Here is a 56,791-nt window from a genome sequence, read left to right as displayed (position 1 = left end):
CATTCTTTTTTAAATTCATAACTATATTTCATAAAAATACCCTCCTTACTGGTTTGTCCAGTAAAGAGGGTACATATAAGTCTCACCCATCTCATTATTAAGCTCTTACATCGTCAAAGTCACTTGATTCAAGTTTTTTCTCAACATAGGAGCAAGTTCCCTTTATTTTTTTATTCTCGCTTCTCGCATCTTCTACAAGTTTTTTTACAAGCTCACCTGCAAGACCTTGTCCGCCGTACTCAGGTTTTACAATAGTGTGTGTAGCATCTATTACATCGCCCTTTTCTTCGTAAGTCAAAATTCCCTTGTAATTATTTTCGTCTTCTCCTATATAGTAACAGTTGTTTCCTTTTTTAATTTCCATAATGACCTCCTAAAAATTGATATTAATCATGTAATACCCAAATTTTCGGATTTGTCACATTATTTGATTTTTTCGATTATTCTATACTTAGTGTCAAAGTCTGCAGAAGTTCCTGTGAAGGATGAATCTTCTTTAGAGAGTTCAGACATAGTGTCAACAATTTCTTTAAACTCAGGAAGTTCTTGTGTCTTCTTGTCTAGTTCATCAATTCCCTTTTGTTTAAATTCTTCTAATTTTTCTGCAAAAATTTTCATGTTGTCATCTATTAAAACTCCGCCATCTTTTAATTCAATAGCTCCAGAGTTTAAGTCGATGATTCCATCGTCTAACTTCTTAATTCCATCTCTCAATGGTACTACACCTTCAGTCTTAAGTCTTGGAAAATCTTTAAATAATACAGACTTGTCGCGGAATTCTAATAGTCCCTCAGTAAGTTCATTTGCTCCTGAATTTAGTTTAGGTGAATTTGAGTCAAGCTCAGTAATTGCATCTGTAAATTTATTTACTGCATCCTCACTCTTTTCTGTTCCTTCTCTTAATTTTGATGAGCCGTCCTTTAATTTTCCTGCTGCATCGTCAAGTTTAACAAGAGAATCTGAAAGCTTCATAAGTTGTGAAGTGTCAAGTTTTGATGCTGCCTCTGACATAGCCTTTTCAAGAGCAGAATTAATTTGATTTGCCCCATTAGAAAGTTCTGTTGTTCCTGATTTTAATTGTTCAAGACCTTGAGGAAGTTGACTTGCTCCAGCATTTATTTGTTCTGATGCTGCGGCAAGTTGATTCATTCCACCCTTTAATTTCTTTAATTCTTCTAATTGCCCTGCCATTCCTGTTAAAGCTTTTAATCCTTTGAGATCATCTCCAACTTTTTTTGCTGATCCACCAATACTTTGTGCATTTTGTCCAATATTACCTGCACAATCTCCTAAAATTGCAATTGCTTGATTAATTTGTGGATTATTCTCAACATTGGCTTCTTTTAGCATTTGTATTGCTTGTCCAATGTCTCTTGCTGATGCTCCAACTGATAGTGCACCTGCTCCAATATTTTGAAGATCTCCTTCAACATTAATATTTCCAAGTCCTGATAGATTTGGCACCTCCATAGCTTGAACTTTATCATTTAGCATTTTGAAATTACTATTAAAGTTCTTTTCTCCTTCTGCAAGTTTATTTGCACCTTCAAGAGCCTGAGATGCTCCTGCCTCAAGTTTTTGGGCGCCGGCAGAAAGCTGTCCTATTCCAGATTTTAATTCTGCCAACTTCTTTAAGGCTTCTTCCTTCATTTCGTCAATCTTACTTAATTTACTTGAACCTTCTCTTAATTGTACTGTGGCTTCCTTTAACTTTCCAAGTCCATTGTCTAGTTCAACTGAACCATCGTGAAGTTTTTTGGCTCCATCTTTCATTTCTCCAGTTTTTTCATTCATCTTGCCCACTGCAGAAGTGTAGTCGCTAATTCCAGAAGTTAATTTGCTACCGCCTTCATACATTTCTTGTGCTGCACCTGGAATTGGCTCAACCTTTTCAATTACTTCGTCAATTTTTTCTTCGAAGTCTCCAGATTTATCGTAAAGCTCCTTGGAACCATCCTTAAGTTTAACAGTTCCATCGCCAAGTTCACTTATACCATCATTTAATTTGCCTTGGGCTTCAGATAGTTTTGTAGATGCGTCAACTAGTTTTTGTGAATTGTCTTCAAGCTCTCTAACGCCGTCACGAAGCTTGTCAATTGTCTCTAAATCTGCTTCGTTTTGGAATAACTCATTAGAAATTACCACATAAGCTTCCACTGGATCGTAATCTTTTACATCCATTTCAACCACTGCTTCACTTCTAAATTCTTCCATTTGCCTATCTTCTAAAATACTTTCGAAGTTTTCTCTAAGACCTGGAGTCAATACTGAAGTTACAACTTCATTTTTGCCATCTTTTGCAATTTTTGCATCATCAGATTCAATGTTTGATGCAACTTCTTGTGGGAAGGATAGGGCTGCTATAACTGTATAAGGTGCATAGACCTTAGTTTTTTTGCCAGCAATATTCTTTATAACATACTTATTGTTTTCAGTTGAAATAACTAATTTAAGGTGGCCGGACTTGCCCTTTAATTCACTATTTTCCATTTTTTCGCCGTCAAGATAATAATCAATTTTTACATCAATTGGAATATTTTCTTCGCTTTTGCCTTGGTAGTAAATGTCCTTTACATTTTCATCCCAATAAATATAACCATTTTTATTTTCAACTTTTTCATCAGTCTTCAAATTTTTAACATTTTTTAAGTTGGACTTGTCCTTGCCCTTAATATTTTCTTCTGAATTTAACCAAACTGAAACAGTTTTATCTTTAATATTGTCATTTTCTTTTAAGACATAAACAGTTTCACTTTTATTTATGACATTTGATGCAGCAAAAGCTGTATTTGTCAAAAGCATGGAAGACAAAACAACTGTAATTACACCTTTTTGAACTTTTTTATTCATTTTTCTTCTCCTTTAAATAATTTTTAATCTAAACCCTTAGTAGTTTTCTTTATTAGTGGAAAACATACTGAAATAATAGCAGGCAATAATAGTATAATTACGCACATACTAATAATTGCGCCTCTAGCTAAAAATGTACAAATCGTCGATACAATTTCCATTTTTGAAAAAATACCTACACCAATTGTGGCTGCCATAAAGGATAAAGCAGATGTGACAATAGATTTTGAAGTCTCCTTAACTGAAATTTTGATAGACTCATCTACATCCTTGGTTTTATTATATTCAGCCAAAAATCTATCAGTCATTAAAATCGAGTAGTCAATAGTAGATCCAAGCTGTATTACTCCAATTATTATTGAAGTTATAAAAGGTATAGTGTGATTTAAATAAAATGGAATTCCCATATTTATTTGGATTGCAAGTTCAATTGCCCCAATTAAAACTATTGGTATTCCAATTGACTTAAACACAAGAGCAATAATTAAAAATACAACAGCAATTGAAATTAAATTTACAATTTGAAAGTCTCTATCTGAAATAACTGTTAAGTCATCAGTTAAAACTGCTTCTCCAGTCAAATAACCTTCCTTGTCATATTTATTAATGATACTTTTCATTTCTCCAACTTGCTTTTTCACTTCTGGCGATGCAGTTTGAAACTTGGAGTTTGCCATAATCATCTGATAGCCATTTTTTGAAAAATTATCCTGAAGCTTCTCAGGCAAAAATTCACTTGGGATAGTGTATCCTGTGACAGAACTTGCACTTAAAACAGAGTTTATTCCCTCAACGCCCTTTATATCGCTTATAAGACCTTCTAAGTCTGACTTTGAAAGGTCATCTTTTACAACAATGAAGTGGGTACTTGCCATATCATAATCTTTTTTCATTTTATTTAAGGCAACTATTGAATCTAAGTCCTGTGGAAGCGATCTGTCCAAGTTGTAGTAAAGTTTTGTGTTAACTGAACCATAAATTGCAGGTACAAAAAGCAAAAGAAAAACCGTAAAAAGAGTTTTTTTATGCTTTATTGTAAAATTTGCCAGCCTATTAAATTCAGGAAGCATTACTCTGTGATTGTACTTGTTGATGAATTTTTCAACTACAAGTAGCATGGCAGGAAGAACTGTAACTGTTGCTATGAGTCCTATTAAGACACCCTTACTCATTACAAGACCAATGTCTTTTCCAAGTCCTAATCTCATGGCTATTAAAACAATAAAGCCTGCAAAAGTTGTTAGAGATGAGGCAAAGAGTGAAGAAATAGTTTCTTGAATTGCCATGTCCATGGCATCATTTTTATTGTCAAAATTCTTTTTCTCTTCTACATATCTGTGGTAGAGGAATATGGAATAGTCCATGGTAACTGCCAGCTGCAAAACCGCCGCTATGGCCTTGGTGATATAGGATATCTCTCCCAAAAATATATTAGTCCCAAAGTTATATAAAACTGCATAACCTATAGTTAGAATGAAAACAAAGGGTATGATTGTGGATTCATTAGTAAAAGATAAAATAATAAGTCCAAGAGTAACGGCAAGGGCAACATATATTGGCGTTTCCTTGTCAATTAAGTCCTTGGTATCTTTTACTAGAGAGGAAATCCCACTTAAATATTTTTGATTTGATTCAATACTTCTAATTTGGTCAATAGCAGACATAGTCTTTAATGAAGAAGACGACTCGCTAAATTTTACAATCATTAGGGTAGAATCTTCAGCATAAAAAATATCTTTTATATCATCTGGCAAAAATTCACTGGGAATCATATTGCCAACAGTTGATGTTTTAGAAATTACATCTTCTACACCATCAATTTTTAGTATTTTTTCTCTCAAAACTTCTGCTTCATGGTCGGTCCCCTCTAAGATTAACATGCCTGTGGCAGCATTTTTAAAATCCTTATCCAAAATCTCCTGCCCTTGAGTGGACTTTAAATCTTTTGGTAAGTAAGATAAAATATCATAGTTGACTCCCGTAAGCTTATAACCTAAAAAGGCTGGAATGAGAAGTAGGGTCATAACCAAAAGCACAAACTTAGGCCTATGTGAAATAAATTTTGTAAATTTTTTCATCTAAACACTACCTAAATATCCTGTCCACAATTTTATATAGTACAGGTTTCATTTCTTCTATTCCTAGAATTGAATCATCCATTAAAGCGGACTCACAAGTTGAAAGCACAATATTTATTGTAATAGACAAAATAAATATTTTTTCTTCCTCTGACAAAATGGCAGGAAATAAATTTGAAAATTTATTTAAAATAAAATCAAGAGTAGTTTCTGTTTCCTTAAACCTATCATCATTTTCAACTTTTGCATAAAGAGCCCAATTTAAATTTTTGGAAATAAGTTTTAACTCTAGTGGGTCATTTATTAAGTAGTCGATTATAAAGTCAAAAAAGTTAATCAATCTCTCCTTAGAATCCTCACCCTTGCACATTGCTTCTGCACTGTAAAATAATTCCGTCATAATATCTAAAACAATTTTTTCTTCAAGATCTCTTTTGTCTCTGAAGTAGAGATAAAATGTACCTAGCCCTAAGTCTGTTCTATTCATTATGTCTCTAATTGAAGTTGACTCTATCCCCTTATCTCTAAAGGAAGAAAGAGCAGCTGTTGTAATTCTATTTTCTTTTTCTTTTTTTCTTTCTTCAGACTTTAACATATATCCTCCCTTAAAAACTGAACATTGTTCATCTTTTCAAAAAATATAATACCCCTTTTGTAAATAAAGTTCAACACTTTTTTTATTTTTATTTTAAAAATTTTTTAAAATAAGTAAAAAAGACTCTGCCTTATGCAAAGTCTAAAAACTTCATATATTAAATTTTATAAACATTAATCTTTTCAAAAATTTAGGTTAGTAATTTTTAAAAAAATTAAAAAATTTAACTATTATACCTTCCACGCCAAACTATTTCTCTGTAAGTTTTCTTGTCTGTGTCCCCTTCTGTTGAAAAACATAGAACAAGTGAATCTTTGTCTAAGCCAATCTTATTTCTATATTCCCTTAGATCTTCGTCTTTCATAAGTTCATAAACAATGCCAGTAGTCACAGCACCTGATTCACCAGAAATAATTTTTCTATCATCTCCAATACTATTTCCTAAAATTCTCATGCCAAGGGCAGTGTAATAATCATCTACTGACAAAAAATAATCAGAATAGGACTCTAAAATAGGCCAACCAATAGTAACTGGCTCACCACAGTTTAGTCCCGCCATTATTGAGTTGAGATGACCCTTTACAAAATGAAGCCTGCCATCATTGGCATGGGCAGTTCTGTAAAGGCAATTTGCCTTATTAGGCTCCACAATAATAATTTTTGGAGGATTTTCCTTCATTACATTTCTAAAAAATGCAGTCATTGATGCTGCCATAGAGCCAACACCTGCCTGCAAGAAAATATGAGTTGGCAGCATTTCTTTTTCCTTTAAGTCCATAAAGACTTCATAAGCCATGGTCATATAGCCCTTCATAATGTTTTTTGGGACTTCAGTGTACCCTTGCCAGGAAGTATCTTGAATTAAGACGCCCTTATTTTCTCTTGCAAATTTTGCAGCAAGCCTCACGCAGTCGTCATAATTTTCCTCCATAATATGGGCGTCAGAATTTTCTCTTCTAATGTTTTCTAATCTCTCAAGAGTAGTCCCCTTTGGCATAAAGACTTTTGACCTTTGACCAAGTTTATTTGCAGTCCAAGCTACAGCGCGACCATGATTGCCATCTGTTGCAGTGGTAAAAATTAATTCCCCCAGTTTTTTCTTTGTCTCAACTGAAGTTATTTCATCAAAAGTTAAATTATTTTCACCTAATCCAATTTTTTCTCCTATATAATTGGCAATAGCATAACTTGCACCAAGGACCTTAAAGGCATTTAAGCCAAATCTATAGGATTCATCCTTTACAAAAAATTTCCTTAGTCCAATTTCCTCTGCCAAATTTTTTAAGTCCACTAAAGGAGTCTTTTCATAGATGTCAAAGGACTTGTGAAAATTATTAACAATCTTTGCAGAATCATAATCAAAGTCTGAAATATCTGCATAAGTATTTTTATTTTCAATATAAGTTAAGTTAAATTTATCCATGTCTCACCTGCTTTCATCTTATGTTATTAGTTTATCATTTTAATTATGTAAAAGATATGCTTATATTTTTTATTTCTTTGGGACTTATTTATGCAAGATATCATTTAGAAAAAATATTTTTTATTGTATAATCTACTTTGATAATTTAATTCTTGGAGGAAAGATGAAGAGAAAAATTTTAATTTTATTTGCCTGCCTTGCATTTCTTACATCCGCCTGTGCAAAAAATAATTTAACAAATAAAAATAATATTGATAATGGAGAAATGGTTGAAGAAAAAAAAGGAGAGCCAGAAATTTCTAATTTAAATGATGAAAAGACTTTAGATTTTGTTAAAAATTCCCTTGATGGAAGTGTGAATAGCCAAAGCCTGGAAAAGTTTGCTGCTCTTGTAAGAGATTATAACAAAGGTATATCGCAAAATCTTCTCATTGGCGATTTTAAAAGTTTATCTAGTATAAATATTGATACTGGCAAAATTATTGATGAGAGAAGTAAGCTCAAGCACGATTTTCCCGACACAAATTGTAGAATTAATTCCTTTTTACTTTTAAAGGATGAGATGAAATTTAAGGGAGAGACAAAAATTGATGACGACCTACTTTTTATGGACGAAGAGGCCATAAAAAATTCAAATTTATTCAATGATGAGGAATTTAAAAATTTTAAAGGCTTATTTTCAAGAGTTGCAACAAAAAGTAGCAAGGATCCAAAGCTTCAAGGAGATCTTATGTCGGAATTTTTATCAAATTTCAGCTTCCCTGAAAAAATTAAGATGCTTTCTGTAGTCCTTCATGACAATTTAGATGGCGATTATCTTTTTATTGGTCATGTTGGAGTTCTTCTTCCCCTTGAAAAAGGATATTTGTTTATAGAAAAAATTTCCTTTGAAGAGCCCTATCAGGCAATAAAATTTCCTGACAAGGAGTCCTGCTACAAGTACTTAAAGGAAAAGTTTGAGGACTACAAGGACCCCAATGTAGCGCCGCCCTTTATCATGGAAAATAATAAATATATAGATATTTAATTCCAATTTTTATTTAAAATTCTTTGTAGTTATAAGCAAGAAAATTATTTTTAGAAAATATTAATTATAAGTCTATAAAACGCAAAAAATTGCCCAAGTATTCTTGAGCAATTTTTTATTATAAATTTTGAAATTACATTAATATTAATTTTCAGTAACTTCTTCTTTTTTATTTTCATTTAATCTGTCTTCTCGCATCTTCAACCTATTTGCTTCAAGTTCTCTCTTTCTTTCAAAAGCGTGAAGAATAAGTGCAAGAGTTACAACGCCGTAGGAGATAAATGTTCTGAAATATTCACCCATCATGGCATCGCCTGTTAAAACTCTTCCTGCTTGCGGAAGAACGATAAACATCAAGTGGAATAGTGCAGTACCTAAGATTACATTTGGAATTGATGCCTTGGATACAGATGCACCACCAACAAGGATTGATGCTGCAGCGTATAGTGCTGCTTGGTCTTGACCTGCATAAGTTGCAAGTGTACCAATGTTTTGAAGATAAATAATTTGTCCATAGCAAGCAAGTACAGTTGACATTACTATAGATGCAATTCTGATTTTATCAGAGTTCATACCTGCGTTGGAAGATACAAATTGATCTTGTCCAACTGCCTTCATATCGTGACCAAGTTTAGTGTTTCTAAACCATACGATAAATGCGCAAAGTAAAGCAATAATTAAAATTGTAACTACTGGCACATCAAATAAAATTTGATGCTTTGCAGTAATAGGAATATTAACTCTGATTTTTAAAATATTGTCAAAGCCTTGGGCAGATGCAAGAGTAATGGAGTTTTTAATACCATAACCAGATGATAATACCATGGCTTTTGTTCTCATTGGAATTAAAGTTCCGCAGAAGTACAATAGGAAAAGCATGTACCAGCCTAGGATAAAGAAAGCAAGCATCATTGATGTAATCATTTCTCTTCCTCTTGCTCTATTTAAAACTCTTCCAGAGAATTGACCAAGTAAAACTGCAATCGGAGTACCAATAAGAGCAGCTATTAAAAGTCCAGTTGCTCCAGTAAAGCCCCAGTCTTGTGCAAAAATTATTCCAATTTGACCAGCCATTGCTCCAAGTGGAATACCAAAGTTGATACCCATACCAGCAATAATCGGTATGATAAGAGAAAGTACAAGGAATGTATTTCTTACCATTCTCTTGGAAAGTTCATTTGTTATATAAGATAGTGGTGGTTTAGCAATTATAAGTCCTGCCACAACTATGATTATAAACAAAATAGGAACCATAAATCTGTATAAAAATTCTTTAAAATTAAATTTCTTATTCATCTTTACTCCTCCTTGTTAGTGCGTAAATTATCATTCCATTTGTGATTATCATTCTTAATATTTCTGAAATATCAATATTTAATGCACCATTTATTACAGTAGGAGTAAGTGTAATTACACCTTGGAATAAAAATGTACCAATTATAACATTTGGAATTGATGCCTTGTTAATACTTGCACCACCAATTAATAGTGCAGCTACTGTTTGGAATGTAAAGGAAAGCGGTGCTTGGTAAAGTTGTATAAAACCATAGGATTGTTGGTAAATAACAATACCGATGGCAGCAATAACTGTTGAAAGAATTACAGAAACAAGTCTTACCTTGTTAATGTGAATACCAGCAGCCTTTGCATATTCTGAGTTAGATCCTACAGCTGTCATTGCAGTACCAGTTTTTGTCTTGAAAAATGCCCATACAATAAATGCCATAAGTGCAAATAATAAAAACATACCCACAGGAATTTTAACACCAAGTATATTAATACTTAAAAAGTTATTTAATACACCAACAGTTACCTTAGTGCCATCTTCCAAAATTTTTGACTTCATCCAATAATCTGCAACTGGAATTTGTTGGGATAGTCCCTTTCCTCCATAACTTAAAACAGAAACTGGATTCTTGTAAGGAAGAATTAAATAGGCAATACACATAAAAGCTGTGAATGAATATCCAACATAAGTTGCAATAAGCATTTCATCGCCCTTAATTCTATTTAAAAGTAGTCCGTAGAAAAATCCAAATACAACTGCTATAAGAGATGCAAATAGCATTGCTATGAAAATCCCTTTAAAACCTGTAAAACCAAATTCAATTGAAGTTACACCACCAAGAATTCCCGCTACAACTCCAATTGGGATACCAAAGTTAAGTCCACAACCAGATTGTACCATTGGCACAAGGGATAAAACTAAAACTGAAAACATACCAAATCTTGAAAGAACATTGTCAATAGAATCGACTAATGAAACGCCAGCCATTGGAGCTGCAATAAAAAGAATTAGTAAGAAGACTCCAATAATAAGTCGTGGAATTCCAATTTTGTTAATTAAACTTTTCTTTTTAGTCATTTACTGCCTCCACTTCTCCACTCATTAGAAGTCCAAATTCTGTTGCATCAGCATTTGCTGGTAAAATCCCTGCGATTTTTCCTTCACAAATAACAGCAATTCTATTACATATACTTCTAAGTTCTTCAAGTTCTGATGAAACCATGACAATAGTAGTATTGTCCTTTTCATTACTTTCTTTTAAGGCATCTAATACAAGTTCCTTTGCACCAATGTCTATACCTCTAGTAGGTTCAGATACAAATAAAAGGTCTGGTTCCATGGCAAAAGCTTTAGCAAGACAAATCTTTTGTTGGTTCCCACCAGATAAGTTTCCTGCCTTTTGTTCTGGTCCAGTTGTCTTTATGTGCAGAGATTCAATGTATTCATTAGATAGCTCTTTCATCTTAGCTTCATCTCTAAACTTAAATCCAAGAACTCTTTTAATAAACTTTTCTTGAACTTGCATAGCATTAAAAGCTATATTCCAAAAAATTGGCTCTTCCAATAAAAGACCTACACCTCTTCTATCTTCAGAAACAAAGGCAATTTTATTTCTCAAAATATCTAAAGTATCGCCAAGTTTTAATTCTTTGCCATTATAAATTAGCTTGCCACCTACTGGATAAGTGCCCAAAATTCCATTTGGAATACCAAGTTTACCTTGACCAGCAAGGCCAGCAATGCCTAGAATTTCTCCTCTAATAACAGAAAGACTTACATCGTAGACAGCTTCACCTGGCATATCAACCCAGAGGTTTTCAATTTCAAGAATGTGGTCATTTTCATCTAAATTCTTATCCACTTTCTCTACAGCTAACTTCTTTGATTCATCATCTCTACCAACCATCCATTTAGCAATTTGTTCAATAGATAGATTTTCATTCTTTCTGTCTTCAATTATTTCACCATCTCTAAGTACAACAACTTGATCACATACATTTATGATTTCACGAAGTCTGTGAGTGATGAAAATTATAGAAATGCCAAGATCTGCTAGAGTCCTTAGTGAAGCAATAAGGTTGTTAGCTTCAGTTTCTGTAAGTACAGCAGTTGGCTCATCCATAATTATTAACTTAACATCTTTTCTTGTCATTTCCCTAGCAATTTCAATAAATTGCTTATGACCAACAGGCATTTCGGAAACTAAAGCACTGGTATCAATGCTAACTTCCAAAGTGTCGAGAGACTTACCTGCTATTCTAATATTTTCTTTAGCATCTATACTCTCTAGTTTTTTACCAAAAATTTTAGAAATTACAGAGGAATTTGTCTTCTCCATATCGAGAGTAATATTTTCTGCAACTGTAAATCCAGGGATTAAACTAAATTCTTGATGTACCATGCCTATGCCTGCATTTAAGGCGTCAATTGGGTTTTTGAAGTCAATTAATTTTCCGTCAAAATAAATTTCACCGTTATAACCGCCTGTGTCTTTAATAACTTCCATTCCGAAAATTATATTCATAAGAGTGGACTTACCTGCACCATTTTCACCAACAAGTCCCAAAATTTCTCCCTTTTGAAGGTTAAAATTAACATCCTTTAAGACGACGTTTTCGCCAAAACTCTTGCTGACATTCTTGACTTCAAGTAAACTGTTTGTCAACAAAATCCCTCCATCTTCTTAAAATAAAATTAAAATCAACGGTAGCCCGTTGACTTTAATTTTTCTTATAAAATAATTATTTAGCTTGTCCTTCAGCTTGTTCTTGAGCAGCTTCAATAGCATCTAAATCAACATTAAGATTCAAATACTTTTCAGGAACTTCAACTTTATCCATACCTAGGTAACCTCTACCATATACATAAGTGTCTTGAGATAGTAAGAAGTGATTTTCTTTCTTTTCTCCAGAAGCTCTATCTATATAGTTTTCAACCATCCAGTTTGCACCTTCAGTATATTTTTCAATAGCACTTACGATTTGTTCTTGGTTAAGAAGTTCTCCTTGTCCCTTAAGAACATCCATTACATGGTCAAGTGCACCAAGAGTTAGTGAATAACCTAATGAATAAGCCCAAGTACCCATTCTCTTGTCGCCGCCTTTTTCAATAACAGCTTTTTCAACAGCAGCGTTGATTGCTTGCCAATCTCCTGCCATATCTTTAATATCAACAGAGAATGCCTTTGGATAACCCATGATTGGAGATGGTAAATCTTGTTCTACAAAGATAGCTCCACCAGCTGCAACACCTCTAAGAAGTGGTTCAGTATGTGCATCATTTGTACAGAAGAAAGCAGTGTCTTTACCATACTTGTCAATCCAAGGTTGAATATTTTCAGCTACATATTGTTGTGCTCCTGGGATACCAATATCAGTTGTTGGATCAGGTGCGTTAAGTGAAATAAATTCAAGTCCTAGGTCTTTACATGCTTCTTCCATGATAGCTCTTCTAAGAGCTAAAAGTTCAATAGACATGTGTCTAGGGAAAGTGATATGAGCAAATTTAGTAGCTCCCATTTCCTTTGCTGCAGCAATAATTCTGTAACCTCTGGAAACATTATCGGCATCCATTACTAGGTCAGCTGCTTTTTCTACCATTACTGTATCTTCTTGTGCAACTAAGTTAACAAGAATGATATCAGGTCTTTTTTCTCTAATTTGATTAAAGGCTGCTACAGTTCCTGGAACTGATTGATTTACAATTACAGCTTTCATTAGAGGGTCATCTGCCATAGCTACAATCTTTGAAATTGTAGTTTCTTGTTCAGCTTCAAATCTGTCTGGATAAGTGTCGTGTTTAATAACTCCGCCTTCATCAGCAGAACCATAAAGTTCAATAGCTTTTTGAGCAGCACGGAACTCATCTTCACCTTGTGATACTGTACCAGTTATAATTCCAATATGGAATTCTTCGCCATCTTTAAGAGTTTCAAATTGAGCTTTAACGCCATCTTCTTTGACATCGGCAGCAACATTAGCATCTTTGCCTTCCTCTTTAGCTCCATTGTCAACTTTTTGACAACCGCTAAAGGCGATAACTGCTAATAATAGCATCATAATACCCATAAACCTTTTAAATTTTACTTTCATTTTTTACACCTCTTCTAATTTATTTAATATTGGTTTATAAATTAAAGAGATTTTATCACATTAAATAGCAAAGGTCAATATTATTCTCAATATATGAACATACAAAGAAATTTTTTAAATACAAAAATTTTACCTAATATTTACACAAAGTAAAATTTAATTTTGATATATTTCTTTCAAATAATCTTTTGAAGAAATGCAGGTTTTTGATAATATTTTTCAACAATTTAAATAGAGAATTTTTAAAAAACAAATTATTAATAATATAAATAGTCTATCTAAAAAAATAATACTTTTTCCTTTTTCTCCTTTACACCAATAAATAAGCCTGCAATAAAAAAGTCTGAGCAAACTGTGCTCAGACCTTGATATAAGGCAAAATTTTTGCCCTTTTTAAAAATTCCGAAAAAATTATATTTGATTTCAGCCAATTAAATCAAAAGGATTTTTTTATAAAATTAAGGCTATTATACTATACTTACTATTATGGAAAAATTTTACCTTTATTTTAAGAAATCAATTTAAATTCAAATTTAAAAGGTTTTCACTTTTTCTTATTTAAAGAATAAAAATTAAAAAAGTAAAAAATTTTCTTATGTAAAAATTTAAGATAAAATCAAAAATAAAAATGTTTATAATAATTAAAAAACTTCTAACTATTTATATTTGTATAATCACGACCAACGTCTAATTTACATATAGTTAGAAGTTTAAAATATTATTTAACAAAGAGATTAGGTAGTATTGTTACCGTAGAAGGTATATATGTTATTATCAATAATACTACTAATAAAACTACTAGCATAGGAACTAAATCTTTCATTTGTTCTTTCAATGAAACTTTTGTAATTGATCCTGCAACAAATAAGCACACTCCCAATGGAGGTGTACACATACCTATAGTTAAATTGACAGCCATTACTAATCCAAAATGGATTAAGTCTATTCCAAATGTTTGGACTATTGGTAAAAATAAAGGAGTAAAAATAACTACCGCACTTGTAGTATCAATAAATGTTCCAGCTATCAACAATATTATATTTATTATTAATAGTAACATAAATTTAGATCCTATATTATCAGCCAAGAATGCTCCAACTGTTTGAGGAATATTGTTAACTGTTATTACCCATGTGAATAATGAAGCTGCTCCTACTACTAGCAAAACTTGTCCTGTTGATTTGGCGGCATCTAATAATATTCCTGGCAAATCACTGATTTTAAGCTCTTTATATACAAATAAACCTATTATTAATGCATAAAAAGTAGCTACTGTAGCAGACTCTGTTGGAGAGAAAAATCCACTCATTATTCCTCCTATTATAATTATAGGCATTATCAAGGCTAATATCGCATCTTTTCCCGCAACTAGTACCTCTTTAAATGATGCTTTTTCATCTCTACCAATATAGTTTCTCTTTTTACCTACAAAATATGAGTAAATCATCAAGGCTACACCCATTAATATTCCAGGAATAAAGCCACCAATAAATAGTTTTGCTACGCTTACATTTGCCATAACACCATAAATGAGCAAAGGTATTGATGGTGGAATTATAGGACCTATTGATCCACCGGTTGCTAGTAATGGAGCACAAAATTCTTTGTCATAACCCTTCTCTATCATTATAGGCGCCATAATACCACCTATAGCAGCTGTTGCTGCTATAGCTGAACCAGTGATTGCTGCAAAAAACATACAAGCTAAAATACTTACCATTGCTAGACCGCTTGGGTGATGTCCAATTAGTAAATCTGCAAAGTTTACAAGTCTATCACTCATTCCACCTTTGAGCATTAAACCACCAGATAAAATAAACAAAGGAATCGCAGTTAAAGCAATACTATCAACTCCTGTGAAGAGTCTTTGTGCTACTACAAGTAAAGGATAACCATCAGCTACTATTTGTCCTAATGATACTAATCCCAAAGCAAATGCTATAGGTACTCCTAAAAGGAATGCTGCAAATAATATTATAATTATCATTTATTGTCACCATCCTTAATATTTTTGATTTGATTTATTATTATTTCAATATCATATAGTATTAAGAAAGCTGCACTTATTGGAATTGAAGCATAATAGTAAATCATTGGAATAGCAGTGTATGGTGCTTTTTGTGTTATGCCAGTTTTTGAAAACTCAACACCATAAATTAGTAAAAATACAAAAAACCCTAATAATATTATATTTATTAAAATTTGTAGAATTTTACCAGCTTTGTTAGGAATCAATGAAAATATGATATCAATATTTAGATGATCATTGGTTTTTAAGCAATAAGCTGCACCAAGAAATACTAAATAAACAAAGCTTAATCTTATAATATCTTGTCCCCAAGCAACAGGCATTTTAAATAAAAATCTCATTATAACTTGTAAAAAAGTGACAATTGCGAGCACCGCTGAACTTACAACCATAACGAATTTTAAAAATTTTTCAAGATACTTCATAAAACCTCCAATGTTATTTAATGTAATCCCTAACTTCATCAACAAATTCAGGACTTACTAATTGTGCTACATCTGGTTTAGTGTATATATCTTTAGTTGCTTCAACAAATGAATTTTTATCAACTTCAGTTATTACCATTCCATTATTCTTCAATTCTTCTAAATATTCTTCTTCATGTTCAGAGACTACTTTTCTTTGTTCTTCAGCAGCTTTATTTGCTGCATTTTGTACTGCTTCTTGTTGTTCAGGTGATAGTTTGTCAAAAAAGTCTTTATTCATAACCATACTTACTGCAGCATAAGTGTGTCCATCTAAAGATAAATATTTTTGCACTTCATAAAATTTTTGTGTTGCTACTGTAGCTATTGGATTTTCTTGCCCATCAACCATTCCTTGTTGTAGAGCTGTATAGAGCTCATTGAATGAAACTGGAACAGCTGAAGCATTTAAACTATCTAGTAAAGCAAACCAAACTGGTGCTTCTTGTACTCTGAAAGATAAACCTTTCATGTCTTCTACAGTCTTTATTTCTTTTTTTGAATTAGTAAAATGTCTAAAACCTAATTCTCCAAAAGCTAAATGTTTAAATCCAGCTTCTTCAAATTTAGGGTTTAATTTTTCAGAAATAATTCCATCTAATGCTTTATACGCTTTTTCTTGATTTTCAAATAGGTAAGGTATTGACAGTACTTGGATTTCAGGAACCCATGCTGGTAACGTTCCATCAGAAGTAACTATTGTCATTTGAATAGTTCCTAATTTAGTACCTTCTGCCATTTCCCTTTCTCCGCCCAATTGAGCATTAGGATATACACTAACTTCAAAATCATCAGATGATTCTTCTAAATATTTCTTAAATAAATCTGCTGCAATAGTAGATTGGTGTTGTTCATTTCCCACACATCCTAGTTTAATTTGTATTTTTCCAGATGTTGAACTATTAGCCGCGTTGGTTTCTTTTTTTGAACTACAAGCTGTTAATGTTATAGATATTAATAAAACGACTAAAATACTTGTAAATATTTTTTTAAATTTTTTCATGATATTCTCCTTAATTTAGATTTAATTTCGATTATCTCTCTTCTTCTAGTATTACATTTACTTCATAATTTAAATTTATTGTTCTACCTAGTTTTTCATCTACCATTTTAGAAATAAATTTATTTCCATATTCAAATCCACCTAATAATGGAACAGTACCAGAATAAATAATTGAGTTATTAATATCCCCAACTCTATCTTTTAATTCTTCTAATATTTTTTCAACAGGTAAAATTGATGCCAATGTATCATTTTGATAATTTATTTCTTTTCCATTAACAATTTGATTTGACATTAGCTTGATAGAATCCCAATGATCTTTTATTTCATCATAATCCCATATAGTATTTGCTATTGGTTTTAAACACACCTGTTTTGATTTAAAAATGCTAACACTCTCTAACCCTCTATCTGTATGGTCTGACCCGATTGTTATATAGGTTTTTCCATTTTTTAATAAAATAACATATTCTGCTTCTCCAGAAGTTTGTTCACCAACAAATTTTAGGTCAGAATCCTGAGTTACAATTTCTTTAGATACTTCAAAAATTGTTGGGATTCTTTTTGGGGGTGCTACACCCAGTTCTCTCTCTAACTCATCAATATGTTCTTGTGTTTTTTCCATATCTCTTCCTGCGTATCCAATAACATAAACTTTATCAAAATCAAAATCTATTTGTTTATTGTTTAAAATAAAACTTAACGTTTTCATATATAGATCACCTCGTTAATATAATTCTGGACGTCTATCTCTAAAGACATTTATGCTCTCTCTTATTTCTTTAATTACAGAAAAGTCTAATTCTCCAGTTTTAATTTCATCTGATTCAAATGGTTCAATAATATATTCTCCCCATGGATCAATTATTGCACTATGACCGCCAAAATCACCTACGCTGTTAACACATACGACAAACATTTGGTTTTCAATAGCTCTTGCTCTGTTTAAGACATCCCAATGCATTGATCTTTTTGCTGGCCAAGCTGCTGAATTAAATAATACTTGAATATCTTCTAGTGCATATTTTCTTATCCATTCTAAAAATCTAATATCATAACAAATTACCATTCCACACTTTATGCCATCTAATTCAAAAGTTACAAGTTGATTACCTTTTTCAAACAACTGATCTTCTCCTGAAGGAGAAAATAAATGTACTTTATTATACTTGGCTATTTCATTTCCATTACGATCAAAAATATAAGATGTATTATATAGCTCCCCATTTAAGGTATTAGATACAGAACCACCTACAATATTTACGCTTAAGTCTTTTGATAACTTAGATAATAGTTCTCTTGACCTTTTTCCTTCACTATCACTTATCTCATTCACATTTGTTGGTATAAATGAAGTATTCCACATCTCTGGCAAAACTATGACATCTGGGTTATCAACCATGGATTCCCTTATTTTGTCTTCAATGTTTTTGAAGTTTGTATCAACATCACCCATTATAAGTTCACATTGAACTAAACTAATTTTCATAAATGCCTCCTTATTATGTATTTGGTATACCATATACTAAGATTATCAATAAAGAAAACATTTGTCAATAGTATCTAATCAGAATTTTAAATTTTTTATATAATTTAAAAGCTCAGTATAATCTTTAATACTGAGCTTTTAATACAAGTTCTTTATTGATTTTTTTTATTTTTTCTTTCAAATCTTCTAACTATCGATTTTTCTGTTTGAATCATATGGTTTTTCATTGATCTAATTGCTTCTTCTTTATTATTCATTTTTAAAGCATCAATTATTTTAGTATGCTCATCAACAGTTTCCTTAGTTCGACCGGGGTTATCTATGGATACTAATCCAAAATATCTAATAATATCATTTAAATTTCTCATCGTAGCTTTCAATATTTCATTCCCACTTTTATTATAAATATATTCATGGAATCTCCTATCAGCATAAATAAATTCATTTTGTGTTTTTGCAGATTCAGTATCTATAGTTATTAATTCTATTTCTCTTATATCATCAATATTTATTTTATTAAATGATTCCTCAATAGCCAATAATTCTAAAGATGCCCTAACTTTCTGTGCTTCAAGAATAGTTTTTAAATCAAAATTTCTAACAACATTCGGCTTATAAGGCTCATTAATAATCCAACCCTCATAAGATAGTTTCATCAAAGCTTCTCTTATTGGCGTTCTACTAATTCCAAACTCTTCGGATAATGTCCTCTCATTTAAAGATTTTCCAGGTTCGAATTCCCCACTTATTATTTTTTCTTTTATTTCTTCGTAAGCAGCAATTTTATAGCTTTTTACTTTAAGCAATCTTATCAACTCCTATTTCATTTAATTTAACCGAATAACAAAAGACTTCAAACTAAAGCCTTGAAGATATCTTGTATGTTTTTTAAATTATGCTTCGTAAATATAAAAATTAATTATAATTCTATTTTTGATATCGGTAAAATTTTTTCAGGATTTTTAAATTAAAAAATCAGATCTCAAAAATATTAAAAAAATGTATTTTTAATTACAAATATTTCATATTAATTACTTATAAACTTAGGGCATTTTGTTCTATGAAATCACGTATTATTATACAACATATTATTATATTAAAAAACTTAATAATCTTATAATTTATTATAGACTTATTTGCCTCTCTCTTCAAAAAATAAAATTATAAAAGAAATTGTAAGGAAGGCTGCTGCAATTAGTATTGATTTTATTCCAAATAAATCTGATGTAATATAGCCAAGAGCTGCTCCCATGCCAAAAATTAAAATTACTGTGTAATATTTTTTTGATTTTTCTAGGTATTCTCTTTCTCTTGTTATGTGGTACTTAGAAAGATTTTCTGTGGCGCTTCTAAGATTTCCAATACACATAGTAGTTGCAAAGTTAAGTCCATAAATTTTCTTAAAGGAATAAACTTGCATGGCGCAGGAAAAAGATAGTAGAGCATTGGCAAGATTGTTTAAATTTTCAGGAATAAGTGCAACAATAACCATAATAATTATTTCAAAGGCAACTATGTATTGACGCCAATGAAGAATTTTCTTTTCGATAGCATATTCAAAACGAACTGCAACATATACGCCAAAGGCAAAAGCTATGACAGGTATTAAATATGAAATTGATGCCTTAAAATTTAAGTCAACAATATTTTTGAAGAGAAGTACAATATTTCCCGTCTGTGCATTGGCGAAGACCTTCCCCCTCATTAGATAGGAGTAGGCATCTTGAAAGCCACCTGCAATTGTTATAAAGAATAAAACTAAAAAGGTCTCGTGCAAATTTTCATAGGTTTTTATTTTCAAATTAATCACCTCTTATAGTTTAATACAAAAATTTTTTTCTGCAAGAAAAAAAGATGCTATGAATTTCTATCACAGCATCTTAAATATTATTATTTTATTTTGTACCAATGTCTTTTCTAAAGTAGGCTCCATCAAAATTTATTTTTGCTACATTATCGTAGGCCTTCTTGCGAGCTTCCTCTAAGTTTTTGCCTAAAGCTGTCACTGATAAGACTCTGCCGCCATTAGTGTAGAGAGCATCAGATTTTTTTGTTCCATTGTGGAAAACTATTATGTCTTTGTCTACATCATCAAGTCCAGAAATTTCTTTACCCTTTTCATAGGAAGCTGGATAGCCACCTGAACACATTATAACTGTTAGGCAAGTTTCGTTCTTCCACTTGATGTCTTCTTTTTTTAATTTTCCATCAATTGTCTTATTTAAAAGTTCAAATAAGTCACAGTCAAGTCTTGGCATTAGGACTTCTGTCTCTGGATCGCCAAAGCGCACATTAAATTCCAAAACTTTTGGCTTGTCTTCTTCAATCATAAAGCCTATAAATAAAATCCCTGAGTAAGTTAATTTTTCTTTATCTAGTCCATCTTCTATTTGCCTATAAATTACTTGAAGATTTTTTTCTAGTTCTTTGCTTGCTGCTACTGGTGAATAAGTTCCTACTCCGCCAGTGTTTGGACCCTTGTCGCCATCAAAAATTTGCTTGTGGTCCTTGGCTCTTTCTAGTGGAAATAATTTGTTGTCTGATACAAGGCAAAGTACAGAAGCTTCTTCCCCTGTCAAAAATTCTTCTATGACAACAGTGCTTCCTTCGTCGCCAAAAATTTTATCCTTAAATATTTTATGAAGAGCGTCCCTTGCTTCCTCTAAGTTTTGACAAATTATTACGCCCTTACCTAGGCAAAGTCCGTCAGCTTTTACAACAAGTGGATAAGAAAATTCACTTAAGCCTTCAATTGCATGGTCATAATTTTCAAAACTTTTGTATTTTGCAGTTGGAATTGAATATTTTTCCAAAAATTTCTTTGTAAATTCCTTTGACTTTTCAAATCTTGCACAGTCTTTGTTTGGACCAAAAACTTTTAATCCCTTTTCCTTAAAGGCATCTACTATTCCCAGGCAAAGTGGATCTTCAGGACCAACTACCGTTAAATCAATTTTTTCTTCATGAGCAAACTTTAAAAGTCCATGAATGTCCTTGGGATCAAGGTCTAGATTTTCGCAAAAATCTTCTGTGCCGCCATTTCCCCTTGCCATGAATATTTTATCAACGTTTTTACTTTCACTAAGTTTCCATGCAAGTGCGTGTTCTCTTCCGCCATTTCCAATTACAAGTACCTTCATTTGTCCTCCTAGTGTCTAAAATGTCTTATATTAGTAAAGACAAGACAAATATCATGCTCATTTGCATAATCAATAACTTCTTGATCTTTTACAGAGCCGCCCGGCTGAACTATTACATCAATGCCTGCTTTATAAAGAAGTTCAATTGTATCTCTAAAGAAAAATCCATCAGATGCAAGAACTGCTCCCCTTGCCTTTTCTCCAGCCCTATCAATTGCCTCTTCCACAGCCCAAGCTCTCTTTGTTTCACCTTGACCAAGGGCAAGGGTTCCGCCATTTTTTGCAATGACAACTGAATTTGAGAAAGTTGTCTTGCAGCAAGTAAAGGCAAATTTTAATTCCTCAAGTTCTTTTTCACTTGGCTTTCTATTTGATACAAAGGAAAGTTTTTCCTCTTCCCAAACTATATCGTCTGAATCTTGGATTATAATTCCGTTTAAAACTTGTTTAAATCTCTTTCCACCTTCATAAAGTCTTTGGAATTCAGGAATTTCTACAAGCCTTATATTTTTCTTTTGAGTCAAAATTTCAAAGGCTTCCTTAGAAAAACTTGGTGCCACTACAATTTCAAGGAAAATCTTTGAAAGGTGTTCTGCAGTTTTTCCGTCAACTTCCCTATTAAGGGCAATGATGCCACCAAAAATTGATTCGTCGTCACATTCATAGGCCTTAAGGAAGGCTTCTTCAAGATTTTTCCCTGTACCAATTCCACATGGGTCAGTGTGCTTAACTGCAACTGCAGCTGGCTTTTCGAAGTTTACAACTGCATTTAAAGCAGAATACATATCATTTAAGTTGTTGTAGGAAATTTGTTTTCCATGAAGTACCTTATATTCAACCTTATCTGGTGTGTAAGAATCTTCATAAAAAGCTGCCTTTTGATGTGGGTTTTCACCATATCTCAATTCTTCAGAAAGTTTGTAGGACTTGTTAATATATTTAGGAAATTCTTCAGCAAGTCTCTTTAAGAAATAATTTGAAATAACAGCATCGTAGTGAGCAGTGTAGTTAAAGGCCTTCTTTGCAAGATATTCTTTAAATTCTAAATTATCTCCCTCTAAATTATTAAGTACCTCTTCATAATCACTTGGATCAGTTACAATAAAGACATCTCTATAATTTTTGGCAGCAGCCCTAATCATAGATGGACCGCCAATATCTATGTTTTCAATCATAGTTTCGTGGTCAGCCTTTTCAAGTAGCTTTTCTTCAAAAGGATAGAGATTATTCACAACCATATCAATTGGCATAATTTCTTCATCCTTTAAAGTTTCCATGTGCTCTTTTATGTCGCGTCTAGCTAAGATTCCGCCGTGAATTTTTGGATTTAGAGTCTTTACTCTCCCATCTAAAATTTCTGGAAAACCCGTGACAGAATCCACAGATATAACATCAATTCCTGCATCCTTTAACTTTTTGAAAGTTCCGCCAGTAGAAATGATTTCCCAATTTCTATTTGCAAGTTCCTTTGCAAATTCAACAATTCCTTCTTTGTCAAAAACTGAAATAAGTGCTCTCATACTAACCTCCGATCACAACTTTTCCATTAACAACTTTTAACTTATCTTCGCAAAAATATTTTACAGAAAGAGGCAAAATTTCATGCTCAATCTTTAAGACCTTTGCTTGAAGTTCTTCAGGACTTTCCTCTCCCACTTCAGTAATTCTTTGTATGATAATAGGACCTTCATCTGCACCTTCATTTACAAAATGAGTAGTGGCACCAGTGTATTTTACACCTTTTTTGATGACGGCCTCATGGACTTTTAATCCATAATAACCCCTACCACAAAAGGCAGGGATTAGTGATGGATGAATATTTATTATTTTATTTTCATAAATTTTAGTAATTTTTTCTGGCAAGATTTTTAAATATCCTGCCAGAACAATTAAGTCAATTTTATTTTCAGATAAAGTGCTTATAAGTTTTTCGTCGTCCTTTATCACTGCAGCCTTTATGCCTGCATTCTTTGCACGAGTAAGTCCATAAGCATCTTCTCTATTAGAAATGACAATTTTTATATTTCCATTGATATAATTATTTTTTGTATTGTCAATGATGGCTTGAAGATTTGTGCCACCACCTGAAATTAAAACTGCAATATTTTTAGAAGCTAAGTTCAATTTTATCTTCTCCAGCTACAACTTTTCCAAGTTCATAAAGCTTTAAGTCGCTATCTTTAAAGAAATCAAGGACCTTATCTCTATCATCTTCTTTTACAACAAAAGTAAGTCCAACTCCCATGTTAAAAGTAGAATACATATCTTTGTCTTTAAGATCTGCCCACTTCTTTAAAAGTTTAAAAATTTCTGGAGTTTCTACAACAGATGCGTCCACTTTTGCACAAAGTCCATCTGGAATCATTCTTGGAATGTTTTCGTAAAAACCACCGCCAGTTATATGGCTCATGCCCTTGATATCAACAAGATTTAGTAGTTCAAGAATTTCCTTTACATAAATTCTAGTTGGCTTTAAAAGTTCTTCACCAAGTGTTGAGTCAAGTTCATCAAATTTTTCGCTTAAATCAAATTTGCAGTGATCAAAGACAATTTTTCTAACAAGAGAATACCCATTGGAGTGGATTCCATTAGAAGAAAGTCCAAAAATAAGGTCTCCTTCTTTAATGCTTGAACCATCAATAATTTTATCTTTATCAACTACTCCAACTGCAAAACCAGCAAGATCATATTGGTCTTCTTGATAAACACCAGGCATTTCTGCAGTTTCTCCACCAATAAGTGATGCAGAAGACTGAATACATCCTTCAGCAACACCCTTTACAATTTCTTCCATTTTTTCAGGAACTAATTTGCCTGTAGCAATGTAGTCCAAGAAGAAAAGTGGCCTTGCCCCTTGACATAAAATATCATTTACACACATAGCAACACAGTCGATACCAATAGTGTCGTGCTTATTAAGCATGTGAGCCAAAATAACCTTTGTGCCAACTCCATCAGTTCCACTAACAAGAACTGGATTTTTAATTTCACTTAAATCTAAATTGAAAAGACCTGAAAAACCGCCAAGGGATGATAAAACATCCTTTGACTGAGTTTTTGCAACAATACTTTTAATTAATTCAACTTCTCTTTGACCGGCATCAACATCTACGCCAGCATCTTTATAATTAATTGCCATCTCCGCTCCTTTTATCCTTCGTAAACATAATCGGTGTTTGCAATTTTTTCTGACATATCAGATCTAAATTTCTTTAACTTTTCCTTTAAATTATCATCGGAAATAGCTAAAATTTCTGCTGCTAAAATTGCAGCATTTTCTCCACCATTTATTGCAACTGTGGCAACTGGTACGCCGCTTGGCATTTGAACAGTGGAAAGAAGTGCATCAAGTCCGTCAAGAGTAGAACTCTTAACAGGAACTCCGATAACTGGTCTAGTAGTAAGAGCTGCGATTACACCTCCAAGGTGAGCAGCCTTGCCTGCAATTGAGATGAAAACTTGGCTTTCATCTTCAGCATTTTTAACATAATCTTGCAATTGATTTAAGGCTCTGTGAGCAGAAATTACTTTGGCGTCATACTCAATTCCAAATTCCATTAATTTTGCAACAATCTTATCTGCAATTTCTCTGTCAGAAATTGAACCCATTATAATTGATACTCTCATTTTTACTCCTTAAATGTTTAAATATTTTGAAACTTCAAGTGGTTCTACATATTTGCCATCTTTATATGCTCTCATGTTTCCACCACTTACTTCGTCAATTAGTACGATTTCGTCAGAACCTTCAAGTCTACCATATTCAAATTTGATATCGTAAAGATCAAGTCCACTTTCAGCTAAAATGTCTTTAACAACATTAGCGATTTTTTTATTCATTTCAACAATCTTGTCATATTCTTCAGCTTTTAGAATGCCTAGAACAACAAGACCTTCCTTTGTAATTAGAGGATCGTCTCTTCCATCGTCCTTTAAAGTTATTTCAGTATATTCAGGAAGTTCTTGACCTTCTTCAACATAAAGACCATATCTTCTGTAGAAAGAACCTACAGCTTTGAATCTTGTAATAACTTCAAGACCTTTACCAAAAACCTTTGCTCTTTTTACTTCCATTAAATTATTATCAACATCTGCAGAAATGTAGTGAGTATTAATTCCAGCTTCGTTAATTTTTTCGAAGAAGTATTTAGTAACTTTTAAACACTCTTTTCCTGCACCTTCAATACTACCAGCTACTTGGTTTCCACCAGTATCAAAAACTCCGTCAGTTCCTGTCATATCATCCTTAAATTGTAGATAACATCTTCCATCTTCTTCTAAAACATTCTTAGTTTTTCCTTGGTAAATAGTCTTCATAATTTCCTCCAGTAAAATAAAATAAAGCCCAAAGAGGCAGATTTTTGTAAAACCTACCCCTCTGGGCTTTTTTCCCTAAGGTGTGATACTTAAAAAAAGTATCCGTACCGCTCGGTCCTTGGCAAAGCCCGGATCCCTAGGCACACTTTCACTCAAAATATGAGCCACTTAGATATTAACAATTTAATTTTTAATTGTCAATAGTTTTTCAAAACTTGTTAAGCTGGTCACACCTGTGGATGTAACAAATAGGATTGCCTTAATTTTAATGAAAAAGTGTATATTTGATAAAAATTTTGAGTAAAGACTAAGTAAAAATTTTTCTTTTAGATTTTCCTAAAATTTTTAACAGCTTTTGGAATTAAGAATACTCCCAGAATCACCGAGAGTAAAATAATTTTATTTTTTAAAGATTTTTAATAGTTTGCCGAAGAAAGATTCCCTCTTTTCACTTTCCTTATCTTCTGCTTTTCCTCTCTCTACAATTATTTTTTCTACTTTGCTTTTTGCAGCAAAGTTCTTTTCTTCTGCTTCCTTTACAAAGTAACTTTGAGAAGAAATTTTTTCGCCATCATCTTTTATTTTTTCATATTCACCGCTGCTATTCATAAGTCTTGCACCAACATTGTCCTCCATTTGGACTTGCAAATATTTTAAAATTCTTTCTTTTATTTCTGAATCTAGGATTGGCGTAGCTATTTCCACCCTGTTCTCTGTATTTCTAGTCATCAAGTCTGCAGAAGATATATACATCACTGGATTTTCTTTTCCAAAGACATATACCCTAGGATGTTCCAAGAACCTTCCAACGATTGATCTAATCCTTATGTTTTCGCTTTGACCTTTTATACCAGGAAGTAGACAAGAAATTCCCCTGATTATTAAATCCACCTTTACTCCTTTTTGTGAAGCTTCGATAAATTTTTCGATGAAGTCCTTGTCAGTTAGGGAATTAAATTTGCAGAGGATATAACCATCTTCCCCTTTTGCAATTTCGCTTTCCACATGATGCATTAAGCCAGTCTTTAATGTAGTTGGCGACTGCAAGAGGTGCATATACTTGCCGTCTAGGTTTCCTATGGACATATTTTTGAAAAAGTCTGTGGCATCAAGACCAATTTCTGGGCTTGCAGTCATTAGTGAAAAGTCTGTGTATTGTTTTGCAGTTGACTCGTTATAATTTCCTGTGCCAATTTGAGTGATGTAATTCAAATTTTCTGTCTTAGGATTTCTAAAGGTGATTAGGCAAATTTTTGAGTGCATCTTATACTTGTTAAAGCCATAAATAATGTTGCAGCCTTCTTCATAAAGGATATTAGCATAATTTATATTTGATTCTTCATCAAACCTTGCCTTTAATTCTACAAAAACTGTTACTTCCTTTCCATTTTGTGCAGCTTCTGTCAAATATCTAACAACCTTGGAATTTTTCGCAAGCCTATAAATTGTAATTTTTATGGATTTACAGTCTGGATCATTGGCTGCTTCCTTTAACAGACTTAAAAAGGTGTCCATACTTTCATAAGGATAGGACAAAATCCTGTCCTTGTGTCTTACATCTTCAATTACACTTCTTGTAAAGTCAGCAGGATTATATTGAATCAGATCTTTATACAAGAGCTTGCTCTTTATTGCCTGTGGAATTTCATCGATTAAAGAAAAAACATATTTCATGTTGAGAGGTGACTCAAGAGGGAAATAAGCATCTTCAGTCAGTTCAATTTTTTCTAGCAAAAAGCTGAGAGCCTGCTTGGAAAGCTTGCCTTCTGATTCAAGCCTTACTACATTAAGCCTCTTTCTCTTTTTCAATATGCTCTTCATGTATTCAGTGTAGTCGTCAAACTCTTCCCAAGTGTCTCTGTCATCGACAAAGTCAGTATTTCTAGTCACCTTAATTATGTTCTTTGATAAAATTTTATATTCTTTAAAAATTTGATCAATTTGATTTAAGATAATTTCTTCCATCAAAATGTACTCTACATTTTCACCAGGAAGAAGTAAGTATTTTGGATAAGTATTCCTTACAGGAACTATTCCAAAGACCTTTTCTTTGTTCTTTTCAAGGTGGGCAAAGGCATATAACTTAGTATTTTCTAAAAAAGGAAAGGGATGATTTAAGTCAACAATTTGAGGAGAGACCAATTGGTCAATTCTCTTCATGTAAAAATCTTCCACAAACTTTTTTTGCTCTATATTTAAATCACTGTATTTTAACTTTTTGATGTTGGACTTTTCTAAACTTTCGCTTACATTTTTAAAAATTTCATCTTTTTCTCTGTACATTTCTGGCAAGGCATTTAAAATTGCATTGATTTGTTCTTCTGCACTCATGCCAGTTTTGTTGTCTTTAACTTCTTTTTTTAGAGAAGAGAGATCGTGAAGAGATCCCACCCTCACCATGAAAAATTCATCTAAATTTGAAACAAAAATGCTGACGAATTTTAATTTTTCAAGGTCTGGTACCCTATCTTCAGTTGCTTCTAATAAAACTCTCTCGTTAAATCTGAGCCAGGACAGCTCTCTATTTTGAAAATAAGATTTCATTATTACCTTCCAATACTTTATAAATTAAATAACCTTCTCTAAGACCATTGTCAGAAACCTGGATTTCATTTATTCCAAGTTTTTCCATTACAGTTTTTAAAATAATTATGCCAGGGATTAAGGTGTGTATTCGGGCAGGATTAATCCTAATAATGGACCTAATAGTCTCAGTGTTCCTATCATTAATTAGATCAAGGAGCTTGTAGATATCCTTTAAAGTAAAATGTTCTTCATCTGAAGACCACAAATCTGCAATTACCTTACCAGTTGTCCTTATAGTTCCACCAATTCCTATTAATTTGTTTGATTTAGCAGAAAAATGTGAGGAATTAATTTCTCGAAGAACAGCCTTTTCAATTGAACGAATTTCACTTTTCTTTGGTAAAATTCTTGATACATTTTCTCCAAAAAGAAGCAGTGAACCAGTCTTTAAGTTGATAAACTCTTGAGGTCCATCTACTTCGAAATAAACTATTTCTGTACTGGCACCACCAATATCAATAGTAACTCCCCTATCTACTCTTATTTCACTTCTTATGCCCACATTGCCAAGGAAGGCTTCGTCAACTTGCTCCAAGACATCAATGTCAATGTCAAGTTCTCTTTTTACTTCTTCTAGGACTTCTTCAGTGTTTTCCAAATTTCTAAGTGAAGCCGTTGCAAAGGGCGAAAAAGTGTCCACATTAAGTTCAAGGACAATATTTTTTATGCTGGCAAGAGTTTTTATAAGTTTTTTTATTCCCTTGCCTGAAAGCTCGCCATCATGCACATAAGTAATAAGTCCTGCAGTGTACTTCTTGTTTAAAACTTTTTTAAAATTTTTGCTATTTTCTTCAATATCAAAGACAATAAGCCTTATTGTATTTGAACCTATATCTACTATTGCGTGTCTCATAAATCCCCTCTTAAATATCTTAGTCTTAAATTGTAAATTTTTTGTAAAATTATTCTTTATTATATGTAAATTTTCTTATTTTAATTATATCCCCTTTATTGTCTTTTAAAAAGTAAAAAAAACACGGCATAAGCCGTGCTTCAATATATAAATCTTTTCAGTTCTTCAACTGCCAGTCTGTTGCCACAAATTATGCCGCCATGCTTTTCACAGTGGACTTCTTCGCCATGCATATTTATGACAATGCCCCCTGCCTCTCTAACTATTAGGCTGCCAGCAGCATAGTCCCAAAGATTAAGAGCATCATCTATAAAGGCATCGTACCTGCCACAAGCTGCATAACACATCTCTAGGGCAGCAGTGCCAAGCCTTCTTATGCCATTGGTCCTATCAAAGATAAATCTCAGCATTTCAAAGGTCTCATTAGAACGACCAGCTCTGCCTCCACCAGTGCCAGCTCCAATTAGGGTGTCTGAAAAATTTTTATCAGGAGAGACTTTTATCTCACCACCATTTAGTTTTGCACCTTGACCCTTAATTGCAGAGAAAAATTCATCTCTAAAGGGATCATAAATTGCTCCAAGAACAATTTCTGATTTTACTAAAAGTGCAAGGCTTATGACAGAATGGTTAAAGCCGTGAACTAAATTTGTCGTGCCGTCTACGGGGTCCAAGACCCAAGTGTAGTCCCTTAAGTCTTCACTGGACTTGCCCTTTTCTTCTGCCAAGAGGTTGGAGCCCTCAATTAAATTTAAAAGATTTTTTTCTAAAAATTCTTGCACTTCAAAATCAACTTCTGTGACGAAATCATTTCTGCCCTTCATCTCGAAATTATTTTTTGGATCAAGATCAAAGAAAATTTCTCCCGCCTCTTTCATTAATTTTTCAATTTTTTCTAATATTTTTGGATAATTTAGCATAAATCCTCCAACTATTTAATTGATTTAATTTCCTTAAATAGGTCTCCGTCAACTCTTATTATACTTTCACTGCCAAAGGCTGCTAGATAATTTTTCTTCATGGCCTTATCAAATATTTTTCCATAGGAATTTAATTTTTCTACCTTAGTTTCCAAGGCTTCTTTTTTAGATTTTTCTATATCTTCTGCTGTGAGTCCAGTTATAAATCTTGATAAATTTATATCTCCAATTTGTTCTGGTGATAGAAGTGGGTCAAAGGCATTCATAGAGCCGATGATAAAGTCCTTTAAGTAGACCTCTGACATTTTTAAATTCTCAACAAATTTTCCTATGCTATCATAAACTTCTACAGTATTTTTCAAATTTGGATCTCTGTAGGAGTAAGTTGCCATGTCGCCATTTCTTCCAATGGTAATACCTGCACCGTAGGCTCCACCCTTTGCCCTAATTTCGTTGTGAAGGTAGGATGAATTTAATATGTTGGCAAGAACTGTAAGGTCTCCTGTGTATTTTATGCCCAGTTCTTCAAGGTCGTAGCCCTTTGACACATAGACTACATTGGAAGTTGTGTAGAAGCCCTCATTTTTATTGTCACTTTTAAATTTATATGAGCAAGGCTTTACATTCTTAACTTCTAATTTTTCTATATAATTTTTTAAGTCATCCTTAATTTTATTTAAGTCAGAAATATTTCCCGTTGTTGAAATTATTAGATTATCTCTTACAAATAATTTCTTATAAATTTTTTCAGAATCTTTTTCAAATTCTTTCCATCTGTCTTCAAAGTTTTCCACTAAATCTCTCATGAAGTCATAATAATCAAGTCCCCCTATGTGAGATTGGAGGTCTGCAACCCTTGAGTAGTATGATTTTAAAATTGAAATTATAAATTGATGTCCATTTTGTAGCATAGTGGACTCAACTCTTGACTTCAAAATGTTTAAAAGTTCCTTAATTCTCTTTTTTGAATCGAGAAGTGAATTATTCATAATTTCTTCAACTATTTCAAGACCTCTCTTTACATTGTCTGCCGTTGATTTCATCTTGATGTTCATTCTAAGAGAATACTTTTCCTTGTCCTTGGAGTCAACATAGACAGTTGGATTAAAGCTAATGCCACCAGTTGATTTATAAATTTCGTTATTTAATTTTTCGTAAGAATAATTTTTCGTGTCAATTAGTCCGATTAAGGATAGAAGAAGAGACATTGTTTCTATTTCATCTTTTTCAACAAAGGAAATATCGTGAGAAATTGTTGTGTAGACAATGCCATTTGTCTCTTGATTAGACTTTAGGTAAAGCACATCTCCAATTTTATCTTCTTCCAATTCATAGTCTGTGACTTTTTCGTCAATGTCAGAAAGTTCAAGAGATGGAATAGTTTCTTTTGCTTCAAGAGAGTCTTCCTGGCTTTGATATTTTTCTAGTTCAAGGCTTTTTTTAATGACTTCTTCCCTTTCTTCCTTAGTCATTTTTTCCTTTAAAGTTTTTAGTTCTTCCCTTAATTCTTTTTCTTCTCTTTCATTTTTATCAAGTTCAGGTCTTGCAGATAAGTTTACAGAATAATTGTTGTCAATTAATTTTTCCTTGATGTAATTTTCAACGAACTTGTCATCAAGTTTTTCCTTAACTTCAGATAAAACATCATTGTAATATAGGGCATCCAGTGGTGACTGATCGTAAAGCCATGAGTTTAGGGCCCTTATATAATAAATTATTGCCTTTTGTGTGCCGCCGCCTTCTCTAAAGATAAATTCAAATTTATTTAAAGTTGCTTCAAGAAGATCTCTGTCAATACCATTCTCCACTAAGTCTCTTAAGGTTTCATCTAAAATTTTTAAAAACTCATCTTTTTTATCTGCGTCAGTATTTTTTAGGACAATGGAAAGGTCCAGTGGAAGTGAGGATGAAGTTTCTGAATAAACATCTTCAGCTAGTCCTGCCTCAAGAATTGCCTTTTTAAGTGGTCCAGCTTGGGCATCAATTAAAAGTTCAGCCAAAAGGTCACGCATGAAGACATCCATCTTTGAATTAGCATAGCCAATAGTCCAACCCTTGGAAAGATAGTCGATTTTTTCCTTCATCTCTTCCTTTGAAGCAGAAAAAGTAATTTCAACATCCTTAGTATCCTTTAATTCATCATTTAAAATTATTTGTGAATTTATTTCTTGTCTATCAAAGTCAGCTAAATAATTTTTGTCTATGAAATCAAGTGCCTCTTCCATATTTTGATTTCCATAGAGGTAGATGTAGGAATTTGATGGATGATAATATTTTTTGTGATAATTTTTAAATTCCTCATAGGAAAGGCTTGGTATTAATTTTGGGTCGCCACCAGAGTCCACTCCATAGGATGAATTTTCGTGAAGATTAAATATCATGGCATCGGATACAATATTTTCTGATGAAGAATAAACTCCCTTCATTTCGTTGTAGACAACGCCATTATATTTTAATTCGTCATCTTCACTTTTTAAATCGTAATGCCAACCTTCTTGTAGAAATATTTTTTCTTCTTCATAGATGCTTGGATAAAAAACTGCATCTAAATAGACATCCATTAAGTTATAAAAGTCCTTTTCATTTCGACTTGACACAGGATAAATTGTCTTGTCTGGAAAAGTCATGGCATTTAAAAAAGTTTGCAGTGATGACTTTATTAAATCCATAAAGGGCTCCTTAGTTTTAAATTTTCTTGAGCCAGAAAGTACGCAGTGCTCAACAATATGGCAAACTCCATTTCCCCTTTCAGGTGGTGTTCTAAAGCCTATGCCAAAGGCCTTGTTGTCGTCATTATTTTCCAGTGTCAATACTTTTGCGCCAGTTTTTATATGAGAATAGACCTTGCAATTTGATGCAACTTCGTCTATATATTTTTCTTCGATTAATTTATAATTTTTCAAGTTAATCCCTCCAGTCCTTATTATACTTGTAAAAAAACAATTTAACAAATTGAATTAAGTCTTGTAAAAATTGGGTAAAATTAAATCGAGGTGAGATTATGTCAAGAAAAGATGACATCAAAAAATTAGCTATTGCAGCTGCAACAATTTCTGCTGCCATTTTTGCTGCAAAAAAAGTCTCCGATGATGATGTAAAAGTCTTAATGCCTAATCGCGACGAAAACTCAAAAGCTTACTTACTTGGCGACGGCTTTGGAAATTTAGCCCTTGCCTACGCTCTTATAAATCACGCAAATTTATCGCCACTTAATATAAATATTTACACTAAGAACTTTAACGAATTTGTAAAAATAAAGGAAGGCGAAAATAATTATAAAACCTTTGACAATAGGTTTTCAGAATTTAATTTTAAAAACACCTATGAAGTGTTGAAAAATATTTTAGATGAAGATGAATTAAATAAAATCTCTGAAAAAATTGCAAAAAAAGAAAAGCCCATGCTTTTGGACTTGTCTTTAAATAAATTTTCTGATCTGTGCCATGTAGACGAGGCAAGCAAAAAGAAATTATACAAGCTAATGCTTTATCCCATGGAGTTAGATAATAAAACTTCCCTTGAACAATACTTCTTGTTCACCGACTTTTTAAGTTCAAATTTATTTTATTACTTGGCTAGCATCTACAACTTGAAGTCAACTTCTCCTGTTCATGAATTAAAGGAAGCTTTATTAGATTTTATAGGCTCAGAATCTTATTTTGATCTGGATACAGATAGAATTTATAAATTTTTAAGGGACTATTTAATTGAGCTTGGTGTAAACTTTTATGACGATTATAAGTTTATCGACTTCAATGCTAAAGATAATTATGTAGATAAACTAACTTTTGAAAAAAATGAGCAAGTCGAAGAAGTTTTAACTGATTTAAAGGACATTATTTCCATTGAATCTCCAACTTATCTGTCAAATTTGGCATTGGGAAACACAACTAACATTCCTGAAAAAATTTTATCTAGCTACATTTCAAAAAATAATTTTTCTGCACAAAATATTTACAAGGAAATCGAGGGAAAGACTAGAGACTCATCAATTTTATTTGTCAGTTTAGAATTTTCTGACGACTCTTTTATAAAGAAGTTAAAGAAAAATTTGCAAGATAATGATTTTTTCATCTTCAAAGTAAAGTCTGGCATCTCTGCAAAAATTGTTGGCAATGAGGTAATTTTAAAAATTTTAAATCCAAATAAAAATTCCATTTTCGTAGGTGATGCTTTTAAAGCCTTAAATGGCGAAGACTTCTTTTTCGCACTAATTAAGCTTTTTAACTTGGAAGAAAACTATGCAGATTTAAGGTTTAATTTAAAAAATGTAAGCATTTCAGTTTTTGAAAACTACAAAAAAATCCCTGGCGAAAGTTACAAGAGAAATATAAATAAAATTTGCAATTTATTTTTCATCTCTTCTAAAAATTCTGACTTTGGAGAACTTTATTCTGTAGAAAAATTAGTGCAAGAAGGCATAAAAAATGCCCACGACATCATGGGCATTGACCACTTAGAAGTTTTTGAAAATAATCTTTCTAAGATGGAAATTTTAAAATTTATAAATAATTTATAAAGAGTGCAGGAATGCACTTTTTATTTTTTTGCAAACCTACTTTAAGCCTAAGTTAGGATTTGCAAAATTTTCTTCATCAACTTTTCCTGCCATGTATTCGTAATAGGCAGCTGATGCAATCATGGCTGCATTGTCCGTGCAAAGTTTAAGTTCAGGATAGAAAATTTTTATATTTTCTTCTCCTCCCCTTTCTTCAAAGGCCTCTCTAATTCTTGAGTTGGCAGAAACTCCGCCGCATAGAACAATTTTATCCATCTTCTTTTCCCTTGCAAGTCTAAAGGATTTTTCAAGAAGGACATCAACTACTGCCTCTTGGAAGGACTTGCACACATCTTCTGTTACAATTTCTTCGCCACGAAGCCTTGTGCTGTTTAAATAATTTAGGACGGCTGTCTTAAGTCCGCTAAAGGAAAAATTATAATTGTCCTCTTTAATCATTACTCTTGGAAATTCAATTGTCTCTTTTCCTTTTTTTGCAAGAGCATCAATTAGTGGTCCACCTGGATAGGCAAGACCAAGGGACCTTGCAACCTTGTCAAAGGCTTCTCCCACTGCATCGTCAACAGTCCTTCCATGAAGAGTAAAGTCAACATAGTCCTTAACTTCAATTAAATAAGTGTGACCACCAGAAATAATTAGACCAATAAAAGGAGGCTCTAAATCCCTAAAGGAAATATAATTGGCACACACATGACCAACTATGTGGTTAACTCCAACAAAGGGCTTGCCTGTAGCAAGTGCAAGAGCCTTCCCTGCACTAAGTCCAACTAAAAGTGCACCAATAAGACCTGGTCCCTTTGTAGCTGCAATAATATCTATATCTTCTAGCTTTACGCCCGCCTGGTCAAGTCCTTCCTTTAAGACTGTATTTATAGCCTCAACATGTTGCCTTGATGCAATTTCAGGCACAACTCCGCCAAATTTTTTGTGAGTGTCAATTTGGGATGCAATTACATTTGAATAAACTTCGCGACCATCTTTCACAACGGCAACTGAAGTTTCATCGCATGATGATTCCACTGCCAAAACTTTCATCTCATCACTCCCTCCACATTATATAGGCATCTCTGTCAATGCCGTAATAATTTTTTCTCATTCCTGATATTTTAAAATTATATTTTCTGTATAAATTAATTGCAATTTTATTTTTCTCTGCAACTTCTAAAGTTATTTTTAATTTCTCCTCATCTGCTTTTTTTGTCAAAAAATCAAAGAGGTCAAGAGAAATTTTTTGTCCCCTGTATTCACTTCTCACAGCAACATTTGCTATGTGAATCTCATCGAAGACTATCATGTAGCTGATGTAGCCTACTAAGATTCCATCAACTTCAGTTATTACTATGTCCTGCAAGTCATCATTGATAATGGAATTTTCTATGGCATTTTTTGACCAAGGAAAGTTGAAGTTTGCTGCTTCAATTTCATAAATTCCATCTACATCATTTTTATTTGCCAGTCTCGTTATTCTTTTCATATTGTGCTTCTGCCTGAGAAATTTTTAAATAATTAGGAACTAAATTAAAGGCGTCCATGGGACCATTCTTTTTGTAGTCTATTAGACCCAGCCTTGCAATGTTTGAGCCCCTCATTGCCTTATTTTTTGACAATTTGCCATTACTAATTTCTCCAATAAATTTATCTCCATCAAGTCCTGCAATAGTTATTTCTTGGTATTTATTGAGTTCATCTTTGAATTTCTCAAAGGATAGAATTTCATCTTCAAATAGAACTTCTGGCTCGTCCTCATTTTTTATTATTGAAGCATAGACATTGCCACGCCTTGCATCAACTATTGTTGACACAATACCATAATCTGACATGGAATTTGCAAGAAGAGATGAAACTCCAATTACATCTACATCAAGGGCAAAAGCCATGACCTTGGCTATAGTAATGCCAATTCTTAGACCTGTAAAAGACCCTGGACCTAGACCCACTGCAATTAAATCTATGTCTTCTAGGGTAAATTCAAATTTTTTAAAAATTTCATGAATCATATCTGTTACAGATTCAGAGTGAGCCACACGACCTGTTAAATTATAATCGCAAAGGACTTCCTCGTCTTCAATAAGTCCTATTGCCGTTGTCTTTGTAGAAGTGTCAATTCCCAAAACTTTCATTTAATTTCTCCTTCAGCCTTTCAAATCTATTGCCAATAAAATTAATTTCAAGCTCTCTAGTGTCTCCACTTGATGAAATATTTATCTCAATATATTCCTCTGGAAGAGCCTCCTTAATTTTTTCTGCCCATTCCACTATTGTCACGCCATCAGAATAAAAGTATTCATCAAAGCCAAGATAAGCCACATCAACTTTGTCGTCAAGGCGATAGGTGTCAATGTGATAAAGGTTAATCTTGCCATAGTATTCATTAACTATGGTAAAAGTTGGGCTAGTTACATAGTCATCAATGCCAAGTCCAAGGGCAATGCTCTTCGTGAGAGTAGTCTTACCTGCTCCCAAGTCTCCGTTGAGGCAAAGTACATCTCCTGGTCTTAAATTTTCCCCCAAAAACCTTCCAAATTTTTCCGTTTCTTCTAAATTATTTAACTTTATCATTGAGATCCTCAAATACATTTTCAGAATATTCAAAGGGAACTTTTTCTGACTTTTCTTCTGCTGGATGACCTATGCCAATTATACATTCCACATCAAACTTGTCCTCTAAGTCAAAAAATTTGTGTAAAAATTCTTGAGCAGAAATTCCAGATTCATGTCTTGCATCAACTACATTTGCCCAAGTTGCACCAAGATCTAAGTCAGCTGCGGCAAGTAAAATAAAAGTTGCAGCTATAGATGCATCTTGATGGTTGGTATTTGCTGCAATTTCTTTGTCTGTAATGACAGCAATGGCAAGATTTGCATTTGCAAGAAACTTAGCCGAATTTTTCTTAAAGTTAGAAAGTTCTTCTAGCCTTTTTTTATCTCGAATTACAATATACCTCACTGGATTTCTATTTTTTGCCGTTGGGGCATGAAGTGCAATAGTTAAAATTTCCTTTAAGTCCTCATCAGAAACTTTTTCGTCAGTAAATTTTCTTATACTTCTTCTCTTTTCAACTAATTCTAAAAGCATATTATCACCTCAAAACATTATAACACATGTTAATTTCAAATTTAAAATTTTGCAAGAAAAAAAGAGGGACTGGCCCTCTTTAACTATTCTTTATACAAGCTTTCTTCATAATCTGGTCCATAGCTATCAAATTCTATAGCTTCCTTTTCTTCTGTCACAAGGTCCTTGTACCAAGCTGGAAAATCTATTACTTCGTCATAAACCATCTTTTGCCATTCTTCATCAGTAAGTCTTTCCTTATTTAAAAATTCGTAGTAGGAGAAAGTTGCGCCCCTACCCATGTAAAGTTTTCCCTCATGAGGATAGATTACAAAAATTTCCATTGGCTTGCCTGTTCCTATGTGAGAAATTTCATCCTTAGGAAGGCCAACGCTATTTTCTACAACTCTCATTAAGTCAACTACAACTGGCATCCTCCTGTCTGTTGCATTTTGGATTTCATACCAATAAGAGATTTGATTTTCGTCTGTAGATTCTACGAAGTCAACCATTAGACTTTCCATTTCTCCACCAATGTACAATAGGTATTCAATCTCTTCTTCTGTTAGTGGCTCATTTTGAAGTTCTTTAATAGAAAGGTCTCTAAACTTCACTACCATGGCTTGGAAGTTATTTATTTTTTCTTCATACTTGGAGCTTAACATATCGCGATTTTTTAAATTGACCTTTGTAAATTCAAGAAGCCAATTTAATTTTTCGTAAAGCTCTACATTTGGTTCAACGTAGGATTTTGGAATTTCAAAATCTCCTCCGCCACCCATTTCTGCCATGACAGCCTTGCCATATAAAACTGTGTCGTGTTTTAACTCTGCAAAAGATCCAAGGGCAGATACTAGGTCCTTCCTTTCCCAAGCATCATTTCTCATAAACATTGGGTAGCCTTCGCCAAATTTTTGGTCATAGGACTTTAGCATCCATAGCCAGCCTCGATACATATTCTTTTGCCAATCTAAGTCATCCATTTTTTTCACAGTAGCTATATTTTCATCAGTCTTCTCTTGGTACTTATCCCAGTGAGAATTATATGGATCTTCCTTTTGAATTTCCCTTGCCTTTTCATTGCCAAAGGCAGTCATAAGGTCTAGACCAGAATAAATTGGTCTATCAGATGGCTTGTCATCCCTCGCTATGTCAACGACATTTTGCATAAGGACGCTATCCATGACAGCTCTTTGTGGCATAAATCTAAAGGACTTGCCCATAAAACCAGCTACTTGTGGATCAGGATAGTCACTTAAAACTTTATAGGCACTACTTAAATTTTTCTCATCATCTAATTTATTTATGTCAAAATCTTTTCCGTAGACTCCATAAAGCGTCCTCGCATATTCTCTTATAGAAAGGTCATCGGCAGATTCAACTAAAAAGTCAATTGGCTCAACTAAATCTTCCCAAGTCTTTAAAATTTCAGGATTTTTATAAATTGAGTGAGTTAGAAGTAGTCCTTGCAAGATACTATCTTCATCAGGTTTTCCATCATTTTCTATAAATAGTCCAACTTGACCAAAATACATTGTGCCTGAAAAATATTTTTTTAATTCTTCGCTGCGAGTGTAGTGTCCTCTTGGTTTAAGTTGTGAATAGTCTACATCTCTTCCACTTATAACAGATGTAGAAACTCCCTCTTGAGATACATTTTTCATTTCTTCGTCAACTAATTCTTTTGCCTTTCCTGGCAAATTTTCTGGCTCTTCTCCCAAGAGTTTAAGACCAGTGGCAATAAAGACAATATTTTTTATTTGTAGGTCCTTTAATCTTTCATTTTTGATTTCTTCATAAAGACTAATATTTTCTGCAAGTAATTTTTTATTTAAGTCAATAGATTTTGGATAAAGCTCATCTTTTTCAAGATTTCTCAAAAATCCATCATAAAAAATGTGGAAGATGTGAGTTACTGAATCAGTTGTCACAAAACTTGCCAAGAATTGATACTCGTTGTCTTCATAAATTTGGTGAATTTGGTCAAATTCATAGTTCCAAGGCTCTTCCATGTACTCATTGTCTTCTAAATTCTTTGGTTTAGTAATTACAAAACCATTTTTTAGAAGCATTTCTTTTTGCTTGTCTGTAAAATCTCCATATTTTGAAAAATTAACTACATTGGAAAAATCTTCAGCTACCTTATAATCTTTCACACTTGGCGTAAAGTCAGAAAGCTTGTAGTCAATATATGTAGTTTTATTTTCCATTTCATCTAAAAATTTTGTGTCCTTCAGTTCAATTTTTGCCGCTTCCTTTTCTGGCAAGTTCACTTTATTATTTTTACATCCTGTCAAAAGTGAAAGTCCTATAAGTGAAGCAATAAGTATTTTTTTCCTTACTTCCATTTAATTTCATCTCCCTCTAAATATAATTCTCTCTCGCTGCCATTAATTTCAACTTTTTTCTCCTTATCTAAAAACTTTGGCTCTTCCTTTAAAATCATGCTGCCGTGGTTTCTTTGAAAGGCGAAGTTAGTCCAGTCATAGACTCCAAATAAATAATTGCCATCAATATTTTTCTCGATTGAAATAATTTCGTCGTAAGAGTCGCCATCAATATCGCACAAATTAAAATCCACAATAGGATTATAGAGTCTCGAAATTCTAAGTTTTGGCTTTAACTTTCTATTTTTAAAGTCAATATTGTATAAGAAACATCTCCTATCAAATTTTGGATCAAAGGGCGTCTTTTTGTAAACGCCAAGTGCAAGCTCCATCTCACCTCCATCAACATTACAAAAATCAACTTTCCAAGCTTTAAGTTCCTCTACATCAATAATAAATTCATTGCCCTTAGCCTTTATTTTTAAATCCCTGCCAAATTTATGGTCCTGAGAAATAATTTCTGCACTTACATCATTAATCTCTATCCTATCTAAAACTATGTCCTTAGAGCAGGCCGTCAAAAAAATTAATAACAAAAATATGTACTTCATATCTTTATTATACCACAGTAGATATTTTTTTAATAAATAATTACTGGTCTTGATTAGTTTATCCTAATGACTTAAAATAAATCGAGAGGTGTAAAATGAAATTATTAGAAGAAAGAATTATTAAAGACGGAAGAATTTTAGATGGAAATATTGTAAAGGTAGATTCATTTTTAAATCACCAACTTGACATAAAATTTTTGGATAACCTTGCCGCAGAGATGGCAAACTATTTTAAAGATAAAAAAATAAATAAAATCCTTACAATTGAAGCAAGTGGCATTGCCCTTGCCACTGTTGCATCAAAGCATTTTGACGATGCCATGGTCGTCTTTTGTAAAAAGCAAAAAACTTTAAATATTGGCGACGATGTTTATGAATCAAAGGTTGAATCCTTTACTACAAAGAAAAATTATACAATTACAGTTTCTAAAAGATTTTTGTCTCCTGAAGACAATTTACTTATAATCGACGACTTCTTGGCTGAAGGAAATGCCCTAAAGGGACTAATTGATGTTGCAAATCAAGCAGGGGCAACTGTATCTGGAGTATCAGTTGCCATAGAAAAGGGCTTCCAAGAAGGCGGCAAAATTATAAGGGATATGGGCTACGATTTACTTTCCCTTGCCATTATTGATTCAATTGAAGAGGGAAAAATAAGCTTTAGATAAGTTTTATAACTTAAATAATATTTTATGAAAAAAATTGCCGAGAAGATTTCTTCTCGGCTTTTATCATTTTATTAAGTTTTTTAAAATTTAAAATTATTTATTGGCAATTTCTATTAGTGAAGACTTTAAATTTTCTTCAATCTTTCTTAATTCAAGTGATGCTTCTTCGCGCTTCTTGTGGCCTTCAATTTGAATTTGACGAACTTCATTTAAAGCAGATATAAGTTGGTCATTGGTGTGCTTAATTGTGTCAATGTCGACTATTCCTCTTTCAGAAAGCCTTGCAGTGTCAACTGTAGTTTGCTTTAAGGTCTCTGCATTTTTCTTCAAAAGTTTATTAGTTAAATCAGTTACTTCCTTGGTGCTCTTGGCAGCTTCCTTAGAGTGATTTGCACCTAGGGCAATTACCATTTGAGACTTCCAAAGTGGAATTGTATTTACAATTGTGGATTGAATTTTTTCAACCATAACTGTGTTTGATGATTGCACCATTCTAATTTGTGGCGCCATTTGAATTGAAACCATTCTAGTTAAGTCCAAATCGTGAAGTTTCTTCTCAAACCTGCTAATCATATTTACATAATCATTTGCCACTTGTGCATCTACAGGTAGGTTTGTCTCTTGTGCCCTTGCTTGAAGTTTTGGAAGTTCAACATTTGTTGCTTCTTCCAATTTTTTTCTGCCAGCAAGTATGTACATGCTAAGTTCCTTGTAATAATTTTCATTTAGTTCATACATCTGGTCCAGCATAGCAATGTCTTTCATGAGAGTGACTTGATGGTCTTCAAGTGCCTTTATAATGTTGTTTACATTTTTTTCTGCAGAATCGTATTTTGTCTTTAAAGAAGTGACACTATTAAGTTGCTTTTTGAAAAATCCAACTAGTTTGTTGTCATCTTCATCGACATCAAAGCTCTTTAGTTCATTTACCACACCAGAGAGCAAGTCGCCAACTTCGCCAAGGTCCTTAGTCTTGACACTTTCAAGAGTTTTTTCTGAAAAGTTAGAAATTTTTCTCTGTGCCCCAATTCCATATTGCAAAACTATATTTGAATTTGTTATATCAATTGTCTTTGCAAATTCCTCAACTTGTTTTTCTTCTTCAGGACTTAATCTCACTTCATTTTTTTCGTCAACTAATTTCATTTCATGTAATACATTGTCTTTATTTAGATCTTCGAAATCATCTGTTAAGGATAATTTTATTTCTTTATCCATTTTATTTTCCTCCTAAATTAAAGTTATCTTGGTCTAAAAGTCCTTCTTGTCTAAGCATTGATTTTAAAACACTCATGTCACTTGAAAGGTCCATGATCTTTTCTTGGTAAATATTATCTAACATTTTCATAAATCCATCATTTACTAAATCCATAGTTTGCTCCATTGATTTTAAAGATGATTTTACTGAATCTGTTGGTTTTTCACTTAGGTCGATGTAATTATCCATGAGTTTTACTGTGGTTGGCAAGTAAAAATTTATGACCTTGTCTAAATCCTTTGCTGTATTTGGATTTTCCTTTAAAAGTTCAAAAATTTTCCCAACTATTTGTAAAAATTCACTTATCTTAGCTTTCATTGGCTCTCTAAGTTTTGGAGTCATTTCTGTTAAAGCTGTTACATCTCTTTTTGCCCTAGATAAATATTCTTCTACAAGAGCATTACTTTCCTTTTCTTCTAGCTCCTCATACCTTTCCTTGGGGTCGCGAAGCATTTCTTCCTTGTAAAGCTTATAGGTATTGGAATCTAAAATAAAAAGTTCGCCATTTTCCACAATTCGAGCTTGTCTGTAATAGTCCTTTTCAATCATATTTAAGAGATCATTTATTGTAAAATCAATTGGCTTTGCAGTTATAGCAGCAAGGTCAGCTGTTGGTATAACTGTGTTATTTCCAATTTCACGATTGTACTTTCTAAATCTAATTATTTGATCCTTATCTTTTTTTACTCTGTAATTTAGATAAAAAGAAATTACAAGAGCAGGTAGAACCCAGAAAATTAAAGCTGGGAGATCTTCTCTAATTGTTCCATAAGTATCAAACATGTCCATTAGAAATCCAAAGAGTGCAAATAGGTGAACAACTATTGAAGCCTTGGCAATAAAGCCCCAAGTCTTCACTCTTTTAACAGTTTTTGGGTTTTGATTTATAATTCTGTCGTCATTTTGCACGCTGTAGGGCAAATCCACCTTGTTTTTATTTATAAATTTGTTGAGAGATGACCTAGTTACATCAATGGCAGTGTCAATCCCCTCGCCAATTAAATCGCCAATCTCTTTAAAATTTTCTTCTCTAAAAGCAGTATTAATTTTTTCTTCAAAATTTTTTTCATTTTCGCTTTTTCTCATAATTCACCTCAAAAACCTATTACAATACCTCCAATGTCTGCGTATCCAGAGGAAAGACCATTAGTGTGTCTCACATGAACTATTACATCTTGGTATAGTTCTTCAATTTTATCTTTAATTTGCTCTGCACGCTCTTTGTTCTTGACATAGGAAATTGTAATAAGATTTGGGGCACCTGCTTTGCATTCACTTCCAATTGCCTTAATCATCTTATCAAGAGATTTTTTTATACCTCGATTGATCTCAAATAGTTCAATATCTCCATCCTTTGAAATCATAATAGGTCTAATATTTAAGACATTGGCAATGAGGCCAGCAGACTTTTTTATTCTTCCGTTTTTTATTAAATTTTTCATGCTTTCAAGGACAAACATAGTTGTAGAATTGTTGACTTCACTTTCGATGGCAGGCACAACTTCTTCAAAACTTTTATCCTTAACTAAATCTAAAAGTTTTAAAACAACTCTTGTGTGCCCTGCTGAGGCAGCCTTTGTGTCAATTGCATGAATTTTTATGTCCTTAAACTTCTCCCTTGCTTCCTGTTCTGCAATTTTGGCAGAATTGTAAGATCCGGATAATTTTGAGGAAATTGTAAGAATATAAAGGTCCTTGTCGGAATTTTCTTCAATAATTTTTAAATAATCATAGGGGGATGGACAAGCTGTCTTTATTGCGTTTTCTGTCTTTTCCATTTTGTCCAAATATTCTTCCATATTTAAATTGTCATCATCTTCATACTCAACGCCATCAATAGAAATTTTAAAGGGTACATATTCAATTCCCAATTCTTTTATTTCTTCTTTCGATAAATCACAGCTTGTATCTGATATTATTTTGTACATTATTTGCTCCTAATTCAGTTTCTCTTCAATAATTTTTACCAGTTTATCAGCATCTTGTGAAAGTTTAACAGTGTCTTCGCCTTCAATCATAACGCGAACAAGAGCTTCTGTACCAGATGGTCTAATTACAACTCTTCCACTTCCGTGATAAGCTTCTTCCACTTCTCTTATTGCCTTAATTATATCAGGAAATTCTTCGTATCTATTTTTTAATTCGTCTCTAACCCTTGCATTTTTTAAAACTTGTGGATAGTCCTTCATAAGTCCATTTAATTCTGACAATTTTTTGCCAGTTTTTTTCATAATTTCTAAAAGGTGTATTCCCGTTGCAAGTCCGTCACCTGTTGTATTGTAGTCAAGGAAGATGACATGACCAGATTGTTCTGCCCCAATTATATAATCATCCTTTAACATTCTTTCCAAAATGTATCTGTCCCCAACTTTTGTTTCTATAAAATCAACGTCTATGGATTCAAGGTATTTTTTTAAGCCCATATTTGACATTATAGTACCTACAGCTGCATTATTATTAAGTTTATTATTTTCCTTTAAGTATGTTGCAGCAATTGCCAAGATGTGGTCGCCATCAACAACCTTTCCCTCTTCGTCAACGGCAATAATTCTGTCGGCATCTCCGTCAAAACTCATGCCAATATGAGATTTTTCACTTTTAACAAGTTCTTCAATTAATTTTGGGTTTGTTGAGCCGCACTTATCGTTGATATTTTTGCCATTGGGCTCATTATTTATAATTTTTACCCTTGCTCCATAGGCTTTTAAAACTTCTTCTGCTATAAAGGATTGAGCGCCATTTCCTGCATCTACTGCAACTTCAAATCCATCAAATCTCTCATCAGTAAGTCCCTTTAAGTAAGAGATGTATTTTTCTGTAAATTCATGAGACCTATTTACTCTTCCCACTTGGTCTCCCGTTACATCTTTATAAATTTTTGTAGTGGAAAGAACTTTTTCTTCAATGTCATCTTCGAGACTGTCGTCAAGCTTAAGTCCATCGCTAGAGAAAAACTTTATGCCATTGTATTCAAAAGGATTGTGTGATGCAGATATAGAAACTCCGCAAAGGTAGTCACCAGTCCTAGTGAGGTAAGCAACTCCTGGTGTAGGAATCACTCCAGCCACATCTACATCAAGTCCAAGGCTCATAAAGCCTGCAATAAGAGCAGATTCTACTAAATCGCCTGAAAGTCTTGTGTCCCTTCCAACTAAAACTTTTCCCTTTTTATTTTTTGTAAGTACAAAGGCAGCTGCCCTTCCAATATCGTAGCATAATTTTGGAGTTAGTTTTTGATTGGCAATGCCACGAACTCCGTCTGTTCCAAATAATCTTGTCATTTTATCACCTGTAATTTTTATCTATATAATCTATTAAGTAGTCTCTCTTGTTTTTCTCTGGGTCATCTAAAACTAAGTTTTCAAGATCTTTTAAGATTTTCCCAATAATCTTGCCTTCTTTAAAACCCAAAGCTTTAATGTCATTTCCATTTATCTCTAAAAACTTTTCAGTTTTCATTTCTTTTTCGTCTAATAGTTCTTTTACCCTATTTTTTCTCTTTATAATAAAGCTTGCATCTCTATCAATTCTAGTGCACTTGCAATCGGCAATTAAAAGGTCGTAGAGGTCCAATACATTATCTCTTCCCACTCTTTTTATCTGCCTTCTCAGTGCCTTATCTGTCATTTCACTGTGAACCTTCATGTGGTCTAGAATTAAAATTTTTACCTTATCAATAATTTTGTTGGAGACTCTGTATCTCTTTAAAATTTCAGAAACTAAATCTGCTCCCAAAACTTCGTGACCGTAAAAGTGTCCCCTGCCATCTTCGCCAATGGAAAGTGTGTCAACCTTTGATATGTCGTGAAAAAGCGCCGCAAGTCTAAGAGCTAAGTCCGGTTTCACTTCGTCCATTACACAAACTAAGTGATCAAAGAGAGTTTTGTCGTGGTAGGGAGAAAATTGTGAGAAGCCAACTGTCCTCTTTAGCTCTGGAAAAATTACATCGAGAACTCCAGTCTCGTCCATTAAAAGTAGATAGTAAGAAGGTCTTTCTGATGTTATCATCTTTGAAAACTCATCAAAAATTCTCTCTGGGGAAATTTTTTTAAGGAGTTTTCTTTCAAAGGAAATTGCATCGAAAAGTTCATCTTCAATATAAAAATCAAATCTACCTGCAAACCTAATTGCCCTTAAAATTCTAATGGCATCTTCTTTTATTCTTTCATGAGGGCTGCCAACAGCCCTTAAAATTTTATCATCTAAGTCCTTTTTTCCTCCAAAGGGATCGTAAAGCTCTCCACTTGAATCCATAGCCATGGCATTTATTGTGAAATCTCGCCTCTTCAAATCTTCTCTTAAACTTTTTGAAAAAGTTACATTTTCTGGCTTTCTAAAATTTAAATACTTGCCATCAATCCTAAAAGTCGTGACTTCGTAAAGAGTTTCATTCATTAAAACGCCAACTGTGCCAAACTCTTCGCCTATTAATATAGTTTTAAAATCTTTAAAAACTCTTTTTATTTCCTGAGGCTTTGCAGAAGTTGTTATGTCATAATCGTGAGGATGAAGACCCAAAAGTTTGTCCCTGACGCAACCTCCTACAATGTAGGCGTCAAAGCCTTCCTCATTTAGTTTATTTAAAATAAATAGCACTTCTATTGGCATTCTATCACCCTTTTTATTATATCATATTGTCCTTAATTTAAAATTATATAATTCTTCTTCAGCTTATTTATGGTATAATTAACTAAATTGGAGGTAGCTATGAAAAAATTATTAATTGTTTTAGTATCTTTTACTTTAGCACTTAGTCTAGCAGGCTGTGGCAAAAAAAGTGCTAAGGCAGAAAAAACTAATGACGCAAAAATATCTTCTGTTGCTGTAGAAAAAGAAGCTAGCGAAGAAGAAATTACTACATCAAACTTTGACAAGGAAGCTGTTAATGAACTGATTAAAAACTCTGATTACATATCAAGAGTTAGAATTTCAACTTCAACAGCAGAAGGCATGAACACTTCTTTCTTAAAGGACTATAAGGGCGACTTATCACAAATTGAAGTAAGCCTTCCTAAGACTCTCACACCAAACAAAGAATACATTGTATTCTTTAAGGATGATGACAAGGGTGAAGTTTCACCTACAGAAAGAGATGGAGCTTTTATTGAACTTCAAGGTGACAAGGATTCTAACTTAATTTATATTGAAAAGCAATTTGACCCAAACTCTTACACAAGTACAAGTAAATAAGGAGGAATAATAAAATGAAAAAATTTAAATCACTTATATTCTCACTAGTAATCTTAATTTTTATTAGCTCAAATGTATTTGCAGCTAGAACCCCAGTAATTGAGTACAATGGAAAAATTATTAAATCAGACGTTGCACCCTTTATTCAAAATGACAGAACCATGGTTCCCATTAGATTTATTTCTGAAACACTAGGTTATGAAGTAGGTTGGAATAATGATGCAAGACTTGTTACTGTTAAGGGCAAGGACACTTCAATTGAATTAAAAATTGATTCAAAAAAGGCAAAGGTTAATGGAAAAGATCTTGAACTAGATGCACCAGCTATTATAAAAAGCGAACGCACTTTTGTTCCCCTAAGATTTGTTGCTGAAAATTTAAAGGCTGAAGTTAAGTGGGACAATGACAACTTTAAGGTAATTATTAAGGACTCAGCAAATTCTTCAATACTAGATTTATCAACTGATGAAGAAACATATGTAAAGGAAATTAAAAATTTGCAAAATGATTTGACTAAATCTATTGTCAATTTAAAATCAAGTTTCTTTGAAAATGCAGCAAAACTTTCAGATGCAGATTTAAATGCTGCCTACGACAGAGCAGATTCTGAAATTAGAAATACTGTTGATAAGATTAAAAATATGAGCGTGCCAGATAAATTTAAAAATTCTCACGATTACACTGTAAGGGCAAGCGAAAAGGCACTAGAAATTTTGCCTGGCCTTAAGGAATCTATTATGACTAAAAATGAAGATTCTGCCAAAAAATTTATTATTGAACTAAATGATTTCCAAGTTAAGATGCAAGAAGCTAAGGATGCCTTTGAGGCAGCTCTTAAGGGTCAAACTTACAACCCTCAAAAGGACATCCAAGTTTACAACGACGAAAAGAAAAAACAAGATAGTACAAATAATTTATTACAAGATGAAACTTTGAAAAATATTTTTAAGAAAATCTAATTATTTCGAGTTTATTTAGAAAATTTATATTTAAATAAGATTAATAAATTAGGACAAGAAAAATCCCCTCAAGCCTGAGGGGAAATTTTTTGTCCTTCTTTTTTTTAACTTTAATAAATTTTAATTTTTTAAGCTGGCAGCTTTCTTTAAATAGCCTCTGTTGTATTTATCTTCGCCTTGTTCCATGTTTCTCTTGGCTTGTGAAAGCATTAGTTTAATTCTGTTAAATTGATTTACTTCTGATGCTGATGCGTCATAGTCAATTGGAATAATATTTGCCCTTTCGTAGGAATTTCTTATTGCCTTTATGACGCCCTTGCCTGTGATGTGATTTGGAAGACAGCCAAAGGGTTGGACGCAGACAATATTTTCCACTCCAGACTCAATTAGTTCCACCATTTCGCCAGTCAAAAGCCATCCTTCACCATATTGGTTTCCAAGGTCAACATACTTTTCTGCATAGTCAATTATCTCTTCAATTTTTTCAGGAACTATAAACCTTGTAGGTTCAAGTGCCAATCTAATATGCTTTCTGTAGGATTCAATGTAGGAAATTCCCATTTCACATACAAAGGCAGTAAGTCTTGACTTTGAAAGTTTATCAGCCTTTGCCCTTGCGTTCTTAAAGGAGTACATCATAAAGTCTGTCAAATCAGGAATAACAACTTCTGCCCCTTCCTTTTCAAGAAGTTCTGCCACATGATTGTTGGCAGCTGGATCATACTTGACTAAGATTTCTCCAACGATTCCAACTTTCGGTTTCTTTTCGTTTGTTATTTCAAGTCTATTAAATTCTCCAATCATCTTGTTAATGTTGGATATAAAAGTTTTCTTGCTGCAATTTAAGTCTTCTGATGTGGTAATGTCAATCCATCTGTCGCGCAAAATATTTGCTGAACCCTTTATAACTTCATAAGGTCTTGTTGCTTGAGTAAGTCGCATGATGAGATCTGCGTAAAGCATTCCTTGAATTAATTTTCTGCCAATTCTAACTAATTGTTTTTTGTCAAATTCAAGACCTGTGTGCTTTTCAAATCCTTGGAAGGAAAGTCCAATTACTGGCACATGACCGTAACCTGCATCCTTTAATGCCTTTCTAATAAAGCCAACATAGTTTGATGCCCTACAAGCGCCACCAGTTTGACTCATGAGAAGAGCCAAGCGGTTTGTGTCATACTTGCCAGATTTTACTGCATCAATAAATTGTCCAACTACAAAAATCGAAGGATAACAAGCATCGTTATTTACATATTTTAATCCTTCGTTGACAACCTTGTGACCAGAATCTTCTAGGAGTTCAATGTTTATTCCCTCATGTCTTAGGATTGGTTCAAAAATGCTAAAGTGAAGTGGAGACATTTGCGGCATTAAAATTGTATAGTCTTCCTTCATTTCCTTTGTAAACATTACTGGATCATCGTCAAGAAGTCCTTCAAGTTCAGCGTCTATTTTTTCAAATTCTCTCTTTTCTGCTGCTTCAATTAAGGACCTAATTCTAATTTTTACGGCACCTAAATTTGAAACTTCATCAATTTTTAGGGCAGTATAAATCTTGTTGTAGGACTCTAAAATATGTTGAACTTGGTCAGTTGTAACTGCATCGATTCCACAGCCAAAGGAGTTAAGTTGAACAAGCTCTAAGTTTTCATGTTCTCCCACAAATTTTGCCGCCCTGTAAAGTCTTGAGTGATAATTCCATTGGTCTAGGACTCTAAGTCTTGAGTCGATTTCAACATTTCTTGCAATTCCATCTTCAGAAATTACAGCAAGACCTAGGCTTGTAATTAGTTCTGGTATGCCGTGATTTATTTCTGGGTCAATGTGATAAGGCCTACCTGATAAAACTATTGCCCTTTGATTTTTTTTAGTCACTTCTTCTAAGATTCTGTTGCCTTCATTTAAGACATCAAGTCTATACCTGTCTTGCTCTTCATAGGCTGCACGGACAGCTTTTTTCACTTCGTCTTTAGGTATGAAGTCGAAGATATCAGAAAGTCTCTTCTCAAGTTTTTTTCTGTCGTCAAAGGAAATAAAGGGATTCATAAATTTTACTTTTCCATCAATTATGGCATCCACATTGTTCTTTATAACTTCAGAGTAGCCTGCCACCACAGGACAGTTTAATGTGTTGTCTGCCTTTTCAAATTGCTTTTCTTCATAAAATACTGCTGGGTAAAATATAAAGTCAAGTCCCTTTTCTATCAGGTCTTCTATGTGACCGTGAGAAATTTTTGCTGGATAGCAAGCAGTTTCACTGGTAATTGTCTCTATTCCCTTTTCGTAAATTTCCCTTGATGATTTACTTGAAAGGACTACTGAATATCCAAGCTCTGTGAAAAATGTATGCCAGAAGGGATAGTTTTCATAAATATTTAGAACTCTAGGTATGCCCACTAGACCACGCTTAGCTTCCCTTTCTGAGAGTGACTTGTAGTCAAAGACCCTTTCGTATTTGTAGCGGAACATATTTGGCAGCTCATCTTCTTTACTTCTTAAGCGACCTGCTCCCTTTTCGCACCTGTTTCCTGTGATGTATCTCTTTCCATTGGGAAATACATTTACAGAAAGGGCACAATTATTTGTGCATTGTCTACAATTTGTTGAAATTGATTTATATTCAAATTTTTCTAATTCTTCTTCAGATATTAAATTAGATTTACCTGTAGATTTTTCTTTAGAAATAAGTGCCATTCCAAGTGCACCCATAAGTCCTGCAATGTCAGGTCTTGTAACATCAACACCAGTCAAGTTTTCGAAAGCTCTTAAGACTGCATCAGACAAAAATGTGCCGCCTTGAACTACTATGTGTTCGCCTAATTCCTTAGGGTCCCTAATTTTTATTACCTTTTGAATGGCATTTCTAATTACAGAATAGGCAAGTCCTGCAGAAATATCTGGCACTGATGCCCCTTCCTTTTGAGCTTGCTTTACATTGGAATTCATGAAAACTGTGCAGCGTGAACCTAAATCTACTGGTTTTCTTGACAATGTTGCCTCCTTGGCAAATTCTTCTGCACTCATATTTACTGAATGTGCAAAAGTTTCAAGGAAGGATCCACAGCCGGCAGAGCAAGCTTCATTTAGAAGTATTGATTCTATTACGCCATTTCTAATTTTCATGGACTTCATGTCTTGTCCGCCAATGTCTAAAATAAAGTCCACTTCTGGATCAAAGTATTTGGCAGCAGTAAAGTGTGCGATAGTTTCAACTTCGCCAAAGTCTAAATTAAGTGCAGCCTTTAAAAATTCTTCCCCATATCCAGTTGTGCCGCAGCCAGCAAAGTACGCCTTGTCATTTTTTTCTTTATAAATTTCTTTTAAGTTTTCAATGGCTATATCAAGAGGATTGCCCTTATTTGACCCATAAAAACTGTAAAGTAGTTCATTTTTATCAGAGATTGCCACAAGTTTTGATGTGGTTGAGCCTGAGTCTATGCCCAAATAAATTGGTCCTTCATAATTTTTTAAATCCACTTTTTTAAGTGACTTAGTCTTATGTCTTTCACGAAAGGCTATGACTTCTTCATCACTTGTGAAAAGTGGCGGCATTACATCACTTTCCTTGATGTTTATGTCGGCGCTCTTGTTTACGCGATTAAATAATTCCACAAAGGAAATTGGCTTTGAGTCAAAACTTGAAAGAGCTGCTCCCAGTGCCACAAATATTTGTGAATTTTCTGGAGAAATTATTTCATCTTCACTTAAATTTAAAGTTTCAACAAATCTTTCCTTTAGCATTGGCAAAAAGTGAAGGGGCCCACCTAAAAAGGCAACATTTCCCCTAATTGGTCTGCCACAAGCAAGGTTTGAAATAGTTTGGTTGACAACTGATTGGAAGACAGAAATGGCTATGTCAGACTTGCTGGCACCTTGATTTATCAGTGCTTGCACATCAGTCTTGGCAAAAACACCACAGCGAGATGCTATTGGATATAATTTTTCATAATCCTTTGCCATTTCATTTAAGCCAGAAGCATCAGTCTGAAGAAGAGAAGCCATTTGATCTATAAAGGCACCAGTGCCTCCAGCACAAATACTGTTCATTCTCTGTTCAACAGACCCTCTTAAGTAAGTAATTTTTGAGTCTTCGCCACCAAGTTCAATGGCAACATCAGTTTTTGGAATGAAACAAGATATTGCCTCCCTTCCAGCCACAACTTCTTGGATAAAGTCTATATCCAAAAATTTGTGGACAGAAAGACCACCACTTCCAGTTACATTTACAGTAACTGTCTCATATTTGAAGTCCTTATAAACTTCATTGATGACATCCTTTACAGTTTTTCTAACATCAGAATAATGTCTTCTATAAGTTTTATACAAGATATTTAATTTTTCATCTAATATTACAAGTTTTACAGTAGTGGAACCAACATCTAATCCCATATGAATTAGCATACTCTACTTCTCCTTTCAAATTAAAAGCAAATTGAGTATAATTTCTAATACTTCATTTAAAATAATTTATTTTAATTTTATTAATCTTTTATTAACTAAAATATAATGAAAAATAATTATTGCACTTTCAGTGCCTTAATTCAATATTTTTTTAAATAAAGTTTGATATTTATTATAAAAATATTAAACATTTCTTAACTTTTCGTTTATATCTATTATAACCGAAATTGTGAACTTATAGTGAAATATTTACTTAATTTCAAAAATTTTACAATAAAAAAAGAGAAAACACAGTTCTCTCTTTAAAAACAAATATAGTTTAAAAATAAAAAAAGATAGGCAGGAAACCTATCTTTCTTTTAAGTAATTAGTCTTCAGGATTTGGAGCACCAACTGGGCAAACAGCTGCACAGCTACCGCAATCGATACATTGAGCTTCGTCAATTGTATAGATATCTCCTTCAGAAATACATCCTACTGGACATTCTGGTTGACATGCACCACAAGCGATGCAAGAATCGTTAATTACATATGCCATTTAATTTACCTCCATAAAATTATACCAAAATTTATGAATTTTTATATTCATAATGTTCTGACATAATAGTAACATAATAATTTTAATTTTTCAATAATTATTGTTATTTTTTTATGATGAAATTTTATTAATTTTATTAAAAATAATAAAATTTCTCTATTTTATAAGCTTTTGTGACATTTTTTAAATTCCAAAACCTTAAAAATTTATTTTTAAAATTATCCAACTATTTATTAACACTAATAATTCATAGCATTTTACTATGTTTTATTTCTCCTTAAAAACTCTAAGAGAATTTAAAATGCATATAAGGGCAACTCCCACATCGGCAAAAACAGCAAGTGGCATGGAAACATATCCTATTGCGCCAAGAACTAGGACTACTACCTTTAAAATTAGGGCTATAAAAATATTTTGATAAGCAATCTTTTTTACTTTTTTTGCAATATCAATTGCTCTTACTACAGAAGAAATGTCATTTTTTAATAAAACTATATCTGAAGTTTCAATGGCGATGTCAGATCCGCTGCCCATACTTATGCCTAGGTAGGCGCTTGCTAGTGAAGGCGCGTCATTAGTTCCGTCTCCAACAAAGGCAATCTTTTTATTTTTTTCGATTTCCCTTATTTCCCTAACCTTGTCATCAGGAAGAAGTGATCCCTTGTAATAATCTATTCCAACCTCAGTGGCTATTTCCTTAACTACATTTTCCTTGTCGCCAGAGAACATATAAGTCTTTACGCCCCTCTTGTGAAGATTATCAACACTTTCCTTTACTCCTTCTTTTATCTCATCTTTTAGTTTTATAATTCCCAAAATTTCATTTTTATCGGCAACAAAGACATCTACAAAATTTGAACTTCCTTCCTTTTCAAGTTTTAAAGAAAAGTCGTCCATTAATTTTTTATTGCCAACTAGATAAGATTTGCCTCCTAATTCAAACTCAATTCCCTTACCACCAATGTTATTTAAGTGTTCAGGCGTCTTTGCAGTTTTAAAACTTTTTACAATTGCCTTTGCAATAGGATGAGTTGAGTACATCTCTCCCACTGCTGCAATTTCCAAAATTTCATCTCTTGTAGCCTTTATTTCTTCAACTTCTGCGAGAGTAAATTCGCCCTTAGTAACTGTTCCTGTCTTATCAAAGGCAACACCATCAATATCTGTCAAAGCTTCAATAGAATTTCCTCCCTTTACAAAAATTGATCTTCTTGAAAGAGAGCCAATTCCTGCAAAAATTGTAAGAGGAACAGAAATTGCTAAAGCACAAGGACAGGATATTACCAAAAATATGGCAGCCCTATAAATTGATTCTTTAAAAGTTAGTGAACTTGCAAAATTTAAAACTAGGAAAAGTAAGATTGCAAGACCTATGACAATAGGTGTGTAAATTTTTGCAAATCTTGTGATGAATTTCTCAACTTTTGCCTTGTTTGTACTGGCATTTTTTACCATGTCAATAATTTTTGCAATTGTCCCCTCTTTATATTCCTTTGTAACTTCAACTTCAAGAGATGAGTCTAAGTTGACAAAACCTGAAGTTATTTCGTCACCAACTTCAAGAGAAATTGGTGCAAACTCGCCAGAAATATTTGAAGTGTCAAGATTTGATGCACCCTTAATTATTTTTCCATCGAGAGGCACTTTTTCTCCAGGCATAATTACAATTACTTCACCAACAGAAACTTCCGTTGGATCAACTTTACTTATCTCCTGACCCTTCTTTAAATTTGCAAATTCAGGTTTTAATTTTAAGGCTTCTCTAATTGATTTCTTTGAACTATCTACAGCCCTATCTTGAATTATTTCGCCAACAGTATAAAATAGCATTACAGCAACAGCTTCGGCGTACTCTCCAGAAATAATAGCTGCAATAGATGCCACTGTCATTAGAAATTTTTCATCCATAAAATTTCCCGTGGCAATTTTTGAAATGGAAGCTTTAACTATATCGTATCCAATAATTACATATAAAACTATGTAAGAAACAAATCTAATTTTTTCAGGAAGATTTAAAAAATGTAGAATTATTATTCCAAAAAAGACAAAGATACACTTATAAATAGAAAAGTTTTCTTCCTCCTCTTCTTCCTCAATCTCTTCATTTAAGTCTTCTGTAACTGTTACGCCATCTTCTATAGAGTCAACTATTTCTTGAATTTCATTTTTTAAATCCTTAGATTCTTTTTCAGATTCAAAAGTAAGCTCATCATTTAAAAAATCGTAGTTGAGATTTATCATGCCAGGCGTCACTTTAAGTTTTTCTTCAATTTTTCCTGCGCAGTTTGCACAAGTAAGTCCCTTTAAGTGAAAAATATATTTATTCATAATTACCTCCCGCTAAAATAACACAAATTAGAATTCGATATTTGTTCATACGTTCATTATAGGGTTAATTTAATTTTATGTCAATATCATTTTTTAACTTTATTTTTTTTAAGAAGTATGAGATAATGCTTGAGCAGGGTCCCTTAAATAGGTTGAAACTATAAAAAGATTTTAAATTTTTTGTAAAAAATAGTTGACAAAAAACTTCTGGTCCGTTAGAATAGATAAAGTAAGTTGCTAAAGAGTGACCTTCGATTTGGAGAAATACTCAAGTGGCTGAAGAGGCTCCCCTGCTAAGGGAGTAGGTCCCGATTAGGGTCGCGAGGGTTCAAATCCCTCTTTCTCCGCCAATGGTGAGGGCCTTTAGCTCAGTTGGTTAGAGCGCCCGGCTCATAACCGGTAGGTCCCGGGTTCAAGTCCCTGAAGGCCCACCATTAACTTGCCCAGATAGCTCAGTCGGTAGAGCAGAGGACTGAAAATCCTCGTGTCGCTGGTTCGATTCCGGCTCTGGGCACCATAAGAGTACCAAGTCTGGTACTCTTTTTTTTTTTATTGTTTTTTCCTAAATTTAATATTTTTAAGTTTTAGTTTTTATTTTCTCCCCATGTCACATAAAAAAGTTTTTTATAAGGAGTCCAATAATGTTTTACATATATAGAAAAAGAAAGACTCCCACTAAGGAGCCTCAAAATTTAAAATATAATTAAAAAGGCTCTATAATATCTGTTGGGGAGTAAATCTCTAACAGATATTTTTATATAAAAAAATTGCACTTATACGCATTTAG

At 33.1% G+C, this 56,791-nt stretch carries 46 protein-coding genes and 3 tRNA genes; 8 read left to right on the top strand and 41 right to left on the bottom strand.

Going from position 1 to position 56,791, the window contains the following annotated elements; all coding sequences use genetic code 11:
* Positions 1-97: 97 nt before the first annotated feature.
* The 5 genes from WMO19_RS04640 to dpaL form a co-directional block, all read right to left on the bottom strand.
* A complete protein-coding gene (locus WMO19_RS04640) occupies positions 98-364 on the bottom strand; it encodes a GNAT family N-acetyltransferase (protein WP_288167561.1) in 267 nt (88 codons plus the stop codon).
* Positions 365-423: 59 nt separating this feature from the next.
* Positions 424-2,850: a hypothetical protein gene (locus WMO19_RS04635; RefSeq protein ID WP_349170393.1), complete on the bottom strand. Its 2,427-nt coding sequence runs from the start codon at positions 2,848-2,850 to the stop codon at positions 424-426.
* Positions 2,851-2,873: 23 nt separating this feature from the next.
* On the bottom strand, positions 2,874-4,928 hold the full coding sequence (locus tag WMO19_RS04630; protein WP_349170391.1) for an efflux RND transporter permease subunit: 2,055 nt from the start codon (positions 4,926-4,928) through the stop codon (positions 2,874-2,876).
* Positions 4,929-4,935: 7 nt separating this feature from the next.
* Complete coding sequence (locus tag WMO19_RS04625; protein WP_349170389.1) at positions 4,936-5,523, bottom strand: TetR/AcrR family transcriptional regulator; 588 nt, start codon at positions 5,521-5,523, stop codon at positions 4,936-4,938.
* Positions 5,524-5,746: 223 nt separating this feature from the next.
* The gene (gene dpaL / locus WMO19_RS04620) at positions 5,747-6,946 is read right to left on the bottom strand and encodes a diaminopropionate ammonia-lyase (protein ID WP_349170387.1); all 1,200 of its coding nucleotides are present in this window, start codon (positions 6,944-6,946) and stop codon (positions 5,747-5,749) included.
* 163 nt (positions 6,947-7,109) lie between these two features.
* Here dpaL and WMO19_RS04615 point away from each other — a divergent pair, with 163 nt between their 5' ends.
* Positions 7,110-7,973, top strand: coding sequence for a DUF4300 family protein (locus tag WMO19_RS04615; protein ID WP_349170386.1), 864 nt, complete (start codon positions 7,110-7,112; stop codon positions 7,971-7,973).
* A 144-nt stretch (positions 7,974-8,117) separates the two neighbouring features.
* Here the strand turns inward: WMO19_RS04615 and WMO19_RS04610 are convergent, their stop codons facing one another.
* From WMO19_RS04610 to WMO19_RS04510, 21 genes are all read right to left on the bottom strand, one after another.
* Entirely contained in the window at positions 8,118-9,269 is a 1,152-nt protein-coding gene (locus WMO19_RS04610) for an ABC transporter permease subunit (protein WP_349170385.1), read from the bottom strand.
* Positions 9,262-10,338, bottom strand: coding sequence for an ABC transporter permease subunit (locus WMO19_RS04605; RefSeq protein ID WP_019124574.1), 1,077 nt, complete (start codon positions 10,336-10,338; stop codon positions 9,262-9,264). Before WMO19_RS04605 ends, WMO19_RS04610 begins: the two co-directional genes overlap by 8 nt.
* Positions 10,331-11,926: a sugar ABC transporter ATP-binding protein gene (locus tag WMO19_RS04600; protein ID WP_349170383.1), complete on the bottom strand. Its 1,596-nt coding sequence runs from the start codon at positions 11,924-11,926 to the stop codon at positions 10,331-10,333. Before WMO19_RS04600 ends, WMO19_RS04605 begins: the two co-directional genes overlap by 8 nt.
* 76 nt (positions 11,927-12,002) lie before the next feature.
* Positions 12,003-13,352 carry a DUF3798 domain-containing protein gene (locus tag WMO19_RS04595; protein WP_349170382.1) on the bottom strand — a complete coding sequence of 450 codons (1,350 nt, stop codon included), beginning with the start codon at positions 13,350-13,352 and terminating at the stop codon, positions 12,003-12,005.
* 718 nt (positions 13,353-14,070) lie between these two features.
* Positions 14,071-15,339 (bottom strand): TRAP transporter large permease, encoded by a 1,269-nt coding sequence (locus WMO19_RS04590; protein WP_349170380.1) that lies wholly within the window; start codon positions 15,337-15,339, stop codon positions 14,071-14,073.
* Positions 15,336-15,806, bottom strand: coding sequence for a TRAP transporter small permease (locus WMO19_RS04585; RefSeq protein WP_019124578.1), 471 nt, complete (start codon positions 15,804-15,806; stop codon positions 15,336-15,338). The genes WMO19_RS04590 and WMO19_RS04585 overlap by 4 nt, the downstream gene beginning before the upstream one ends.
* Positions 15,807-15,819: 13 nt before the next feature.
* Positions 15,820-16,848 carry a DctP family TRAP transporter solute-binding subunit gene (locus WMO19_RS04580; RefSeq protein ID WP_332086563.1) on the bottom strand — a complete coding sequence of 343 codons (1,029 nt, stop codon included), beginning with the start codon at positions 16,846-16,848 and terminating at the stop codon, positions 15,820-15,822.
* A 31-nt stretch (positions 16,849-16,879) separates the two neighbouring features.
* A complete protein-coding gene (locus WMO19_RS04575; RefSeq protein ID WP_019124580.1) occupies positions 16,880-17,560 on the bottom strand; it encodes a DUF2848 family protein in 681 nt (226 codons plus the stop codon).
* A gap of 15 nt (positions 17,561-17,575) precedes the next feature.
* A complete protein-coding gene (locus WMO19_RS04570) occupies positions 17,576-18,337 on the bottom strand; it encodes a carbon-nitrogen family hydrolase (protein ID WP_019124581.1) in 762 nt (253 codons plus the stop codon).
* Between the two features lie 152 nt (positions 18,338-18,489).
* Positions 18,490-19,143 carry a GntR family transcriptional regulator gene (locus WMO19_RS04565; RefSeq protein ID WP_019124582.1) on the bottom strand — a complete coding sequence of 218 codons (654 nt, stop codon included), beginning with the start codon at positions 19,141-19,143 and terminating at the stop codon, positions 18,490-18,492.
* Between the two features lie 326 nt (positions 19,144-19,469).
* Positions 19,470-20,138, bottom strand: a complete 669-nt coding sequence (locus WMO19_RS04560; RefSeq protein WP_019124583.1) for a YoaK family protein — start codon at positions 20,136-20,138, stop codon at positions 19,470-19,472.
* A gap of 94 nt (positions 20,139-20,232) precedes the next feature.
* Positions 20,233-21,477 (bottom strand): phosphoribosylamine--glycine ligase, encoded by a 1,245-nt coding sequence (gene purD / locus WMO19_RS04555; protein WP_349170377.1) that lies wholly within the window; start codon positions 21,475-21,477, stop codon positions 20,233-20,235.
* An 8-nt stretch (positions 21,478-21,485) separates the two neighbouring features.
* Entirely contained in the window at positions 21,486-22,997 is a 1,512-nt protein-coding gene (gene purH / locus WMO19_RS04550) for a bifunctional phosphoribosylaminoimidazolecarboxamide formyltransferase/IMP cyclohydrolase (protein WP_349170376.1), read from the bottom strand.
* Between the two features lies 1 nt (position 22,998).
* Positions 22,999-23,601 (bottom strand): phosphoribosylglycinamide formyltransferase, encoded by a 603-nt coding sequence (gene purN / locus WMO19_RS04545; protein WP_349170374.1) that lies wholly within the window; start codon positions 23,599-23,601, stop codon positions 22,999-23,001.
* On the bottom strand, positions 23,585-24,616 hold the full coding sequence (gene purM, locus WMO19_RS04540; RefSeq protein ID WP_316718828.1) for a phosphoribosylformylglycinamidine cyclo-ligase: 1,032 nt from the start codon (positions 24,614-24,616) through the stop codon (positions 23,585-23,587). Before purM ends, purN begins: the two co-directional genes overlap by 17 nt.
* 11 nt (positions 24,617-24,627) lie before the next feature.
* The gene (purE, locus tag WMO19_RS04535; RefSeq protein ID WP_019124588.1) at positions 24,628-25,104 is read right to left on the bottom strand and encodes a 5-(carboxyamino)imidazole ribonucleotide mutase; all 477 of its coding nucleotides are present in this window, start codon (positions 25,102-25,104) and stop codon (positions 24,628-24,630) included.
* 9 nt (positions 25,105-25,113) lie between these two features.
* Positions 25,114-25,794, bottom strand: a complete 681-nt coding sequence (locus tag WMO19_RS04530) for a phosphoribosylaminoimidazolesuccinocarboxamide synthase (RefSeq protein WP_019124589.1) — start codon at positions 25,792-25,794, stop codon at positions 25,114-25,116.
* Positions 25,795-26,193: 399 nt separating this feature from the next.
* Complete coding sequence (ppk1, locus tag WMO19_RS04525; protein WP_349170372.1) at positions 26,194-28,338, bottom strand: polyphosphate kinase 1; 2,145 nt, start codon at positions 28,336-28,338, stop codon at positions 26,194-26,196.
* Complete coding sequence (locus WMO19_RS04520) at positions 28,316-29,233, bottom strand: Ppx/GppA phosphatase family protein (protein ID WP_349170370.1); 918 nt, start codon at positions 29,231-29,233, stop codon at positions 28,316-28,318. The genes ppk1 and WMO19_RS04520 overlap by 23 nt, the downstream gene beginning before the upstream one ends.
* Positions 29,234-29,373: 140 nt before the next feature.
* Positions 29,374-30,153 (bottom strand): inositol monophosphatase family protein, encoded by a 780-nt coding sequence (locus WMO19_RS04515; RefSeq protein ID WP_349170369.1) that lies wholly within the window; start codon positions 30,151-30,153, stop codon positions 29,374-29,376.
* An 11-nt stretch (positions 30,154-30,164) separates the two neighbouring features.
* Positions 30,165-33,056, bottom strand: a complete 2,892-nt coding sequence (locus WMO19_RS04510; protein WP_349170368.1) for an insulinase family protein — start codon at positions 33,054-33,056, stop codon at positions 30,165-30,167.
* Positions 33,057-33,154: 98 nt separating this feature from the next.
* Between WMO19_RS04510 and WMO19_RS04505 the strand changes: the two genes are divergently transcribed.
* On the top strand, positions 33,155-34,672 hold the full coding sequence (locus WMO19_RS04505) for an oleate hydratase (protein ID WP_349170366.1): 1,518 nt from the start codon (positions 33,155-33,157) through the stop codon (positions 34,670-34,672).
* Positions 34,673-34,708: 36 nt separating this feature from the next.
* On the opposite strand, the gene tsaD is transcribed toward WMO19_RS04505, so the two are convergent.
* The 7 genes from tsaD to WMO19_RS04470 all read right to left on the bottom strand — a co-directional run bounded on the left by tsaD (position 34,709) and on the right by WMO19_RS04470 (position 40,665).
* Positions 34,709-35,707, bottom strand: a complete 999-nt coding sequence (tsaD, locus tag WMO19_RS04500; protein ID WP_349170365.1) for a tRNA (adenosine(37)-N6)-threonylcarbamoyltransferase complex transferase subunit TsaD — start codon at positions 35,705-35,707, stop codon at positions 34,709-34,711.
* 4 nt (positions 35,708-35,711) lie between these two features.
* Entirely contained in the window at positions 35,712-36,146 is a 435-nt protein-coding gene (gene rimI / locus WMO19_RS04495) for a ribosomal protein S18-alanine N-acetyltransferase (RefSeq protein WP_349170363.1), read from the bottom strand.
* The gene (gene tsaB / locus WMO19_RS04490) at positions 36,118-36,792 is read right to left on the bottom strand and encodes a tRNA (adenosine(37)-N6)-threonylcarbamoyltransferase complex dimerization subunit type 1 TsaB (protein WP_349170362.1); all 675 of its coding nucleotides are present in this window, start codon (positions 36,790-36,792) and stop codon (positions 36,118-36,120) included. The genes rimI and tsaB overlap by 29 nt, the downstream gene beginning before the upstream one ends.
* On the bottom strand, positions 36,773-37,231 hold the full coding sequence (gene tsaE, locus WMO19_RS04485) for a tRNA (adenosine(37)-N6)-threonylcarbamoyltransferase complex ATPase subunit type 1 TsaE (RefSeq protein WP_349170360.1): 459 nt from the start codon (positions 37,229-37,231) through the stop codon (positions 36,773-36,775). Before tsaE ends, tsaB begins: the two co-directional genes overlap by 20 nt.
* Positions 37,215-37,748, bottom strand: a complete 534-nt coding sequence (locus WMO19_RS04480) for a nitroreductase family protein (RefSeq protein WP_349170358.1) — start codon at positions 37,746-37,748, stop codon at positions 37,215-37,217. The genes tsaE and WMO19_RS04480 overlap by 17 nt, the downstream gene beginning before the upstream one ends.
* An 83-nt stretch (positions 37,749-37,831) precedes the next feature.
* Complete coding sequence (locus WMO19_RS04475; protein WP_349170357.1) at positions 37,832-40,075, bottom strand: DUF3160 domain-containing protein; 2,244 nt, start codon at positions 40,073-40,075, stop codon at positions 37,832-37,834.
* Positions 40,066-40,665: a hypothetical protein gene (locus tag WMO19_RS04470; protein WP_349170355.1), complete on the bottom strand. Its 600-nt coding sequence runs from the start codon at positions 40,663-40,665 to the stop codon at positions 40,066-40,068. Before WMO19_RS04470 ends, WMO19_RS04475 begins: the two co-directional genes overlap by 10 nt.
* Before the next feature lie 95 nt (positions 40,666-40,760).
* Between WMO19_RS04470 and WMO19_RS04465 the strand changes: the two genes are divergently transcribed.
* A complete protein-coding gene (locus WMO19_RS04465; RefSeq protein WP_349170353.1) occupies positions 40,761-41,333 on the top strand; it encodes a xanthine phosphoribosyltransferase in 573 nt (190 codons plus the stop codon).
* Between the two features lie 93 nt (positions 41,334-41,426).
* On the opposite strand, the gene WMO19_RS04460 is transcribed toward WMO19_RS04465, so the two are convergent.
* The 5 genes from WMO19_RS04460 to WMO19_RS04440 are packed head-to-tail and all read right to left on the bottom strand — an operon-like array spanning position 41,427 to position 47,199.
* Positions 41,427-42,551: a toxic anion resistance protein gene (locus tag WMO19_RS04460; protein ID WP_349170351.1), complete on the bottom strand. Its 1,125-nt coding sequence runs from the start codon at positions 42,549-42,551 to the stop codon at positions 41,427-41,429.
* 1 nt (position 42,552) lies between these two features.
* Positions 42,553-43,677 carry a 5-bromo-4-chloroindolyl phosphate hydrolysis family protein gene (locus tag WMO19_RS04455; RefSeq protein WP_349170349.1) on the bottom strand — a complete coding sequence of 375 codons (1,125 nt, stop codon included), beginning with the start codon at positions 43,675-43,677 and terminating at the stop codon, positions 42,553-42,555.
* A gap of 8 nt (positions 43,678-43,685) precedes the next feature.
* Entirely contained in the window at positions 43,686-44,519 is an 834-nt protein-coding gene (locus tag WMO19_RS04450) for a DegV family protein (RefSeq protein ID WP_349170348.1), read from the bottom strand.
* Between the two features lie 9 nt (positions 44,520-44,528).
* The gene (glmM, locus tag WMO19_RS04445) at positions 44,529-45,872 is read right to left on the bottom strand and encodes a phosphoglucosamine mutase (RefSeq protein ID WP_349170346.1); all 1,344 of its coding nucleotides are present in this window, start codon (positions 45,870-45,872) and stop codon (positions 44,529-44,531) included.
* A gap of 4 nt (positions 45,873-45,876) precedes the next feature.
* Positions 45,877-47,199 (bottom strand): CCA tRNA nucleotidyltransferase, encoded by a 1,323-nt coding sequence (locus WMO19_RS04440; RefSeq protein WP_349170344.1) that lies wholly within the window; start codon positions 47,197-47,199, stop codon positions 45,877-45,879.
* Positions 47,200-47,298: 99 nt separating this feature from the next.
* Between WMO19_RS04440 and WMO19_RS04435 the strand changes: the two genes are divergently transcribed.
* Both WMO19_RS04435 and WMO19_RS04430 read left to right on the top strand, forming a co-directional pair.
* Positions 47,299-47,781 (top strand): hypothetical protein, encoded by a 483-nt coding sequence (locus WMO19_RS04435; protein WP_332086585.1) that lies wholly within the window; start codon positions 47,299-47,301, stop codon positions 47,779-47,781.
* A gap of 14 nt (positions 47,782-47,795) precedes the next feature.
* The gene (locus WMO19_RS04430) at positions 47,796-48,740 is read left to right on the top strand and encodes a copper amine oxidase N-terminal domain-containing protein (protein ID WP_332086586.1); all 945 of its coding nucleotides are present in this window, start codon (positions 47,796-47,798) and stop codon (positions 48,738-48,740) included.
* Positions 48,741-48,860: 120 nt separating this feature from the next.
* Here WMO19_RS04430 and WMO19_RS04425 read toward each other — a convergent pair whose 3' ends face one another.
* The 3 genes from WMO19_RS04425 to WMO19_RS04415 all read right to left on the bottom strand — a co-directional run bounded on the left by WMO19_RS04425 (position 48,861) and on the right by WMO19_RS04415 (position 56,004).
* Complete coding sequence (locus WMO19_RS04425; protein WP_349170341.1) at positions 48,861-53,138, bottom strand: acyl-CoA dehydratase activase-related protein; 4,278 nt, start codon at positions 53,136-53,138, stop codon at positions 48,861-48,863.
* A gap of 367 nt (positions 53,139-53,505) precedes the next feature.
* A complete protein-coding gene (locus tag WMO19_RS04420; protein ID WP_019124611.1) occupies positions 53,506-53,676 on the bottom strand; it encodes a DUF362 domain-containing protein in 171 nt (56 codons plus the stop codon).
* A 267-nt stretch (positions 53,677-53,943) separates the two neighbouring features.
* Positions 53,944-56,004, bottom strand: coding sequence for a heavy metal translocating P-type ATPase (locus WMO19_RS04415; protein ID WP_349170339.1), 2,061 nt, complete (start codon positions 56,002-56,004; stop codon positions 53,944-53,946).
* Between the two features lie 258 nt (positions 56,005-56,262).
* Here WMO19_RS04415 and WMO19_RS04410 point away from each other — a divergent pair.
* From WMO19_RS04410 to WMO19_RS04400, 3 genes are all read left to right on the top strand, one after another.
* Positions 56,263-56,354: transfer RNA gene (locus WMO19_RS04410), tRNA-Ser, on the top strand.
* A 7-nt stretch (positions 56,355-56,361) separates the two neighbouring features.
* Positions 56,362-56,438, top strand: a tRNA-Ile gene (locus WMO19_RS04405).
* A gap of 7 nt (positions 56,439-56,445) precedes the next feature.
* Positions 56,446-56,521, top strand: a tRNA-Phe gene (locus tag WMO19_RS04400).
* Positions 56,522-56,791: the final 270 nt, after the last annotated feature.

The sequence above is a fragment of the Peptoniphilus hominis (ex Hitch et al. 2025) genome (genome assembly GCF_040096015.1).
Classification (GTDB): Bacteria; Bacillota; Clostridia; order Tissierellales; family Peptoniphilaceae; genus Peptoniphilus_A; species Peptoniphilus_A hominis.
Note: the sequence above shows the minus strand (reverse complement) of the source record. Positions and strands in the feature narration are given on the sequence as shown.

What these genes read in the sequence shown, in the direction of transcription:
- WMO19_RS04610 (WP_349170385.1), bottom strand. Translation starts at nt 9,269, where the DNA reads ATGAATAAGAAATTTAATTTTAAAGAATTTTTATACAGATTTATGGTT.
- WMO19_RS04470 (WP_349170355.1), bottom strand. Translation starts at nt 40,665, where the DNA reads ATGAAGTACATATTTTTGTTATTAATTTTTTTGACGGCCTGCTCTAAG.
- WMO19_RS04440 (WP_349170344.1), bottom strand. Translation starts at nt 47,199, where the DNA reads ATGCCAATAGAAGTGCTATTTATTTTAAATAAACTAAATGAGGAAGGC.
- WMO19_RS04455 (WP_349170349.1), bottom strand. Translation starts at nt 43,677, where the DNA reads ATGAGAAAAAGCGAAAATGAAAAAAATTTTGAAGAAAAAATTAATACT.
- WMO19_RS04625 (WP_349170389.1), bottom strand. Translation starts at nt 5,523, where the DNA reads ATGTTAAAGTCTGAAGAAAGAAAAAAAGAAAAAGAAAATAGAATTACA.
- WMO19_RS04630 (WP_349170391.1), bottom strand. Translation starts at nt 4,928, where the DNA reads ATGAAAAAATTTACAAAATTTATTTCACATAGGCCTAAGTTTGTGCTT.
- glmM (WP_349170346.1), bottom strand. Translation starts at nt 45,872, where the DNA reads ATGACAAGATTATTTGGAACAGACGGAGTTCGTGGCATTGCCAATCAA.
- WMO19_RS04430 (WP_332086586.1), top strand. Translation starts at nt 47,796, where the DNA reads ATGAAAAAATTTAAATCACTTATATTCTCACTAGTAATCTTAATTTTT.
- WMO19_RS04615 (WP_349170386.1), top strand. Translation starts at nt 7,110, where the DNA reads ATGAAGAGAAAAATTTTAATTTTATTTGCCTGCCTTGCATTTCTTACA.
- WMO19_RS04435 (WP_332086585.1), top strand. Translation starts at nt 47,299, where the DNA reads ATGAAAAAATTATTAATTGTTTTAGTATCTTTTACTTTAGCACTTAGT.
- dpaL (WP_349170387.1), bottom strand. Translation starts at nt 6,946, where the DNA reads ATGGATAAATTTAACTTAACTTATATTGAAAATAAAAATACTTATGCA.
- WMO19_RS04450 (WP_349170348.1), bottom strand. Translation starts at nt 44,519, where the DNA reads ATGTACAAAATAATATCAGATACAAGCTGTGATTTATCGAAAGAAGAA.
- WMO19_RS04575 (WP_019124580.1), bottom strand. Translation starts at nt 17,560, where the DNA reads ATGAAAACGTTAAGTTTTATTTTAAACAATAAACAAATAGATTTTGAT.
- WMO19_RS04475 (WP_349170357.1), bottom strand. Translation starts at nt 40,075, where the DNA reads ATGGAAGTAAGGAAAAAAATACTTATTGCTTCACTTATAGGACTTTCA.
- WMO19_RS04420 (WP_019124611.1), bottom strand. Translation starts at nt 53,676, where the DNA reads ATGGCATATGTAATTAACGATTCTTGCATCGCTTGTGGTGCATGTCAA.
- WMO19_RS04570 (WP_019124581.1), bottom strand. Translation starts at nt 18,337, where the DNA reads ATGAAAATTAGTTTAGTTCAATGTGAACTTATAATGGGTGATGTTGAT.
- WMO19_RS04595 (WP_349170382.1), bottom strand. Translation starts at nt 13,352, where the DNA reads ATGAAAGTAAAATTTAAAAGGTTTATGGGTATTATGATGCTATTATTA.
- ppk1 (WP_349170372.1), bottom strand. Translation starts at nt 28,338, where the DNA reads ATGAAATCTTATTTTCAAAATAGAGAGCTGTCCTGGCTCAGATTTAAC.
- WMO19_RS04480 (WP_349170358.1), bottom strand. Translation starts at nt 37,748, where the DNA reads ATGCTTTTAGAATTAGTTGAAAAGAGAAGAAGTATAAGAAAATTTACT.
- WMO19_RS04530 (WP_019124589.1), bottom strand. Translation starts at nt 25,794, where the DNA reads ATGAAGACTATTTACCAAGGAAAAACTAAGAATGTTTTAGAAGAAGAT.
- WMO19_RS04580 (WP_332086563.1), bottom strand. Translation starts at nt 16,848, where the DNA reads ATGAAAAAATTTAAAAAAATATTTACAAGTATTTTAGTCGTTTTATTA.
- WMO19_RS04640 (WP_288167561.1), bottom strand. Translation starts at nt 364, where the DNA reads ATGGAAATTAAAAAAGGAAACAACTGTTACTATATAGGAGAAGACGAA.
- WMO19_RS04585 (WP_019124578.1), bottom strand. Translation starts at nt 15,806, where the DNA reads ATGAAGTATCTTGAAAAATTTTTAAAATTCGTTATGGTTGTAAGTTCA.
- purH (WP_349170376.1), bottom strand. Translation starts at nt 22,997, where the DNA reads ATGAGAGCACTTATTTCAGTTTTTGACAAAGAAGGAATTGTTGAATTT.
- WMO19_RS04415 (WP_349170339.1), bottom strand. Translation starts at nt 56,004, where the DNA reads ATGAATAAATATATTTTTCACTTAAAGGGACTTACTTGTGCAAACTGC.
- purE (WP_019124588.1), bottom strand. Translation starts at nt 25,104, where the DNA reads ATGAGAGTATCAATTATAATGGGTTCAATTTCTGACAGAGAAATTGCA.
- WMO19_RS04460 (WP_349170351.1), bottom strand. Translation starts at nt 42,551, where the DNA reads ATGGATAAAGAAATAAAATTATCCTTAACAGATGATTTCGAAGATCTA.
- WMO19_RS04520 (WP_349170370.1), bottom strand. Translation starts at nt 29,233, where the DNA reads ATGAGACACGCAATAGTAGATATAGGTTCAAATACAATAAGGCTTATT.
- tsaE (WP_349170360.1), bottom strand. Translation starts at nt 37,231, where the DNA reads ATGATAAAGTTAAATAATTTAGAAGAAACGGAAAAATTTGGAAGGTTT.
- WMO19_RS04505 (WP_349170366.1), top strand. Translation starts at nt 33,155, where the DNA reads ATGTCAAGAAAAGATGACATCAAAAAATTAGCTATTGCAGCTGCAACA.
- WMO19_RS04635 (WP_349170393.1), bottom strand. Translation starts at nt 2,850, where the DNA reads ATGAATAAAAAAGTTCAAAAAGGTGTAATTACAGTTGTTTTGTCTTCC.
- WMO19_RS04425 (WP_349170341.1), bottom strand. Translation starts at nt 53,138, where the DNA reads ATGCTAATTCATATGGGATTAGATGTTGGTTCCACTACTGTAAAACTT.
- WMO19_RS04465 (WP_349170353.1), top strand. Translation starts at nt 40,761, where the DNA reads ATGAAATTATTAGAAGAAAGAATTATTAAAGACGGAAGAATTTTAGAT.
- WMO19_RS04515 (WP_349170369.1), bottom strand. Translation starts at nt 30,153, where the DNA reads ATGCTAAATTATCCAAAAATATTAGAAAAAATTGAAAAATTAATGAAA.
- purM (WP_316718828.1), bottom strand. Translation starts at nt 24,616, where the DNA reads ATGGCAATTAATTATAAAGATGCTGGCGTAGATGTTGATGCCGGTCAA.
- purD (WP_349170377.1), bottom strand. Translation starts at nt 21,477, where the DNA reads ATGAAGGTACTTGTAATTGGAAATGGCGGAAGAGAACACGCACTTGCA.
- rimI (WP_349170363.1), bottom strand. Translation starts at nt 36,146, where the DNA reads ATGAAAAGAATAACGAGACTGGCAAATAAAAATGATGTAGATGGAATT.
- tsaB (WP_349170362.1), bottom strand. Translation starts at nt 36,792, where the DNA reads ATGAAAGTTTTGGGAATTGACACTTCTACAAAGACAACGGCAATAGGA.
- WMO19_RS04605 (WP_019124574.1), bottom strand. Translation starts at nt 10,338, where the DNA reads ATGACTAAAAAGAAAAGTTTAATTAACAAAATTGGAATTCCACGACTT.
- WMO19_RS04590 (WP_349170380.1), bottom strand. Translation starts at nt 15,339, where the DNA reads ATGATAATTATAATATTATTTGCAGCATTCCTTTTAGGAGTACCTATA.
- tsaD (WP_349170365.1), bottom strand. Translation starts at nt 35,707, where the DNA reads ATGAAAGTTTTGGCAGTGGAATCATCATGCGATGAAACTTCAGTTGCC.